Here is a 57671-nt window from a genome sequence, read left to right on the forward strand (position 1 = left end):
GCCCAGGTGGCGGAATTGGTAGACGCACATGGTTCAGGTCCATGCGCCGCAAGGTGTGGAGGTTCGAGTCCTCTCCTGGGCACCACGAAGATAGATCCAGATCAGTTGCTGGACTGAAGTTCACGAAAATGCCCGCTTTTGCGGGCTTTTTTGTTTCTGGAATGCCTCGCGGAAGCTCGCGTCCAACGATAAACCAACGTCGACCATCCACGATCGCTGCTAACGCCCGTTGCAAGGGCGCCCCAAAAATCCGCCCTTTTCGCAACTCGACCTCGTCGCATGTTGCAACCTGTTGATCTATCTTGACCGCGATGTTCAGCGGCAGGATGTGTGCAGGTTGAAGATACAGGACAAGGAATCGCACCTGATTTTCTCTCCCGCGTCTTCGACATGTTTAGCCGGGGCGCGCGGGTACCTGGTGATCAGCCCGGTTATTTGCGCTCTTGCAAAAAGCATCACTGAAAAAGACCCACCGGTGCACCCGCGCTATTTATGAATGGCGCTACGCACGCTCGTCACATCGCGCGTCGTGACAGGCAGCGCCGAGTTGCCCCACGTATTGCGGATGAACGTCAACACCTGAGCCATTTCCTCGCTGCTCAGCCTGTCCGCGAAGGACGGCATCTTGCGCGAGGGCGGCCCGTTCTCCGTGTGCGGACTCGCGCCGCCCTCGACCAGCAGACGCACGAGCGACGTGGTCTGCGGCGCGAGTACCGCGGGATTGCCCGCGAGGCGCGGATACTTCTGCGCGACACCGAGCCCGTTTGACTGGTGACAACGTGCGCAATAGCTCTGGAAGACGCCGGCGCCCGGCCGTTCAACGTCGCCGGTGTGCAGCGCCTGCACGGTTTGCCGCGCCGCGCGCGAATGACTGTCGTAGAGTCCAGCCGGCTCGCGCGGTGGCAAGCTCTTCAGGTACGCGGCGATGGCGTCCAGGTCGTTGTCGTTGAGATACTGCGTGCTGTCCTCGACGACCTGAACCATGCTGCCGAACGTGATGAGCCCCCCGCCGTGCCCGCTTCGCAGAAACGCTGCGAGGTCCTGCGACGGCACCCGTCCGAGGCCCGAACCCGGGTCGCCCGTGAGGTTCGGCGCGAACCAGTGATCGTTGGTGCCGCCCGTCAGATAAAGATGCGCATCACCGTCGTAGCCGCGTTCCTCATAGGCCGGACCGCGCGGCGTATGGCACGCGCCGCAATGGCCGAGCGATTGCACGAGGTAGGCGCCACGATTCCACTGCGCGTCGCGACCGGGTTGCGACACGTATTGTCCATTCGGCACGAACGCCCAGTCCCATAACATCAGCGCCCAGCGCTGGCTGAACGGAAAAGGCAGACGCGTCGGCGGTGTCGGCTGTGCGACCGGTTTGACGCCGTGCATGAAGTACGCGTACAGCGCGCGCATGTCATCGTCGTCGATCTTCGCGAAAGACGGGAACGGCATCGCCGGATAGAGTCGCTTGCCGCCGGGCGCGATCCCTTTGCGCAGCGCCCGGGCAAAGTCGTCGTAGGTATAGCGCCCAATGCCATTGACCGGATCCGGCGTGATGTTGGACGTGTAGATCGTGCCGAATGGCGAGGCCATGCCCAGGCCGCCGGCGAATGGCGCAGGTGGCGCCCCGCCGCCCGGTCGGCCACCAGTGGGCGCTGCGGTATGGCAGCCCGCGCAATCGGCGGCTTTGGCCAGATACGCGCCACGTGCGATCAGTGCCTGATCCGGAACGGCCTGCCCGGCACCGGCCAGCGGCACGGCTGGTTGGGCCGCGCGAAGCGCCGTCGACGCGCCCAGCATGCACGCGAAAACCGCGGCGCAACCCACGGCCACCACCACCACGACACGCAGGCGCTGGCTGCCGGGCCGGCCGTTGAAACGGCCTCGCGTGGCTCGGCGTGCGGATTGGCGCGCGTTCATTTTCACCACCGGCAAGGTGAGACGATCAGCACCGCGATATCGGTGGCGATCAGCGCGAACAGGAACAGGGTGCTGCACATCACCCCTACCCTTGCGAGGAAACCGTCCAGCAGATCTTTTTCATCGCTCTCATGATCTGGCATTCCAGAACGAATCCGTTTGACGAACCGGACGTTGCGCCATGCGACGAAGGCACCCAGACAGCCCAGCACCAGACAGACAAAATTGACCGCGAGAATCGCGGCATCCAGCCACGGCAATATCGGGGCCGTCAGCGGATGATTGCGGGGAAAGCAGCTGTGCGCGGCCATTGCCTCGGTGATGCCCATCTGCATCACCCACGCGAACGGCGCGGCGAGCATGCCGATCAGCGCGTGCGAACCGCGCAGGCGCGGGGTAACGGCCGATGTGGACGACTGCGCTGCTGACGACGCGTGGGTTCTGGCCGGGCTCATGACGCTTGCCTGAATAGATACGGCGTCAGATACAGCGTGGTGAAGATAAACAGCCACACCACATCGACGAAGTGCCAGTACAGTCCGCCGATCGTCAACGCGACGCAACGCCGCTCGTCGAAGTAGCCAAACGCCGTCCACAACAACAGCAGGAACAGCACGACGATACCCACGGCGACGTGCACCATATGAAAACCGGTGATCGTAAAGTAAAGCGAGCTATACAGTTGCGCAGTCAGCCCGTACGGATGGTTATGCCACTCGCGAAACTGGATGCCGATGAACGTGATGCCCAGCACCACCGCCACGCCCATCGAAGCGACACCCCAGCGAAGCCGTCTGCGCCGCACGCAGCGCTCGCAGAACCAGACGAAGCCGCTGCTCGACAACAGGATGCCGGTGTTCAGAATGCCGGGGCCGAGCCTGGGCAGCCCCTCGGGCGGCCATTGCTGACCGGTTTCCGACGCAAGGTACAGATACGAAAAGATCAGATAGCCGAACAGCGATCCCTCGGTGACGATCAGCGCGAGGCAGCCCCACCATCCGCCGGAGCGCTCGCCGGCACTGCCGACCGGGAGTGTGTATTCGCTGTGCGCCGTGACTTCGCCCATGTCAGTCTCCCGCATCGGTCACGGTCTGCGGCTCGCGCTGGATCAGCGCGCGTTCGGGCCACAACCACACCACGATGATGATTGCGCAGGCGAGCAGCGCCGCCGCCGTAAAGAACCTGGCATGCAACGCGAGTCCGGCGAATACGAGCGTCGCGAACAGGCCGAGCCAGAACGGCGCGTACGAATCGTCGGGCATCTTCAGGATCACGTCCGGCTTGCCTTCAAGCGCCGTGGTGCCGAGCGCCTCGCGGCCTTCGCCCAGCAGGAAGCCCTCGTCGAGCTTCGAGCGGCGGCGCGGCGCTTCACCGGCTGCGCCCTCTTCCATCCGCCCTTCCCACAGCGGATGACGGCTCGCGACGAACGGCACCACCGCGAAGTTATACGGCGGCGGCGGCGACGAAACAGACCATTCGAGCGTCGGCGCATCCCACGGGTTGTTGCCCGCGATAGCGCCACGTTTGACGCTATACAGCAGATCGACGAGGAAAATCAGCACGCCGAACGCGAACACGAACGAACCGAGCGAGGTCACCAGATTCACGGTGTTCCAGCCCATATCGGCCGGATACGTGTAGATGCGCCTCGGCATGCCGAGCAGTCCGGCGATATGCATCGGAAAGAACGCGGTGTTAAAACCGACGAACATCACCCAGAAACCGGTCTTGCCAAGCCGCTCGCTCATCATCCGGCCGGTGAACTTCGGAAACCAGAAGTAGATGCCGCCAATCACCGGAAACACGTTGATGCCAAGCAGCACGTAGTGCAGATGCGCGACGACGAAATACGTATCGGTCAGTTGCCAGTCGAACGGTACGGCGGCCGTCATCACCCCCGACACGCCGCCCACCACGAACAGGAACACAAAGCCGGCAAAGAACAGGAACGGCGCGCGCATGACCGGCCTGCCCGTCCAGATCGTCGCGATCCACGCGAACGTCGCCACCGCGCTGGGCACCGCGATCACCATGCTGGCCGCGCCAAAAAACGACAGCGCGAGCGCCGGAATGCCGGTCGCGAACATATGATGGATCCACACGACGAAACCCACCAGCATCGTCGCCACGGTCGAGAGCGCCACCGGCCCATAGCCGACCAGCGGTCTGCGGCAAAACACCGGCAACGCATCCGAGACGATGCCCATCGCCGGCAGCACGACCGCGTATACCCAGGGGTGCGCGAAAATCCAGAACAGGTGCTGCCAGAGCAACGGCCGGCCGCCGTTCAGGACGTCGAAGAAATGGGTGCCCACGCGCCGGTCCATCCACAGCAGAAAAAACGCCAGGCTCACCGACGGCACCGCCAGCAGATTGGCACCCGATGCGGTCAGCGTGCCCCACACCAGCACCGGGATCCGGTCGAGCGACATGCCCGGCGCGCGCATTCGTAGCAGCGTGACGACGAAGTTGATCGAGCCGACGGTGGTCGAAATGCCGAGCAACACCATGCCGAGCGCGTACACGTCGATGTTGGGTCCGGTGTTGTACTCCAACCCGGACAGCGGCGCATAGTTGAACCAGCCTGCATTCGGTGCCTCGCCAAGCGGAAAGCTCGCATACAGAAACAGCCCCGCGAACACGAACACCCAGTAGGAGAACGCATTAAGGCGCGGAAACGCCATATCGCGTGCGCCGAGAATCAGCGGCCACAGATAATTCGAGAAACCGGATAACACAGGCAGCGCGTACAGAAAAATCATCGTCACGCCGTGCATCGTGAAGAGCTGGTTGTACTGTTCGGGTGTCAGCACCGTCGCGTTGGGGCGCGCCAGTTGCACGCGCATCAGCAGCGCCTCAATGCCGCCCGCCAGCAGAAACAGAAAGGCCGTCACCAGATAGCGCAGGCCGATGGTCTTGTGATCGACCGTCGAGAACCAGCCGCGCCAGCCGGGGCGTGCCTCCCACAGTTCCCGCAAGCGCGCTTCCTCAGTGCTGCCCGGTTCGATGCGGCCGATGCGCAGCGTACGCGACAGACGTAACGCCTCGGGTCGCGCTGGAGACACGGTGGAATCGGCCATCAGCTGGGCTCCCTGGTCAGTGTAGCGTGGACAGATACGCAGATAGCGCAGCGGCATCGGCCGCGCTCAGCGCAATGGACGGCATCAGCGAGTCAGGCTTGATCCGTTGCGCATGCTGGATCCAGTCGAGCTGATTCGCAGACGTGTTGGCGAGCGCCCCGGCGGCCAGCAGGCGGCGCGAGCCCAGATGCGTCAGATCGGGCGCCTGTACGCCCAGCGCATCGGTGCCGCGCACCGTATGACATCCCGCGCAACGCTCGCCGAACAGCTTCTGCCCCGCCGCCGCGGTAGCGCCGCTCACCGGTTGCGCAGCCTGCCCCTGAGCGAGACGCCACGCGTCGAAATCCTGGGCGTTTTGCGCAACCACTTCGAACGCCATGTGCGCATGCTGCGCACCGCAGAACTGCGAACACTGGCCGCGATAGGTGCCCGGCCGGTCGGCCTCGATCCATTGTTCGTTGATCTGGCCGGGAATCGTCTGTGTCTTGCCGGCGAGTTGCGGCACCCAGAACGCGTGGATCACATCGGCGCTCTGCAATTCGATCTTCACCGGCTCACCGACCGGAATATGAATTTCATTCGCGGTCGCGAAGTTGCGCGCCGGGTCGGGCGAGTCGCTGTAGGTCACCTTCCACCACCAGTCGTACGCGGTGACGGTGATCGTCAGGTTCGGCTGCCGGGCGGGCGCGGCGACGGTTTCGAGGGTCATCAGCACATAGACAAGTGTCGCGAGCAGCACGATCGACGAGACCCCCGTGCCGATATAGATCCACGCCACGCCGCCGCTGTCGGGATGCACCGCGGCCGGGTCGGCACGCGGCCGGCGGCGTGCGATGGCGACCAGCAACAGCGTCGCCACCAGTAACGACACCGCTACCGCCAGCGCCGTGAGCATCCAGCCCAGGTGCATGGTGGGCGCCGCAGCGGGGCCAGCCGCGTGCAGGAAGTAATTGAGCGGTGCGATGCCCGGCGCCGGTTGCGCGGCGGCGGGCATCGCGGCAAGCCAGGCTGATGCGGCACACGTGCGCATTGCAGCGCAGCCGCGCAATGCCGCCGTGAACTGTTGCCGTGTCCGCATCCGTCCCGTCTCCATGAGTCCTGGTTTCGCGGCAGGCTGTCCGGAAGGGAAACGTCCTGCGTGTGGGCGAGCAGCAAAAAACGGGCCGTACCCAGCGAGCGGACAAACTCGACGCCGTCCCCGATGGCGGTAACAAACACCTCAGCGCCCTTTTCTTTCACGAATTGCACGGCAAAATGGCCGGCGCCACCGGCGCCCGCATGAATCAGCACTCGCTCGCCGCGCTCAAGGCAGCCATGATCAAAGAGTCCTTGCCAGGCGGTCAGCACCGCGAGTGGCACCGCGCCGGCGACCGTTGCGTCGATTGAAGCGGGACGCCGCGCGAGCGCGGTCGCATCCAGTTTCACGTATTCGGCGTACGCGCCCGGTCCCTGCCCAACAAAGGCGAATACCTCGTCGCCTGGGGCCCACTTCACGCTTTCGCCGGCCTGCTCCACTACCCCGCAACAGTCGCGGCCCAGCGTGTAAGGCAAGTCGTTCTCACGGATCAGCGGATAGTGGCCCGCGCGCGTTTTCAGATCGACTGGATTGACGCCCGCTGCGCGCAGCATGAATGCAGCATCCGTTGCCGCAAAGGCTGATTTCCCGATCCGCTTGTTGACTACCGTCGCCGTCGCTGGCGGGTGCGCCAGCGCGCGATGCGAGCCAGTTTGGTGAGCAAAGTCTGCATTGCACCGCGCATTTTTTTCAAAGCAGCGTTGACTCAGCCGACGATGTGACGGACCGGCCTGGCACACGCATTGCGACGCCTTCCGTATGACGTATCAAGCCGGCGCCAGCTGACTGGCAGGCGCCCGCTATCCAGCGTGCGGGCCGTCAGTCGAGCGCCCCTAGCCAACGATCCAGTAGAGAGCACCACGGCCATGCAATCGATGCCGCTCGTCCCGGACTGGCAAGACTTCGTGATCCGGCTCGCGATAGCGCTCGTCACCGGCACCGCGATCGGTCTGAATCGCGGTGAATCGGGCAAGGCCGCGGGGTTGCGCACGACACTGCTGGTTTGCCTCGCCGCGTGCATCGCCATGCTTCAGGTGAACGTCTTGCTGCCGCAAGCCGGCAAACCGGAGAATTCATTCGTCGTGCTCGATTTGATGCGCTTGCCGCTTGGCATCCTGTCCGGCGTCGGCTTCATCGGTGCGGGCGCGATTCTGCGCAAGGACGGCCTCATCGTGGGGGTGACGACCGCCGCGACGCTGTGGTTCGTCACCGTGATCGGACTGTGCGCTGGCGGCGGTCAGATCGCGCTGGCGGTGGCCGGCACCGCGCTCGGCCTGATCGTGCTGGAAGTGCTCGCCGTGCTCGAACGCCGCCTGCCGCGCGCTCATCGCGCGTGGCTGACCGTCGAATACGCCGCGGCGTCGCGCGAGCGCGGCGTCGTAATCGAGCGTCTCGAACAGCAGCGCTGCGACGTGAATTCGAAGGGCGTGCGCATGAACGCGAGCAGCGGGCTCCTTGAAGAGCGCTTCGAGATCCGCTGGCGCGCGCCGCTGAAGAATGATGCAGTCGAACGTGCCTTGAGCGCGCTCGTCAGCGCCAGCAGCCATGCGGCATCATGGTCCGTCGAGGTGTGAGCGCGCGCATGAACTGCGCCGCGCCGCGAGCCGTGTATGACGCGCTGGCGTCCAACGTCGCCGTGGCGCTCTGCAAATACGCACCGGCGGCCTATACCCATTCCGGTTCGGCATTGGCCGAAGCGATCCACTCCAGCGCCGACTGCATGAACCAGTTTCTGCTGTTGATCGGCAACCGGGCGGCCCGCAATCGTGCGGATGAGCAACACCCGCCCGGTTTCGGCCGTGAAACGCATTTCCATGCACTGATGGTGGCGTTGCAGATCTTTCTGGTGGGCGGCGTCGCGTCGGTCACGGCGGGCGTGGTACGGCTGCTGCATCGTTCGCCGATCGAGCATCCGTACGGGGTGATTGTCGTGCTGTGCGTGTCGGGCGTGATCGAAGGCGAGGTGGCTCACCGTCACGTGAGGCAAGCCATGCAGGCGTGGCTTGCGCAAGGCCCGAGGTTGGGCGGGTGGTGAGTCTGGTCGTGCTGAAATGGGCCGACGATCTGGTGGTGGCGATCCAGGCTGAATTACGGTCACACGCGAGCACCGAGGATCTCGTGCGCACCATCAACCAGATCGAAACCGATCTGAAGAGCGCGTTTCCGTCGGTAAAATGGATATTCCTCGAGCCCGAGTTGCGCGAACACGGTAGTCATCCGCTATGGATATTCTGGCACCGGCTCGTCCGCCATCCTGCGCGAGGGTCGCGACGCGTCCTGCACCCGCTTTCGGGTCCGTTTATTGCGGCGCCATTCGTGAAACCGGCGTGCGCCTGCCGGCCAGCTCGCGAAGGAGTCGCCATGAGTTCAGACACACCCGTCAAGGAATATCGCCATCCAGCCGGCGGCTGGGGTTCGGCCAAAGCGGTCGCCTCGATTCTCGTGCAGGAGCATGTTGCGCTGCATGGCAGCCGCATCCTGATGCATCAGAACAAACCGGATGGCTTTGCCTGTGTCAGCTGCTCGTGGGCGAAGCCTGCCGATCCGCATCTGTTCGAGTTCTGCGAAAACGGCGCGAAGGCGACCGCATGGGAGATCACCAGCAAGCGCGCGGATGCGGAGTTCTTTGCAGCCCATACGCTCACGGAACTGGAGTCATGGTCCGGTTTCGAACTCGAATCGAGTGGACGGCTCACCGTGCCGCTACGCTGGGACCCGGAAAGCGACCGCTACGTGCAGACGACCTGGGAACATGCGTTTGCCGACATCGCGCGAGAACTGAAGGCGCTGAATCCGGACGAAGCGGTGTTTTACACGTCGGGCCGGGCATCGCTCGAGACCTCGTATATGTATCAGCTGCTCGCGCGGATGTACGGCACCAACAATTTGCCGGACAGCTCGAACATGTGCCACGAAAGCACCTCGGTCGGCCTGCCCAAAAGCATCGGCGCGCCGGTTGGCACCGTGACGCTCGACGATTTCGCGCAAGCCGATTGCCTGTTCTTCTTCGGCCACAACACGGGCACGAACGCGCCGCGCATGCTGCATCAGTTGCAGGACGCGCGCAAACGCGGCGTGCAGATCATCACGTTCAATCCGTTGAAAGAGCGCGGACTCGTGAGCTTCGCGAATCCACAAGCACCGCTCGAGATGCTCACCCCCAGCGAGACGGAGATCAGCACCCAGTACCATCAGGTCAAGACAGGCGGCGACGCGGCAGCCATCGCCGGGATTTGCAAGCTGTTGATCGAATGGGACGACGAGGCCCGGCGCACCGGCGCGCCGCGCGTGCTCGACGCGGCGTTCATCGCCGAACATACGCACGGCCTTGAAGATTTCGCGCAGGCGATGCGGGACACCTCGTGGCAGACCATCGAACGCTACTCGCAGCTGACCCGCGCGGCGCTCGAAGCGGCTGCCAGCGAATACGCGAAGGCGAAAGCCGTGATCGTGTTATACGGCATGGGCATCACACAGCATCACAACGGCGTGCACAACGTACAGATGCTGACCAATCTGCTGCTTCTGCGCGGCAATATCGGACGGCCCGGCGCCGGCATCTGCCCAATTCGCGGCCATTCGAACGTGCAGGGACAACGCACGGTGGGCATTACCGAGAAGCCCGAGCTCGCGCCGCTCGACAAGCTGGCCGACTTCTATGATTTCGAGCCGCCGCGCGACAAGGGCATGAGCACGGTCGAAGTCTGTCAGGGCGTGCTCGACGGCAAGGTCAAGGCATTCATCGGACTGGGTGGTAACTTTCAGGTCGCCACACCCGACCACCACGTGATGGGCCCCGCATGGCGCAAATTGCGGCTCACCGTGCAGATCGCGACGAAGCTCAACCGCAGTCACCTGATCCATGGCGAAGTGGCCTATCTGCTGCCCTGTCTTGGCCGCATCGAAATCGACCGCCAGGCGAGCGGCGAGCAGGCCGTCAGCGTCGAGGACAGCACCGCCTGCATCCACGGCTCGCACGGCTATGCGGAGCCCGCCAGCGAGATGCTGATGTCGGAACCGGCGATCGTCGCCGGACTCGCGAACGCGTTGCTGCCGCGCAATCCGCGCATCGACTGGGATGCATGGGCCGGCGATTACGCGCTGGTCCGCGACGCGATCGAACGAACTTACCCTGACCAGTTCCGCGATTTCAACCAGCGCTTCTGGCAGCCCGGCGGCTTTCACCGGCCGATTGCCGCATGCGGGCGCAAGTGGCAAACGCCGAACGGCAAGGCGAATTTCATTGCGCCAGATACGCTCGACGAAGACGCGGACATGCCGGCAACAGGCGAGGACGTGCTGCGACTGATGACGACGCGCGGCGACAGCCAGTTCAATACGACCGTCTATTCGCTTGACGACCGCTTTCGCGGCGTCAAGGGCACTCGCGACGTATTGCTGATGCATCGGGACGACATGGCACGTCTGGGGTTCGACGAGGGCAGCGAGGTATGCATCGCAACCGTATCGAACGACGGCATTACGCGTGAAATCGATGGCATGCGAGTGCATGCGTACGATATTCCGCAAGGGTGCCTGATGGGCTATTACCCAGAGTGCAATCCGCTGATCCCCCTTTCGCATCACGCGAAAGACAGCCTGGTGCCGGCCGCCAAATCGATTCCGGTACGGTTGCGCAAATCGGGGCTTGTGGAGCAAAGCGCATAAGCTCGTTCGCGATGGATGGGCGGCACATAAATGGCGTCACGCCGGGTCGCTTCAATATCTGGCAATCACCGGTTTGCGCCGCCATGGCGACGCCGGCCTCGCGCAGACAATCGCGACGCGCCGGATTCGCACTAACGTCACGTATTACCCGCACTGGCAAAGTTCGTCGAGAACTACGATGTCGACGAACTTGCCGGCTTCCGCGGCATCCGTCGTGACGGCCGGCAAGACATGCATCGACTACATGCGGCGCCGGACAGCCCTTGATCGTCGTTACGCTATGCCGGCACCGTCTGCGCCAGCGCCGCGCGCGACCATACGCGGTGCTGTTCCGCCGCTGCGATAAACGCTTTTAGCACCTCGGCGCCCTGGCTGTCGTCGCCGGTTGCGACGCCATCGGCATGGTCGGGCAGCTGGGCCGCGCCCAGCACGTCGCGCCCCGCCCCGAGCGCGGCAATCGCTTTCAGATGCTTGAACGCTTCGAGCACGAAATGGCGCGCGTCGCCGGATTGTGCCAGCGCTTTTGCACCGGCTTCGCCTCCGCAGACGATCACCGCGTCGAACATGATCGACGGCATTCCGGCAATCGTCGCGTCCGGCCGCAAACCGTCGATCGCAGCGAAGGTCGGCGCGATCAGCAAAGGCGTCGCGCCCTCGCCCCGCAGCGCCTGCTGAAGCGTCCTGATCGATGCAGCATCGGCGCCGGGCGCGGCCAGCAACGCGATCTTGCATGTCTTGATGCCCGGCTTCACGCGATTGAGCAGGCTCAGCGCCGGCGAGGTTCGCGGCTTCGATGCAGGGGGTGCCTTGCCCTTTGCTGGTGCGGGCAGGCCCAGGCCGGCCGCGACCTTCGCGGCCAGACCGCCGTCGAAACTGGCAAGAATGTCGTTCACCACACGCTCGCGAATCTCCTGCTTCGTTACCTTGCCGAGTTCGAACTGATACGCGGCGCTGATATGTTCCTGCTCGACCTCCGACATGCTGCGATAGAACAGCGCGGCTTGCGAAAAATGATCGGCAAAAGACTCGCTGCGCACGCGGATCTTCACGCCGTCGACGCGTTCCGGATAACTCTCGAAGCCGCCATCGGACGGCGCCGGACTGGTTTCCTTCGGCCAGCCTCCGTTCAGCGAGTTTGGCTCGTAGGATGCCTGTCCGACGCTGATTGCCTGACGATGCATGGCGTCGCGCTGGTTGTTATGAAACGGGCATACCGGCCGGTTGATCGGAATCTCGTGGAAGTTCGGACCACCGAGCCTGCTGATCTGCGTATCCGTGTACGAAAAGAGTCGGCCTTGCAGCAATGGGTCATTGCTGAAGTCGATACCCGGCACGACGTGACCCGGATGAAACGCGACCTGCTCGGTCTCGGCAAAGAAGTTGTCCGGATTGCGGTTGAGCGTCATTTTGCCGATGATTTTTACCGGCACGAGTTCTTCCGGAATCAGCTTGGTCGGATCGAGCAGATCGAAACCGAAGCTGTCTTCATCCTGTTCCTCGACGATCTGCACGCCGAATTCGTATTCGGGGAAGTCGCCCCGTTCGATTGCCTCCCACAGATCGCGCCGGTGGAAATCGGGATCCTTGCCGGCGAGCTTCTGCGCTTCGTCCCACAGCAACGAACAGGAGCCCAGCACCGGGCGCCAGTGGAATTTGACGAAGCGCGCCTTGCCTTGCGCATTCACGAAGCGGAAAGTGTGAACGCCAAAACCTTCCATTGTGCGCAGGCTGCGTGGGATCGCGCGGTCAGACATGGTCCACAGCACCATGTGCGTGGACTCGGGCACCAGCGACACGAAATCCCAGAACGTATCGTGCGCCGAGCCGCCGGTGGGCATCTCGTTGGGCGCTTCCGGTTTGACGGCATGGACGAAGTCGGGAAACTTGATCGCATCCTGAATGAAGAATACCGGCATGTTGTTGCTCACCAGATCGTAATTACCCTCCTGCGTGTAGAACTTCACCGCGAAACCGCGCACGTCGCGCACCGTATCCGCCGACCCGCGCGGCCCCTGAACGGTGGAAAACCGCACGTAGACCGGAGTCTGAACAGCCGGATCCTGCAGAAACGCGGCTTTCGTGTACCCGGTCATCGGCTCGTATAACTGGAATACGCCGTGCGCGGCGGAACCACGTGCATGCACGATGCGTTCGGGAATCCGCTCGTGATCGAAGTGCGTGATCTTCTCGCGCATGATGAAATCTTCGAGGAGCGAGGGACCACGCGGACCGGCGCGCAATGTGTTCTGGTTGTCGGCGATCTTCACGCCCTGGTTGGTTCGGAGCGCCGCACCGTCGGGACGCACGCGAAACGGGTCGAGATCCTGCGATTTTCTGTCGTCGGACGGCTTTGCGGGCTGACGGCTACCGGTTCTTCCTGCCATGGAAACACTCCTTGCGTTGGCGGCGCCACGCGACGATTCGCATTGGCTCGAACCTCGGAATCAGCAAGCGATGTTCCCGATGAAGTGTGCGTTACTCCCCTCCGGCAATGCGTCCTCGCACTCGCTCCGTATGCGGCGAGCAGGTACACGGGTTGCTTGGAGGTGAAGCATGTGCACCCGTGTGTATCCGGCACGGTGCCTCTGGACGGCGCGTTGCAGCAGCGGCCACGGTATGACGTAGCGCGCAAAGCCGTCCTTGCCATCCATTTGTGGAGACTGCAATGACCCAGACCGTCGGTGACTTTATTGTAGAAAGACTGCATGCATGGGGCGTCCGGCGTATCTACGGGTATCCGGGAGACGGCATCAATGGCGTGTTCGGGGCGCTGAACCGGGCGAAGGGAAAGATCGAATTCGTGCAGGTACGGCACGAGGAAATGGCCGCATTCATGGCCTCGGCGCACGCGAAGTTCACCGGCGAACTGGGTGTATGCATTGCCACCTCCGGACCGGGCGCCTCACATCTGATCACCGGACTCTACGACGCTCGCATGGACCATATGCCCGTGCTGGCGATTGCCGGGCAACAGGCGCGTGCGGCACTCGGCGGCCACTATCAGCAGGAACTGGATCTGGTCTCGATGTTCAAGGACGTCGCCGGTGCGTTCGTGGAGCAGGCGAGCGTGCCTTCGCAAGTCCGGCATCTGGTCGATCGCGCGGTACGGACCGCGTTATCGGAACGCAAGGTCACGGCAATCGTGCTGCCCAACGATTTACAGGACCTCCCCTATGAAGCACCCGGCCGCAAGCACGGCACCCTGCATTCGGGCGTCGGCTATCGTGCCCCGCGACTCGTTCCCTACCCTGACGATCTGCAGCAGGCGGCCGACGTGCTCAACGCCGGCAGGAAAGTCGCCATTCTGGTCGGCGCAGGTGCGCTGCACGCCACGGATGAAGTCATCGCCGTCGCCGGGAAGCTCGGCGCGGGCGTCGCCAAGGCTTTGCTGGGCAAAGCGGCGTTGCCGGATGATTTGCCCTGGGTCACCGGATCGATCGGACTGCTCGGTACCAAACCCAGCTACGATCTGATGAACGAATGCGACACCCTGTTGATGATCGGCTCCGGTTTTCCGTACTCTGAATTCCTCCCGAAAGAAGGCGCCGCCCGCGGCGTGCAGATCGACCTCAAGGCCGACATGCTCAGTCTGCGCTATCCAATGGAAGTCAATCTGGTGGGCGATAGCGCCGAGACGCTGCGCGCCTTGCTGCCGTTACTCGATGAGAAACGGGACCGCGCGTGGCGCGAGAAAATCGAGGGTTGGACTGCCGACTGGTGGAAGACACTCGACAAGCGCGCCCATGAGGCCGGCAAGAACGGTATGAACCCTCAGCGCAGTGTGTGGGAACTCTCTCCCCGCATACCGGCTAATGCAATCGTTACAAGCGACTCCGGCTCCTGCGCGAACTGGTATGCACGCGATCTGAAAATACAGCGCGGCATGATGTGTTCGCTGTCGGGAGGACTTGCCTCGATGGGTGCCGCGGTGCCGTATGCGATCGCCGCGAAATTCGCCTGCCCCGAGCGCCCCGTCATCGCGCTGGTCGGCGATGGCGCGATGCAGATGAACAACATGGCCGAGCTCATCACGGTGGCCAAATACTGGAAACAGTGGGCCAATCCACGCTGGATCTGCATGGTGCTCAACAACAGCGATTTGAATCAGGTGACCTGGGAGCAGCGTGCAATGGAAGGCGACCCGAAGTTCGAGGCGTCACAGGATATTCCATCCGTGCCCTATCACCGCTTCGCGGAACTGATCGGCCTGAAAGGCATTTACGTCGATGACGCCGAACGCATGGGCGCAGCATGGGATGAGGCGCTCGCGTCGGACCGGCCAGTGGTCATCGAGGTAAAGGCCGATCCGGATATTCCGCCTCTACCACCGCATATCACGCTGGCGCAAGCCAGGGCGTTCGCATCGACGCTAATCAGGCGCGATCCGAACGAAGGCAACGTTATCGTCGAAACGGCGAAGCAGGTGCTCGACGCCGTGTTGCCGGGACATCGCGACAAATGATGCCGCGTCTTGCCGAACCATCTCCGGCGTCGCCAGGAACGGATCCATCGCCTGGGCGAGTGCCGATTACCGCGTTGCGGGCGCAAGCGTTTCGTATCCCGACCGATCTGCCGGAAGCCGACGGCACCTTCGCATGGGATGCCACCACGCTCGTGCTCGTCGAGATAGAGGCCGGCGGCCAGACCGGTACTGGCTACACGTATAGCGACGCGAGCATCGTCAAGCTGATTCATGACACGCTTGGTGCATGCGTGCTGGACGCCGACGTCTGGCACATCGGCGCGCTCTGGCTGCACATGCAGCAGCAAGTGCGCAATCTGGGGCGCGCGGGACTCGCCGCTACCGCCATCTCGGCGGTGGATTGCGCGCTATGGGATCTCAAGGCCAGGCTGCTTGGCGTGCCGCTCGTGCAGTTGCTCGGTGCACGGCGCGCGAGCGTGCCGATCTACGGCAGCGGCGGTTTCACGACCTATGACGACAAACAGATGCGCGACCAGCTGACGCGCTGGGTCCGCGAGGATGGTTGCCGCTGGGTCAAGATCAAGGTCGGCACGCAGCCGGACAAGGATCCCCAGCGGGTTGCAGTGGCACGCGCGGCGATCGGCGATGCGGGACTGTTCGTCGACGCCAATGGCGCGCTCAGCGTCAAGGCAGCGCTGCACCTTGCGCAGCAGTTTGCCGCGCAAGGCGTTGAATGGTTCGAGGAACCGGTTTCGTCCGATGACCTGCCGGGCCTCGCGGCGTTGCGCGAACGCGTGCCCGCAGGCATGGAGATCGCCGCGGGCGAATACGGCTACACGCTGGACGACTTTCGTCTGCTGCTCGAGGCGCGCGCCGTCGATGTGCTGCAGGCAGACGTGAGCCGTTGCGGCGGCGTTACCGGCTTCCTGCAGGCGGCAACACTCTGCGAGGCGTTTCATATACCGTTGTCGGCGCATTGCGCGCCGGCCCTGCACCTGCATGTGGCCAGCGCGGTCCCGCGTCTGCGTCATCAGGAATGGTTCCACGATCACGTGCGCATCGAAGCGCTGTTATTCGATGGCGCGCCGACGCCATCGAACGGCGCTATCGCACCTGACATGACACGGCCCGGTTGCGGCCTGAAATTCAGGCACCGCGTCGCGCAGCGCTATCTGATGCAATGAACGGAGGGATCTGGCGAATGGGCTCTCAACGTGTTCCCGGTCTGGTTTGCGCTGCGGTGGGCGCAGCCGCGCTCACTGCCGTCGCCGCGCGAAATGCAGCCGCAATGAAGGCGACGGCGCAGCGCCCGAATTCGACTGCGGTCCCTGTTCCGCGCTTCCAGCACGCGCCACGCGAACTGGCGCACATCACCGCCGCGCGCTCGCTCAATCGCGGCTCCGCCCTTCTCGCCCTCTCGGTGCTCGCCGACAGCGCGATGGAACACTATCGCGGTTCCTTCGACAATTCCGCGATGTATACACCGCTCGTTTCGTCGGCACTCTCGCTGCTTGCGGGCCTGCACGGCGGCGGCGATCCGCGTTCGCACAGGCACACTCTCCGGCACGCCGTTTATCTGACGGCTGCCATCGCTGGCGTGTCGGGCACCGCTTTCCATGTCTACAACGTCACCAAACGGCCTGGCGGCTGGAGCTGGAACAACCTGTTTCATGCCGCGCCGATCGGCGCACCCATGGCGCTGCTGCTCTCGGGCGCGCTGGGCGCGGCCGCGGAACGTCTGCGCGACGAACCCGCCGTCGACCCGCAATTGTTCGGCATGCCTGCCGGACGCGCACTCGGCCTGCTGGTGACGGCCGGTCTTGCCGGCACGATCGCCGAGGTCGGCCTGCTGCATTTTCGCGGCTCCTTCCAGAACCCGGTCATGTATGCGCCTGTCATGCTGCCGCCCGTCGCGGCCGCATTGCTCGCGCAAGCCTCGCTCGGCGCGCCGTGCGAACGGTGGTTCACACGGCTGTGGCTGCGGATCACCGCGGCGCTTGGCTTTGTCGGCGTCGGTTTTCACGCGCGCGGCATTGCCCGCAATCAGGGCGGCTGGCGCAACTGGAGCCAGAACCTTTTCAACGGACCGCCGCTGCCCGCGCCGCCCGGTTTTTCAGCATTGGCGCTGGCCGGCCTTGCGGCGCTGCGCCTGCGGGAGACGGAAAAATGACCCGGCCCAGAAGCACCCGCTATCCCGGCTACGACGTGCTGAACAAACGCGGCACGCCGTCGTGGGACGACGCGACGCGCGCGGTCATTGACGAGCGCCTCGCCACGCCTCGCGAGCCGCGATTTTTCAACGCCGTGCAGTGGCTGGGCGTGATTCATCTATGCCGCTGCATCGTGCCGCAGGCGGAAGCCGATCCGGTGGTGCCGCTCGCGGCCATGCTCGACGCAAAGCTCACGAAAAACACCGGCGACGGCTATCGTGACGCGCGTCTTCCGCCGACACGCGACGCCTGGCGCATCGGCCTCGCCGCCCTCGACGCCGAGAGTCGCTCGCAGTTCGACTTGCCGTTCCCGAGCCTGGAAATAGCCGTTCAGCACGCGCTGCTCGAACAGATGCAGAGAGGCGACATGCACGACAACGCCTGGCAAGGCATGTCGGCGCAGCTTTTTTTCAGCAAGCACGTGCTGCACGATATTTGTAGCGCTTACTACTCGCATCCCCACGCGTGGAGCGAAATGGGCTTCGGCGGTCCGGCGAATCCGCGCGGCTACGTCCGCATGTACTTCGACCGGCGCGATCCGTGGGAAGCCGCGGAGGCCCAACCGGGCGTCGAAGGTAAAGCACGCAGGGAGAATCGCCGTGCTCGATGACGCCCTGCATCATCCACGTGGCAAGGACGGGCGCGCCCCGGATGTGTTCCGCGCCGGCGCATGGGTGCCGATGCGCGAGTATCGCAATGACGAGGAAGTCGACTTTGCGATTGTCGGCACCGGTGCGGGCGGCGGCACGCTGGCATGCCGCCTCGCCGAACAGGGCTTCAAGGTGGTCGCGTTCGACGCGGGCGCGTGGTGGCGTCCGCTTGAAGAATTCGCATCGGACGAAACACACCAGACCAAACTGTTCTGGACTGACGAGCGCATCTGCGACGGCGACAATCCGCTGCAACTCGGCAATAACAACAGCGGCAAGGCCGTGGGCGGCAGCACCGTGCACTTCGCGATGGTGTCGCTGCGCTTTCGTCCCGAGTGGTTCAAATCGCGCAGCGTGCTCGGCTACGGCGCGGACTGGCCCCTCGACTGGCGCGAGATGTGGCGCTACTACGCGCAGGTCGAAGACGCGTTGAAAATATCGGGGCCGGTGAACTATCCATGGGGGCCGCCACGGCCGCGCTACCCATACCGTGCGCATGAACTGAATGCTGCCGCGCTGGTACTCGCGCGCGGCGCCGAGGCAATGGGCATCCGCTGGACCGAGACACCGCTCGCCACACTGTCAGCGCCACGCGGACTCGCACACCCTTGCGCGTATCGCGGCTTTTGCGTGTCCGGGTGTGCAACCAATGCCAAGCAAAGCGTGCTGGTCACGTGGATTCCGCGGGCCCTGCAGGCCGGTGCCGAAATACGCGATCTCGCCATGGTCGGCCGGATCGCGACGAACGCCGCGGGCCGCGTGAACGGCGTCGACTATCTGCGCGAAGGACGCTGGCAGTTTCAGCGCGCCAAAAACGTGGTGGTGGCCGGCTACGCGATCGAAACGCCTCGCCTGTTGCTGATGTCGGCGACCAGCCGGTATCCCGACGGTCTCGCGAACAGCTCGGGACTCGTCGGCAGGAACCTGATGGCGCAGTCGAACCAGGCGGTCTACGGCACGCTGGATGAGGAAATCCGCTGGTACAAGGGACCGCCGTCGCTGGCCATCACCGAGCACTGGAATTACACCGACACGGGCAAGGACTTCTTCGGCGGTTACGCTTATATGAGCCAGGGACCGTTGCCCGAAGTGTGGGCCGCCGCGCAGAACAAACGCGGCTTGTGGGGCGAGGCACTCGCCGCCGAAATGCAGAAGTACAACCATCAGGCGGGACTGAAGATTGTCGGCGAGATGCTGCCGCAGGAGCGCAACTGCGTCACGCTCGCCGACGAGAAAGATCAGTACGGCCTGCCGGTCGCGCGCGTCACATATTCGTGGTGCGACAACGACCAGCGGCTCATCGCGCATTCGCTCGACTTCATGGAGCAGGCGCTTGCCGCAGCCGGCGGCCGCGAAATCTGGCGCGAAACCGACGATACCTGTCATCTGAACGGCACCGCGCGCATGGGTGACGATCCGGCAACGAGTGTCGTCAACGCCGACTGCCGAAGCTGGGATATCCGTAATCTGTGGATTTGCGACGGGTCGGTGTTCCCGACCGTGGGCGGCGTGAATCCTTCGCTGACGATCCAGGCGATTGCCTGCCGCACGGCGGATCGCATCGCCTTGCTCGCCGCGCGTGGCGAACTGTAGCGCGAAGCCGCGATCAACACCGGTGCGAAGCGATGCGCACGGTCCATCAATCAGGAGGCGTTATGCAGCGCAAGCTTGACCGGCCGAAAGTCGTGGTCATCACCGGGGCGAGTGCGGGCGTGGGGCGGGCTGCCGCTCTCGCCTTCGCCCAACGGGGCGCGCATATCGCGCTGTTGGCGCGTGACGCGGCTGCGCTCGACGACACCGCGGATCAGGTCCGCAAGTCCGGCGTGCGAGCCATGCCGGTTGCACTCGACGTCAGCGATGCCGACGCTGTCGAAGCGGCAGCATCGCGCGTGGAAGCGGAGCTGGGTCCGATCGACGTATGGGTCAACAATGCGATGCTCACCGTGTTCGGCCCGGTCGCCAGCCTGACGCCGCAGGAGTTCTCGCGTGTCACACAGGTGACGTACCTGGGCTACGTCTGGGGCACGATGGCCGCGCTAAAACGCATGGCGACGCGCAATCACGGATGCATCGTTCAGGTCGGCTCGGCACTCGCCTACCGGTCAATTCCGCTGCAATCGGCCTATTGCGGCGCCAAGCATGCGATCCGCGGCTTCACCGACGCGTTGCGATGTGAACTGCTGCACGAACACAGTCGCGTGCACCTGACGATGGTGCAGATGCCCGCATTGAACACGCCACAGTTCGACTGGGCCGAGAACCACATGCCTCATGCTCCGCAGCCGGTGGCGCCCATCTATCAGCCGGAAGTCGCGGCGCGCGCGATCGTCTGGGCGGCAGCGCACCGGCGACGGGAAGTCTATGTCGGGATGTCCACGGCGAAGGCCATTCTTGCCAACAAGATTGCCCCCGGCTTACTGGATCGTTTTCTCGGACGTACCGGATATCAGACACAGGAACGGGCGGCTCCGGCCAGTGCGGCAGGCCCTTCCAACCTCTGGCAACCGGTGACGGGCGCCCATCGTATTCATGGCCCATTCGACGCGCAAGCAACCGGGCACAGCGTCGCACTATGGCTGGACACCCACCGGCCATTCGCGCTGGGCGCCGCGTTGACCATCGCGGCGTTGAGCTGGCGCCGCTGGTGTCGGCGTCCGGACGGTTAGGCGGGTGTCCCATGGCCATGCGCATCGAGGACTACGCGCTGCTCGGTGACGGCGAAAGCGCGGCACTGGTCGACCGGCGGGGATCCATCGACTGGCTTTGCTGGCCCGCATTCGATGCGGATACGTGTTTTGCGGCACTGCTCGGTGGCCCGCGCCATGGGCACTGGCAAATCGCGCCGCGGGAACCCGTGGCACGCAGTTCGCGACGCTACCGCGGCGACACGCTGATTCTCGAAACGACGTTCGAGAGCCCATCCGGCACCCTCGTGCTGACCGACTGGATGGCGTGGAACGCCCCCCGGCCCGTGCTCGTCAGACAGCTGCGTTGCGAGCGCGGCAGCGTGCGGGTGGTCAGCAAGCTGGCGGCGCGTTTCGACTATGGCAGGGCTGTTCCCTGGTGCACGAAAACCGGCACACGCGTCCAGATGGTGTGCGGTCCGCGAGCGCTCTGGCTCGACAGTACCGCGCGCGTCACGTGTGACAGGGACGCGGTACGTGCCAGCTTCGCAATGTCAGCGGGAGAGCAGCGGGACTTCGCCCTGACGTGTTGCCGATCATATGACGACGCACCGCCACGGCCGGACATCGACCCGCTCTTTGCCGACACAAGCCGTTTCTGGACAGACTGGTATGCGCGGAGCAAGGTCGAGGGGGACTACGCCGAGCCTGTCCGGCGCTCGTTGATCACCCTGCGCGCATTGACGAGCACCGCCACCGGCGGCATCGTCGCGGCGCCTACCAGTTCGCTGCCTGAGCGGATTGGCGGCACGCGTAACTGGGACTATCGCTTCTGCTGGCTGCGCGATGCCGGCTTCACGCTGCTTGCACTACTCGGCGGCGGCTATCACGTAGAGGCCGCGCGCTGGCGTGACTGGCTCGTGCGAGCGATCGCGGGTCACCCGGCGCAATTGCAGATTCTGTATGGCGTCGACGGCTCGCGCCGTGTCGACGAGTGGGAATGTCCATGGCTGCCCGGCTACGAGCATTCAGCTCCGGTGCGCTTCGGCAATGCGGCGGTGAATCAACCGCAACTCGACGTGTATGGAGAGGTGCTCAACGCGCTGTATATGTCGCGCTGCGCCGGGTTACCGCCGGATGGCAACGCATGGTCGCTCGAGCAGCGCCTGGTCGATCATCTGCAAGGCATCTGGCGCGAGCCCGACGACGGCATCTGGGAAGTGCGCAGCGGCGCCCGGCAGTTTACGTTCTCGAAAGTGATGGCATGGGTCGCGGTCAATCGGGCGCTGCGCTCAGCCTGCGAATTTGGCATGCCCGCTCCAACCGCGCGCTGGTCCGCGCTGGCCGCCGAGATCCATCAGGACGTGCTCACGCACGGCTTCGACACGCAGCTTCAGACGTTCACGCAAAGCTACGGCAGCCAGCGGCTCGACGCGAGTTGCCTGTTGATTCCCGTGACGGGATTTTTGCCTGTCGGCGATCCCCGGGTCACGGGAACGGTGAAGGCCATCGAAGCCGGTCTGATGGACGAGGGCCTGGTGCTGCGCTATCGCGAAGATGGCATCGACAACGGTCCGTCCAATGACCAGCCGTTTCTGCCATGCAGTTTCTGGCTGGCCCAGGTGCGACAGATGCAAGGTCGTGGTGTCGAAGCGCGCGAACTGTTCGGTCGGTTGCTTGCATTGCGAAACGATGTCGGCCTTCTCGCCGAAAAGTACGACACCGTCCGCAAGCGGCAAGTCGGCAATTTCCCGCAGGCGTTCTCGCATGTCGCACTGGTCAATGCAGGATTGAGTTTGAATGACGATGCCTGCCGCGGCGCGGCAGGGCGATGACGGTAGCGGCTTCTTCCGTCCGCTGCCCAGGCGCCAAGCCGGGATAACGGTCGCTGCCGGCAGCACGGCGCCCTGACGGCGGGTCGGGCATGAGTGATGCTTCAGTGACAACGTCGCAGCAGCATCATTTTTATGCGTTCTGCCATTCTGGAGCAGCCATGACCCCATCCAGTCTTTTGCGGCAACCTGCCGAACAGCAACTCGCCAGCCTGCCGCTGCCCTGCTCGGTCTGGCTTCCCGACGGTCAGCGCATCGGAGCGGCGCAACCGCGGCTGTCGTTCGTCATCCGCGACATGCGTGCGCTCCTGCACCTGACACAGGGTGCAATCGGGCGGCTGGCGGAAGACTATGTGGAAGGCCGGCTCGAGATCGAAGGCGACATGCATGACCTGATGGCGAGCGCCCCTGCGCTGCTCCGCCAGGACCCCACGCAGGAAGCGCCCGGGTGGCTAATGCGCCGGATCCATCGCACCCGCCACGCCATCTGGGCACGCACGCACCATAGCCGGGCGAGAGATGCCGCCCAGATCCAGCATCATTACGATCTTTCCGATGAGTTCTACGCCCTCTGGCTCGACCCGCTGCGCGTGTACTCATGTGCGTATTTTTCAACGCCCGCCATGTCATTGGCCGAGGCCCAGCAAGCCAAGCTCGATCACATCTGCAGGAAACTCATGATGCGCCCCGGTGAGCGTTTTCTCGACGTGGGCGCCGGTTGGGGGGCGCTGCTGCTGTGGGCTGCGGAGCACTATGGCGTTACCGCGACCGGCATCACCCTGTCGAGGAATCAGCACGCCTATGTCAACCGGATTATCGGGCAAAAGGGACTGCGCGGCCGCGTCAGCATGCTGCTGCAGGACTACCGCGACGTCGACGAGTCCATGCCCTTCGACAAAATCGCATCGGTAGGCATGTGCGAACACGTGGGCCGCCCCAACCTGCCTCTGTACTTCGCGAAGATGCGACGTCTGCTCAGACCAGGCGGCCTCATGATGAATCACAGCATTACCGCTGGCGGCACCGATAACTCGCAACTCGATGGCGGCATGGGTGACTTCATCGACAAATATATCTTCCCGGGTGGCCAGCTCGTGCACGTTAGCGTGATGATGGACGCCATGACCCGCGGCCATCTGGAACCCGTGGATGCCGAGTGCCTGCGCCCGCACTACATCCGCACACTCTGGCTTTGGGCCGATGCCCTGGAGGCCCATCTCGACGAAGCACGCCGGATGCTCGGCAAGGATGCAGAAAGAATCATTCGCGCGTACCGTCTCTATCTGGCGGGTTCTGCCATGGGATTCGAGCGGGGGTGGACGTCGCTGTTCCAGATACTGGCGTCTCGCCCCGACGATAAATTCGAAGACCGGTATCCGTTCAATCGCGCATACATGTATACGCAAGGTTCAACAGCCGGGCCAGTGGACAGAGTGGTCGGGTAATGGGCTGACTTCACCCGCTTGCGGCGCGTGGCCGTTCTTGCTTCGGCCCCGGCTTGCGTCAATGCGCGTTTCGGTTCGGGCAGCTCAGCGTGCTCGAAACCGTCGACCGCGAGTACCGCTACCTTGCAGCCTGCGGGTTCATTAACCATCTGTGTTGCTCCATTGAAAATGCAGGGACTTTCCGCGACAGCCCGGTATCGGTCGCACTCGCGCGGTCACGGGTGGCTACGGCACTCCGGGCGGCACAGTTGCCGGGGGCGGGCAAGGTTCGGGCACGGGCGCCCCGCCTGGCACGATAACGCCGGATAGCAGGAATTCGATGCGCCCGGATGGCACCAACAGCACGAACGGCAACGACATGAACCCGTCGAAGCCGGATACGTTGCAAAACGGCCAATAGACGCACGACCATCGTGGGGCGAGCGGCCGTGCGCCCGGCTTTCACGAGCGCGGCATTCCATCGGCTGGAAGATTTCTTCAAGGCTTGCGGTTTCAGGCCACGCCGAGCCATTGCTCGATGACGGGTCCGCGCTCACCCAGCACAGGATCGCTCGGGGGAAACGGCAGCGCCTCCATCGCAACAAGTTCGTCCGGCGTCAGCCGCTCGCGCCGAATGTCCCACTGCTGCCCGGGTGGGTAGGCGCCCACCACGCGCAGATTGCCGGCTGCTGCCTGCAGGCAATGTCCAGTGCCGGCAGGCAGCAGCACCGCGTCTCCCGCATGCAACGTGACTACCCGTCCACCTGGACCGCCAATGATGAGTTCAGCCGAGCCCGATGCAATGCCTAACACCTCGTGCGCCGTCGAATGAAAATGGTGATAGTCGAAGATGCTGTCCCGCCATCGCGGCGGCCACTGGTTATGTTTAAACAGCGCTTCGAATCCGGCGATCAGATCATCGCCCGCGCCCGGCATCGCCGCCCGGTAAATCGCCACGGCGAGCTTGCGATTGTTTGGCACCCAGTCGCGAGGCGCCAGCGTGAATGCTTCGTAGTGTCCCTGTTCTATCTGTCGCCTGTATTGCATATCGACCGTCCCTGATTCCCGAACTGGTGTGTCCATCAGCATTGCTTTACGCGCTGCCACGGCGAATTTCAGCGAAAAACCCTGCATGGCTCCGGGCATGATTTTTAATGCCTTCGAATCGCACCATGGTCCTGTACGCATCAGGAGGTGCGCTGATAACCCGCAATCATTGCCGTGTTGACTGGCTCGAACGGTATGCCTGAATCCGCTGTAATCAGGACACGCTGTTTCGTGCAACTTTTGTACCTGACGCCTGACCAATGCGCCTCGACCACCAGCGCGGTCGCATTTCCATCTCGCACGTTCCATCTGACCGGATGCATGAACAGGACGCCATATCGAACAGGTTTCATGGTGGCCGGCCGGATTTTGCGAATGGCTTCTGGAATGATTCATGCTGCGGTGAACTGGCAAACCGGAGCGACTGAACCCCATCGATCGATGCACAAGGCGGTTCCCGGTCGCCGCGGCCCGCATGAACCTGCATGGCCTGGACAAGCGCCCGCGCAGCCGTATCCAGAACCTCTTGCGAATGAAATCCGGAGTTCGATCATGAACCTGAATGTCGCGCAAAAACTGATCCAGTCTCACCTGGTTCACGGTGCCATGGAGGCCGGCGAGGAGATCGGCATTTCGATTGATCAGACATTGACCCAGGATGCCACCGGCACGCTGGTGATGCTGGAGCTGGAAGCCATGGGACTCGATCGCGCGAAAACCGGGCTGAGCGTGCAGTACGTCGACCACAATCTGATTCAGGAGGACTACCGGAACGCCGACGATCATCTCTTTCTGCGCAGCGCGGCCGAGCGTTTTGGCCTCTGGTATTCGCGAGCTGGAAACGGTGTGAGCCATCCCTGCCATCAGGAGAACTTCGGCAAGCCGGGCAAGACGCTGCTCGGTTCGGACAGTCACACGCCCGCCGCTGGCGCCATCGGCATGCTGGCGATTGGCGCGGGCGGCCTCGAAGTCGCGCTGGCCATAGCGGGAGAACCTTTCTTCACGCGAATGCCCCAGATCTGGGGCGTGAAGCTCACCGGCCAGTTACCCGACTGGGTCAGCGCCAGGGACGTGATTCTCGAGATGTTGCGTCGTCACGGCGTGGACGGCGGCGCAGGCCGGATCATCGAATATGACGGTCCCGGGCTGGACACGCTCAGCGCAATGGACCGGCACGTGATCGCCAACATGGGCGCGGAACTCGGCGCGACGACGACCGTTTTTCCCTCCGGTCAGGAAGTCCGGCGCTTCCTGCGCGCATGGAGTCGCGAGTCGGACTGGATCGAACTGGTAGCCGAACGCGGCGCGACCTACGATCTGCACGATGAAATCGATCTCGCAAGCCTTGAGCCATTGATCGCGATGCCGTCCAGTCCGGACAATGTGCGCCCGGTGCGTGAAGTCGCGGGCGAGCCGATCCACCAGGCGTACATCGGTTCGTCGGCGAATCCTGGCTACCGCGACTTCGCCGTTGCGGCGACGATGGTCCGCGACCGGCTCGTTCACGACCGGGTCTCGTTCGACGTCAACCCCACCTCCCGCGCACAACTCGAAATGCTGGTGCGCGACGGGCACATCGAGCATCTTCTTCATGCTGGCGCACGACTGCATCAGGCCGGCTGCAACGGCTGCATCGGCATGGGTCAGGCGCCGGCCACGAACGGACTGTCGCTGCGTACCGTACCGCGCAACTTTCCGGGCCGCTCAGGCACGCGCGAGGACAAGGTGTGTCTCGTCAGTCCCGAGACGAGAACACGACCCGGGGCACGACGTTCAAGGTCTGCCATTTCATGTCGCCACGCCAGGTTCAGTATGTGTTGTGCGGAGGTCGGGTGAACTGGATGAAGGAGCGGCTGGCGGGGGCCGCCGCGCGTCCCGACGTATGACAGCTATCTCTCCGGAGGTCAGAATGTCCACGCAGCCGACCAGCGCGCAAATCGAAGTATCACGGGACGATCCCGTGATCCAGGCGATATCGGTCCCATACAACACGCCCGTGTGCAACGGGCGTTACCGGCTCACCGTGCGTGCAAGAGCAGGTGGCCTCAAGGTCGTCGCCACCTGGCAGACCCTCGGTTGCGAAGCTTGCCACGCCGACCACGTCCGGTTCCGCGTCGATCGCCGTCACCATTTCGAAGAAGTGACCTTCGCGTTCGCCTCCGTGTCCCCTGACGTGCTCGCTGCGATCGTGACCCGGCTGATCGCACTGCCATGGGTGCTGGACGTGTACTTTTATCCGTGAGCCGTGTGGACGGATGTCATACGAAAGAATTGCAAACCCGCCAGTATTCTTTACCCGCGCCGCGCTGTCGCATCCGGAACGTCACGCCTCCGTCCCGGCACGTGCATGGCCGGCATCGCCGCGCTCCTGCCTGCGTGCCTGCGCCCACATTTGCGCAGCCCGTGCACAGGCCGGCAGTAACTGCTGAAACGACGCAACGACGGGAATCTCGCGTCCGGGTAGCGCGACAGACGAATCCCTGCTCGCGGGTTCGTCTTCCGCCGTCATGCCCAGTATCACCCCACGGGAAACGCGCGCCTCGCTCAAGCGCTGCAGCAGGTTACGCAGATACGGCGGAAACTCGCCCGCGTCGAATGAAATCACGCAGATCATTGGGCGCGAAGCAAGCCGCGCCTCATCGAACCGCCCTGCGGCAAACCGTTCATGGTTCGCCTGCGACGCCTCGAAACCGTGTTTGTTCAGCAGTTGCACGGCGATCGCGACCAGCAGATCGTCGAGCTTGCCGCGGCCGCCGATACATAACACGGGTCTGGGCTGCAACGGTTCGTTGTTCGATTCGGTTGTCGTCACATCGCCAGCCCCTACCAGTGCGGCGATGATCGTGTGCGTCGCCGACCGGACCAGCCTGAGCTGAGCCGCCGGCACCACGCCGCGCCGGACGTCGGCGTGAGCGATCCGCAGGCCGGCCAGTACCACGTCGTCGTAATACGCCGCCAGCGAACACGTTTTCAACAGGACGTTCGCCTGCTGCAACGCCTCGACCGGATCGTTGGCCAGCAGCCTCTGATAGAGATTTTCGGCCGGTGTCAGGCCGGGGCGATCGCCGAACAGGACATCCAGGAATTCGAGCCGTTCGACATGGCGGCCCAGCGTCACCGCGCACAGCATCAGCGGCGTCGATAGCACCAGTCCCACCGGCCCCCACAGCCAGCTCCAGAAAATCGCCGCGACGATCACGGCAAGTGGGGAGAGTCCATTGCCACGCCCATACAGCAGCGGCTCGATCAACTGACTCGATACGCCTTCGGTCACGGCAAAGAGACCTGCGGTGGCGAGCGCCATCCACCATCCTGGGCTGACCGCGGTGGCCATGACGACTGCCATGAGCGCCGCTATCCAGGCGCCGACGTACGGCACGAATCGCAGTAGCGCCGTCACGACGCCGAACAGCAGCGAACCAGGCATTCCGATGACCGCAAGGCCGATCGCGACAACAGCCCCGACACCGGCATTGATCGCCAGTTGCATCGCAAAGTAGCGGCTCAGGCGAGCGGCGGCTTCACTGATGGCCGTTGACGTTCGATGCAGGTCGCCCAGGCCGAATAGCCGGATCATCCGGTCGCGCAGGCGCTCGCGCTCCAGCAGGATGAAGATCGCGACCACCAGCACGATACCGGCTGTTTCCAGTGGGCTGACCACCGGCGACAGATAGCGCTGTGCCAGTTCGACTGACGACGGCGTCGGTTCGTGCACTTCGACGGGTAGCGGCGCACCGCCGTCCGCGGAAACCGGACTGTCTTTTCTGTGCAAGTCGCCAGGCGGCGGCGTAAAGCGCTTTAGTGCATTCGATGTCATCGCGAGCAGCGTATCCGCGCGACCGAGGGTATTTTCCTGTATGACATCGATCTTGCGCTCGATGGTCCACTGGTACTGCGGCAGATCTCCCGCCAGTTGGGCCACCTGCGCGCCGATCAACACGCCGACGGCCGACAGTGTGGAAAGTGCGAACAGCACCGCGACGGTCACCGACGGTAACTGACCCATGCGGAACCGCCTGAGCAGCCCAACGAGCGGCGCGACGATGAAGCTCAGCAGCACGGCCAGCGTAATCGGGATCAGCACGCCCCGCCCGACGTACAGGGCGGCGATCACGACCACGCCGCTGGCCAGCGAGTTCAGCGCGCGCAGGCTCTGTGCCACGGGCGCCAGTTCTTGCCGGCGTGGCGACTGATGCGGTGGCGAGCGGGGTTTCATGCTGGCAGGCGCCGAAATCACGCGAATACCTTGTCCAGCGCAATCGGCAGGTTGTGATTCATCACGCGGCGCAGGTCATGATTGAATTGCCTCCCTTCCCGCAACGCCATACTGATGCCCCACACCAGTCCGCCGGCGATCTGACTCGCCGCGGCTTCCGGATTCGCAATCCGGCCGGCCGCGACGGCGCTAACGATGCGCGTGACGCACACCCCGGTGAACACGGCCGAATGCGTATCCATTGAATACTGCTGTTGCCTGTCTTCAGGACTGTCTGTTGCGTGCCCGTCGAGCCGCTCGATGCCGGCCCGATCCAGCAGCGGGTCGATCGTTATCGCATCACATCTTTCGGCGCCGCAAGCCAGTTGCACACCTTCGCGCGGGATCCCGGCATGAGCCGCACGGTCAAACGTTTCGCCGCCGTATTCGCACGCCAGGTTGATCTCGAAGGTTACGGTCACGCGCAGCACATCCGGACCGGCAACGTCCAGTAGAGCCGGGGCGTCGCGCGTGTTCAGCGGGTTCATCTGGCGTTCCTTGATTTGTCGCGGGTGGAGCGGATATCGAATTGCTGCGCATCCCGCGTGCCTGGCAAGGACCCGCCGGATTCCGCCTGCTGGCTGTGATATTTCGAGCCGGTGATCAGCGTTGCAATGACGGGCAGAACGCTCTCCCGGTGCATGCCGCGGGACAGCGCGGCACGAGGCGCGCACGACGAACGGCCTGCGGGGCGGATGGAATATCTACGTGCCACGCGGCAATTCTTGCAAGGAAACGCGTCGCGCCAATGCTGTTGTGCACGTTGCGCGTCTATATCCGACCGGTATCAACGCATGCCCATCGCGGAAGGCGCCGCGATATGGGAATCGGCCAGCGCGCCGAAGCCCGGTACGAGCGCCGCAGCCCCACCCCGGCGTCGAGCGAGCCAGCCGTTGTAACCGGAACCGATCCAGCGGTAAGCGGATCGTCAGTTCCGCAGAAAAATGCCGGCTATGAAGGGTGTGTCCGCATGAATGAGATCGACCTGAACCAACCCTTTAGTTTTGGACCGCCAGCACACCATCGCTTCGGGAGAACGGACACCGAACAGCAAGTGCCCTGCGTCGAACACAAAGTGCGGCACCGTTCCGGTCAGACAGGTTCATGGACCCGTGTGCGAGACGTTTCTCCGTCGGCATGGCCGCGCCGAAGCTCGCCTCGATGCTGTGACGGGCGCGCAGGTGAGCGACCGGCTCCGGTTGTTTCCGTGGCGTCGCGTCACCTCAGCGGTCCTGATTCGCGATCCTGGCTGGCAATTCGGGACAACCCGATTCCATCGCCATCTCGACGAACACACGCATCGCCTCCGTCACATAGCGCTGCTGATGACGCAGCATCAGGAAATCCCGCGACGGCAGAGGCCAACGGAGTTCTGTCAGCGTCCCGGCACTGAGTGAGGAAGCCGCGACCAGACGGGACATCACGGTCGCGCCAGCACCGGCCTCGACCGCGGCGCGTACTGCTTCGTTCGACGGAAGCTCCAGCGCGATCTCGAACCCGGATGGATCGCCCCCCAGGCTTCGCACCATCTTCCCGAAAATGCCGCGCGTGCCGGATCCCGGTTCACGCAGCACCCAGGGACTATCACGCAAGTCAATACTATCGGTGGCCGTCGAATCGCGGCCGGCCCAGGGATGGCTGGGGGCGACCACCAGCACCAGTTCATCCTGGGCAACCGCGTGCACGTCGAGACCGTGGGCGTCCACCTGGTCTTCCACGAAACCGAGATCGACGGCGCCTTCGGCAACCTGCCGCACGACCTGTCCGGTATTCGTGATCGAGAGCTTGAGCGAAACACCGGGACAGGCCGCACGGAAGCGCTGCATCACCTTCGGTATCCAGTAGTTCGCAACCGTCTGACTCGCCGCAAGCGACAATGCACCGCGCCGCAATCCGGCCAGATCGGCCAGCATGTTTCCAGCAGACGACGCACGGGCGAGCACCGCGCGCGCTTCGCCGAGAAACTGCTGGCCGGCGTCAGTCAGCACAATATTCCGGCGAATCCGGTGGAACAGCTTGATGTCGTACTGGGTTTCGAGAGCGGCGATTGAACTGCTCACCGCCGATTGCGATAGCGCCAGCACGTTGGCTGCACGCGTCACATGCTGCTGCTCCGCAACCACAACAAAGACACGAAGTTGATCGAGCGTCATGGCTTTCACCGCACCTCAAACTTTTTACGCGATGCCCAGCACGCGGATCAGCACGAGGCTGATGAGCGCGAGCGCGACGATCGACAGCACCACCGCGAGTGTCACACGGGGGCCGGCTTTGGCGACCATTCGCACATCGACGCCCAGGCCGAGTGCCGCCATCGAAATGATCGTCAATATGTTCGCCGTGCTGTTGATGGGCGGTAACGCGGCCGTCGGAACGAGGTTGGCCGAACGAAGGGCAACCAGTACCAGAAAGCCAATAATGAACCAGGGCACGACTTTGTGCCAGGCGATGCGCGACTCCTTCGACGCACCGGGCAATGCGGCAGCATCCGCACCACGACGCGCACCGATTGACAGGACGAGGATCACGGGACCGAGCATCAGCACACGGACCAGTTTGACCAGCGTTCCGATATGGGCGCTGAGCGCCGAAACAGGGACCGTTGCAGCAAGCACCTGCGGCACCGCGTAGACCGTCAGTCCGGCCAGTACCCCGTATTGCAGGTTGCCGAGGTGCAGCACCGGAATCAGCAGCGGCAGTCCGAGCACGACGATGACGCCCAGCACCGCGGTAAAGGCAATCGACGCGGCCACGTCATCGCTATGCGCCCGGATCACGGGAGCCACGGCGGCGATCGCCGAGTTGCCGCAGATCGAGTTGCCGCATGCGACCAGCAAGGCGATCCGGTGATGCAAGCCAAGAAGGCGCCCGGTGCCGTAGCTGACCACGATGGCCACCCCGACGACGGCCACGATACCTGCCAGCAGTCCTGCCCCGGCCGCGTTAAGGGTCTGGGTGCTGAGCGAGGCGCCCAGCAGCACCACGGCGATTTCCAGCAAGGTTTTAGCGCTGAAATTGATCCCGGCGTGCCAGTGAGACGCAGGCTCCCAGACACTTCGCACAGCCGTGCCGATGAGAATGGCGAGGACCAGTGCTTCCAGCCAGACGCGCCCGAACAGGTGTTGCTCAGCCAGTTGCAACCCGAAAGCGGCCAGCGTGACGGCAATGCACAGGGCAACGCCTGGCGTATGGGCTCGCACCCAGCTCAGGATGCTGAACTCGACCGGGCGCCTTTCGGTTAAAACAGGGGACTCTAGCGGGGTTGACATCGCGCTCTCGATATTTCAGTGCTCAGGGAGATGAGCAAGTATCGCGATGACGGGCTCTATATTCCAACGCGGAATATAGAACGTATTGATCGGTTATATAGAACGATGCTCGAGATGACGGTCGGACGCTCACACCGCCTGGCGGATCACGCGGAGCAGTGCGCCCACAGGCAGCGCTTCCGCAGACGGGAACTGCATCACGCTTTACGGCGCCGCGTGTATCGCCTTGCGCTTCGCAAGCCCGCCGACGCCATGCTTGCCGCCGTAATGAAATCGTTGACCCGATACTCCGGTTGCGCATCGAAACCGCCGATGCGGCCGAGTCTGGCGAGATCTTCCGCGAAGCCGGCCGTCTCGTTGAACTGCGGCGCAATGAATGACAACCCTCGCAACTGGGAAGCCTTCACGGCTTTCGCGCGCACGCGCGAGTGGGCTGTCCGCCGGCAGGGCAACCAGCAGGCGTTCGCGCTGCACGACTTTGGCTGTGACCCCGTCGGGCTGGCTTCTTCGTCGATTGCGAGAGTATCGGACCGGGAAGTGACGACGCACCCAGGCAGTACGAGAAATAACGCCAGCGCCCTCGTCAGCCAGCCGCCTCCAGCCGGAATACGGCAACCTGCCGCCCAAGCTCCCGTGAGTGTTGATCGAGCGCCTGTGCGGCCGCGCTCGCCTGCTCGACGAGCGCGGCATTTTGCTGCGTAACCGAATCCATGAGACCAAGCGCCGCGTCGACCTGCTCAAAGCCCGTGCGCTGCTCGTCAGCTGCATCGACGATCCCGTTCATGATCGCCGCGAAACGCTCCGAGGCCTGAAGCACGTCATGCATCGCGTGCCCGGCGTCGACGACCAGCGCGGTGCCATCGGCCGCCGCGCTGACCGAATCCGCGATCAGCTGGCCGATTTCCTTCGCAGCCGTCGATGCATGCTGCGCAAGCTCGCGTACCTCGGCGGCGACAACCGCGAAACCCCGTCCCTGGGCGCCGGCACGCGCCGCCTCGACCGCCGCATTGAGCGCCAGAATGTTGGTCTTGAACGCTATGCCCTCGATGATGCCGGTGATATCGGCGATCCTGCGCGAACCCGTATCGACGCGGGTCATCGTGCCGCGCATCCGGTCAATTACTTCGTTGCCGTTCTGTGCGGCGAGCGATGCTTCCCCGGCGAGCGTTCGGGCCTGCTGCGCATGCTCGACGTTCTGCCTGACGGTTGCGGTCAGCTCGCTCATGCTGGCCGCGGTCTCTTCCAGCGAGGCAGCCTGCTCTTCGGTGCGTGACGACAAATCGAGCGTTCCAGCCGCAATCTCGTGAGTCGCCACACCGATCGACTGGCAACTGCCGCGCACCGCGTCCACCGTCTGCGCAAGCTGCGCCTGCATCGCACGAAGGCCCTGCAGCAGCATCCCCATCTCGTCCCCGCGATGGCTTGCGATATGCCGGCTCAAATCTCCCGTGGCGATCGCATCGAAATGCGCGAGTGCATCCTTTAACGGTGTCATGATCGCGCGGCGCAATGAGACCCAGCTCCATACCGCGGCCAGTACGCCAGACACGATCATCGCCACCGAGGCCACGAAGAATGCCCTGAAATACCGTTGGGCATCTTCGTAACTGCGCTTCGCATTCGCATACAGCGTGCGCTTCAACTGTTCGTTCGCGGCGCTCATGTCGTTGAAGAGCGGACTGAGCTGTGAGGTGCCGATGCGCTCGGCCGTCGCACGGTCATGCGCCTTGAGTGCGTCGATAAATGCGCTCATCGCCTGGCGCATCGCGTTGCGGCGCCCGCTCGCCGCGTCGATGAACGTCTCCTCGCCCGCTTCGTGCGGCTCGTCGACGAAGCGACGCCATGCGTCGTCGGACTGCCGGAAAAACTCGCTCGCGTGCTGGATCTGATTCTGGGCACGCACATCGTCGAGCTGCACCATCGCCCCACCGAGCACGAGCCGTGTGCGCGCGATCAGCAGTTCCGCGTCTCCGATATGAATGGCGGCAGTCAGCTTGTTTTCGTAAGTATCGCGAGTCGCACGGTTCGCGCGGTAACCGCCGGCGAGTCCGATCGCACCGATCGCAAGCATCAGCACGGCCAGCACGCCGACCGTGAGCGCGATACGCGCCTGGAGCGACAGCGACCTGCCGCGCCCGGCTGCGCGCATCGGGACGACATCGTCACGGGGCGAAACTGCATCGGCTATCAGGGTTTGCGTCATGGGAGTGAGCCTGTCGTTCGTGTTCTTTCGTGATCTGACTGATGTCGTGAGGGTCATCCCGACTGTGTTGCGCAACGGTTCATCGCAGCCAGGGCGAGCGTTGCAGATGGGTGGCCTCGAACTCGCGAATCCAGTCGGCGAACACAAGCGTCGCACCGGTTTCGTCGAGTCCTTCGAGCAGCAGCGTTTTCAGCGCGGGCGCAATGTCGAACGACAGCGCGTCGCCGGCCGGCGTGGTCACGGTCTGCGACGCGAGGTCGACGTGCAGCCGGAAACCGGGTGTCGCCTCGACGTCGCGCAACAGTCGTTCAATCCGCGCTGCGTCGAGCACGACGGGCAGCAGGCCGTTCTTGCAGCAGTTGTTGAAGAAGATATCGGCGAAGCTTTCCGCAACCAGCACGCGAAAGCCGTATTGATGAAGCGCCCACGGCGCGTGCTCGCGCGAACTGCCGCAGCCGAAGTTGCGCCGTGTCAGCAACACCGACGCCTCCGCGTATCGTGGCAGATTCAGTACAAAATCCGCCTCGGGCTGACGTGTTCCGGCCGGCTTGCCGTAGTAGCCCGGGTCACGATAGCGCCACGCGTCGAACAGGTGGGGACCGAAACCGGTGCGCGCAATCGACTTCATGAACTGCCTGGGGATGATCGCGTCGGTGTCGACGTTCTCACGATCGAGTGGCGCAACGAGCCCTTCGTGGCTGACGAACGGTTCCATCATCGCCCTCCCGCCGCGGCGAGCAGCGTGCGCACGTCGGTGAAGCGACCCGCGAGCGCCGCCGCGGCAGCCATCGCGGGGCTCACGAGATGCGAACGGCCGCCTGCACCCTGGCGGCCTTCGAAGTTCCGGTTCGAGGTCGAGGCGACGCGCTCGCCCGGTTCGAGCCGGTCGGGATTCATCGCGAGACACATCGAACAGCCCGGCTCGCGCCATTGAAAACCGGCCGCACCGAAAACTTCGTGCAGCCCCTCCTCCTCGGCATGCCGCTTGACCGCCTGTGACCCCGGCACCGCGAGCGCGAGTCGCACGTTCGGTGCAATCCGGCCGCCGGCCGCACGCAGCACATTGGCCGCCGCACGCAGGTCCTCGATGCGTCCGTTGGTACATGAGCCGATGAACACCTTGTCGATCGCGATCTCGCTCATCGGTGTGCCGGACACGAGACCCATGTAGTCGAGTGCGCGTGCATACGACGCGCGCCGGCCCGGATCGTCGACGCGCTGTGGATCGGGCACGCACTGGGCGATGCCGACGACCATTTCGGGCGAGGTCCCCCACGTCACCTGCGGCGAAAGACCGGAAACGTCAAGCCGGAATTCGGCGTCGAAGCGTGCGTCGTCATCCGAACGCAACTGGCGCCAGGCGCGCGCCGGGCGCTCCCAGTCGGCGCCCCGCGGCGCATAAGGCCGCGCGCGGCAATAGTCGAGCGTGATGTCGTCGACGGCGATCAGACCCGCGCGTGCACCCGCCTCGATCGACATGTTGCACAGGGTCATGCGCCCTTCCATCGACAGCGCGCGCACCACGGGCCCCGCGAATTCGATCGCATAGCCGGTGGCCCCCGCCGTGCCGAGCTTGCCGATCAGCGCAAGTGCCACGTCCTTCGCGACACAGCCCGCAGGCAACGTGCCGTCGATCGTCACCCGCATCGTGCGGCTGCGCCGCGTGAGCAGGGTCTGCGTGCCAAGCACGTGTTCGATCTCCGACGTGCCAATGCCGAACGCGAGGGCACCAAACGCGCCATGCGTGCTCGTATGCGAATCGCCGCAGACGATGGTCATGCCCGGCAGCGTGCTGCCGAGCTCGGGCCCGACGACATGGACGATGCCCTGGCGCTCGTCGTCCATGCCGAAATGCGTGATGCCGCTACGCTCGCAGTTCGCGCGCAACGCATCGACCTGGATGCGCGACACCGGATCGGCGATGCCCGCGCGCCGGTCGGTGGTCGGTACGTTGTGGTCCGCGACCGCGAGACTGGCCGACGGCCGCCACACCGGGCGCCCTTGCAGCCGCAATGATTCAAATGCCTGCGGACTCGTCACCTCGTTGAGCAGATGCCGGTCGATATAGAGCGTCACCGTGCCGTCCGCATCGGTGCGAACCGTATGGGCGTCGAAAATCCTGTCGTAGAGCGTCTGGCTCATCGGAATGGGTCCTGGCGATGACCGGGCCGCCCGGCCGCCGGCATCGCCGTTGCAGGGGTGTCCCGGAATCCTGTGGAGTTGGCTGCCTCGATGCGCAGCTATCGCGCTCGTCGCGCGCTGCTCACGAATCGCCCAGCGCGGAGTGCCGCAATGGATCGACGACGGTTGTCTGGGCAGCACGCTGCGCGCCGAAACGCGTGCGGTACAGAAGCGCGAGCACGGCCGAAAACACGGCGACGATCAGGAACAGCAGCGCCGCGGCATGAAACAGCTGCGCGACAGGCAGATGCATCGACAACAACAGGCCGCCGATGACCGGCCCCGACACCGAGCCGATCTTGCCCACCGAGATCGCACTGCCGACACCCGCCGAACGGAACGCGGTCGGGTAGATCATGCCGGCTACCGCATAGAGGCCGTATTGCGCCCCGACCACGCAAAAGCCCGTCGCGAACACGGCCAGCATCAGCCATCCCTCGGACGAGCCGTGGCCGAGCAGCGCAACGACCGGACAGCCGATCGCGGGCAGCGAAATGATCGCCAGCACGCCGTGCCGGTCGACGAAGCGGCACAGGATCAACCCGCCGAGTACGCCGCCGACCGAGAACATCGTCGTGATGATGCCCGCGCCGCCCGGGTCGATGCCGAGGCCTTCCATCAGGATCGGCAACCAGTTCTGCAGGAAATAGAGCGCCATCGAGTTCACTATGAACACGATCCAGAGGAGCGGCGTGATCGCGGCGAGACCGTCCGAGAAAATCAGCTTCAGCACGAAGCGCGGCTTTTCCTGCACTTCGCCCGCGACGAACTGCGCGTCGGACGGAATCTGCAGTTCGGGACGCAGCCGCGCGACGAGTTTGCGCACCGTCTCGACGCTGCGCTGCCGGACAACCAGCAGCTTCGCCGATTCGGGCAGCGTGAAGATCAGCAGCACCGCCACCAGCAGCGAGCCCACGCCGCCCAGCACGAACATGACGGGCCAGCCGTAGCGTGAAATCAACGCCGACGAGACGAGCCCGCCCGAACCCGCGCCGATCGAGAAGCCCGAAAACATCAACGTGACCCACGTCGCGCGCAGGCGTTTCGGCGCGTATTCAGCGACGAGCGCGACAGAATTGGGAATCACGCCGCCCATGCCGATACCGGCAAGAAAGCGCAGCAGCATCAGTTCGTGCAGCGAGGTAGCCCATACCGATACGAGCGTGAGCGCGCCGAAGAACAGGCCGCCCAGAATAATCGCCTTCTTGCGGCCGAGCCGGTCGCCAAGATAGCCGAAGACAAATGAACCGATCAGCGTGCCGAACAGGCCGGCGCCGAACACGGATCCGAAGGCCCCGCGCGCGACGTGCCATTCCTTGATGATCGCGGGCGCCGCAAACGAGACAGCGGTCTGGTCGTAACCGTCCATCAGCATGATGAGGAAACACCAGAACAGCAGGCCGACGGCGAACCGCCCCGTCTTCTGCTCTTCTATCAGTGTCGCGATGTTGAAAGTCCGGTCTGCTTGCATGTATCTTCCATTTGCTCGTCGTCAGGCGAGGCCCCTTGCCGGGATGCGTGTGCCTGTGCCATTGCTCTTCATGCCTCGCGGCACCGCCGCCCGCGGAGTCACAATATATGACGCCGCGGGCAACGGCAGAATCAAAAAGTCGCGATGAAGAGATAGAAAAAAGTGAATAAAGCCGTCGCCATCCTCATCTCACCGCTCCATATCGCCTCCACATCAGAACATGTGATTGACGCCAATCCGCGCCACGGTCTGGCTACCCGTGCTCGACGCGTTATAGCCAAACTGCGCCGCCTGCGCGTTCGGCCCCGAGGCCCGCTCGAAGCCGACGCCCGCGTAGATCTGCGTGCTCTTCGACAGATAGTGGGTCAGGAACAGGTTGTACTGGTTGAACGCCAGATCCTCGAACGTCGAATGATCGAATGAGAGACCGAGAATATAGAAACGCGCGCCGCCGCTCAGATCGATGTTCACGCCGGCCTGGTAATTGTGCAGCGACGCCGAGCCCTGGCTGTTTTCGAGCTTGACGTCCGAATACGTGGCATGGGGCGTGAAGTTGCCGATCTTCACCGAGCCGGCGATCGCGAGCGTGCTGTAGCGGCTCGCGTTGAACGACGTGCCCGCGCCCAGCTTCTGGCCGAGCAGCGAGGTGATGCTGAAGGTGCCGAATACATCGGCCGTACGGTTGTGCGACATCGTGTATGCAGCGCCGATCCTGACGACCCCGTTCCCGTACTGCGCACCGGCGCTGTACTGCCGCCCGGCGCTAAAGTCGCCTGACTGGTTGCCGAAGCCATTCATCACGCCCGCCTGAAAGCCGCGGTAGTTGATCGTCTCGTACTTCACGGCATTGTTCATCGCATGCGTGTTGGCGAGACCGTCGAGGTTGCCCGGCGTGTAGAACGACGAGATGCCCGGCACTGAGTTGTTCAGCGCCCCGACGTACTGGTACACGTAGTCGTTGATGTTGCCGAGGCTCAGCGAACCCCAACGGTCATTGGAGACACCTACGTACGCGTTGCGATTGAAGAAGCTGGTCGGATTGATCTGCGCGCCCGTGTTGCTCAGGAAGCCCGATTCGAGCCGGGCGAACGCCGTGTTGCCGCCGCCCAGGTCTTCCTTGACGAGAAAGCCGAAGCGGTCGGGCGTACGTTTGCCGGCGGACTCCTGGATCAGGCTCTTGCCCTTCGAATTCGATACATAGTCGATGCCGGCATCCACGCTGCCGTAGATCGTGACGGACGACTGCGCCCAGGCGGGACAGCTCAGGAGCGCGGCGCAGGCGCCGGCGATTAAACGTGTTCTCAACGGTAGTCTCCAATATTTTTATCAGCCACCGGACGCTGGCTGGCGTCGGCACTTGCGCGCATCACGAAGGGTCTGCTGCCGCGGTGCATTTCACACACCGCCCCTTCTGCATGCTGCGCGAAGTGTAGCCGCTTCATTTCCGCTTTTGAATCGCGAATTGTTTATCAATTAATAGAACAAAATGAATACTGGGCCAGGGTATTTACCAGTCTGCCTTCAAAATACGTATTACACCGCTTTAGCAATGCGTATTTACCGTGCTAACATCCGCCGCGTTAACGCGCTGAAACAACCGCATATCGGAGATATCAGAATGCAGATCAGAGCATTACCGCCCCGGCGCATGATCGTGGGCATTAGCGGCGCGTCCGGCGTCCTGTATGGAGTGAGACTGCTGCAGCTACTCCGGCAGCTCGACATCGAGTCGCATCTGGTGATGAGCCGGTCGGCCCAGGTCACACTGGCGCACGAATCCACCTACAGCGTCGCCGACGTGCGCGCGCTCGCCACCGTCAGCTATTCGAACACCGACATCGGCGCCGCGATCTCGAGCGGCTCGTTCCCGGTCGCGGGGATGATCGTGGCGCCCTGCTCGATCAAGACGCTGTCCGAAGTCGCGACAGGCGTGACGAGCGGCCTGCTGTCGCGCGCCGCTGACGTCACACTGAAGGAGCGCCGCCGGCTCGTGCTGATGGTGCGCGAAACACCGCTCCACCTCGGCCATCTGCGCAGCATGACGAGCGTGACCGAAGCGGGCGCGATCGTCTATCCGCCCGTGCCGGCCTTCTACGCCAACCCCGAATCGCTCGACGACATGGTCGATCACACCCTCGGCCGCGTACTCGACCTGTTCGGCATCGAGACTTCGGTGGTGCATCGCTGGGGCATGTGAGTACATGGCGAGGCATTGCGTCCGCTGCCTCCCCGATTATCAAAATTGATTAATGATTCATTCGGATTATTTTGCTTCTTTAGCGCCAGGCGTTGATTTAAAGTCCTTCCATTGTCATCGGGACCGGCATTTAAAAGATTTATCGATTGATTGATAAATTAACCCGATAAAAGGCGCCCACCACACAAAGAGGTTGAATCGTCGAATGAAGATCGTTATTGCAGGTGCCGGTATCGGCGGATTGACGGCCGGAGCCGCTTTGCTGAAAAAAGGCTTCGATGTCACCATTCTCGAACAGGCGCAGGCGCTAAAGGAAATCGGCGCGGGCGTTCAGCTCAGTCCGAATGCGACGCGCGTGCTGTACCGGATCGGTGTCGGCGACACCCTCGAAGGACTCGCCTGCGAGCCCCCCGGCAAGCGTGTACGACTCTGGAACACCGGTCAGACATGGCGCCTGTTCGATCTCGGCGCAGCCTCGCGCGAAGTGTACGGCTACCCCTATTTCACGCTGCATCGCGCCGATCTGCATCAGGCGCTCGCCGATGCCGTGTACGCGCTCAGTCCGGATGCGATCCGGCTCGGCGAAAAAGTCGAAGGCATCAGGCAGACCGGCGGCAAGGTCGAAGTGCAGACGGTCGCGGGCACGGTGTACGAGGCCGATCTGCTGATCGGCGCGGACGGCGTCCACTCGCGGGTGCGCCGCGCGCTGTTCGGTCCCGACGAGCCGGTTTATTCGGGCGTCATGGCATGGCGCGGCGTGATCGATGCCGAAGCGCTGCCCGAACATCTGCGCACCGCCTACGGCACCAACTGGGTCGGCCCCGGCGCGCACGTCATCCATTACCCGTTGCGCGGCCACAAGCTCGTCAACTTCGTCGGCGCGGTCGAACGCTCGGGCTGGCAGGTCGAATCGTGGTCCGAGCGCGGCACGCTTGCGGAATGCCTGAGCGATTTCCAGGGCTGGCACGAAGACGTCCGCACGCTGATCTCGGCGATCGACATTCCGTATAAATGGGCCTTGATGGTGCGCGAACCGATGGCGCGCTGGAGTTCAGGCAACGCCACGCTGCTCGGCGACGCCTGTCATCCGACCTTGCCGTTCCTCGCCCAGGGCGCCGGCATGGCAATCGAGGACGGCTACCTGATCGCACGCTGCCTTGCACGCTACGAAGACGATTTGCCGCGCGCGCTGGCCCGCTACGAAGCGCTACGGCTCGAACGTACCGCGCGCGTGGTGCGCGGATCGGCGGCGAACACCACGCGCTTTCACAATCCGCAACTTGCGCACGCGGAAGGCGCAGCCGAATACGTCGATCGCGAATGGAGCGAGGAGCGCGTCAAGGAGCGCTACAACTGGCTGTTCGAATACAACGTGGATACGGTCGAAGTCTGATCGCCTTCACCGCACAAGGAGACACCATATGTCCACCCTCCCCCCGATTCTCGGCCTGCATCATTTCGCCTGGCGCTGCCGCAATGCCGAAGAGACGCGTCACTTCTACGAAGACGTGCTCGGCCTGCGACTGGTTCACGTGATCCGCCTCGACCGCGTGCCGAGCACCGGCGAATATTGCCCATACGTGCACGTATTCTTCGAAATGGCGGATGGCTCCAACATCGCCTTCTTCGATCTCGGCGACGACACCGCCGCGGAACCATCGCCGAATACGCCGCCGTGGGTGAACCACATCGCGCTGCGCCTGTCGTCACTCGACGAACTCGAAACGATGAAGCAACGCCTGATCGAACACGGCATCGAAGTGCTCGGCGTGACCGATCACCACTTCGTGCGCTCGATCTATTTCTTCGACCCGAACGGCTTCCGTCTCGAACTGACGGTACCGGTGGCGCCCGCCGAAACGCTGGCCGGCTATAGAATGCAGGCTCGCTCCGCGCTCGACGCGTGGACGGAAGAACGACAAAACGCGGTATCGGAGACGCGTTCGGCATGACTACCCTGAATTCCACACACGATCCAGCCCGGCGCAGCTGGATCGAATCGGCCAATCTGCCCGGCGCGGATTTCCCGGTTCAGAACCTGCCGTTCGGCGTTTTCGAGCGCGACGGTAAAGCGCGCTGCGGCGTCGCGATCGGAGAGCACGCCGTCGACCTGCGTGCGCTGCATGATGCCGGGCTGCTTGACGGCGACGCCGCGCTCGCCTGTGCCGCGGCTGGCGGCGACAGCCTGAAGCCGTTGATGTCGATGGAGCCGCGTTACGCGAGCGCGCTGCGCCGCGCGCTATCCGACCTGCTGCGTAGCGACGCGCCGCAACTCGCCCGCATCCAGCAGCGCGCCGACGCGCTGCTGCCGCGTCTGGCCGACGTGACGCCGCGGTTGCCGTGCGAGATCGGCGACTACACCGATTTCCTGACGTCGCTGCACCACACCGAACGGCATGGCCGCTACAAGGGTCTGGCCGATCCGTTGCCGGCCGCGTTCAAGTCGCTACCGATCGCCTATCACGGCCGCGCCTCGTCGCTGCGTGTGAGCGGCGGCGACGTGCGCCGCCCCCACGGCCAGTATCGCGACGCACATGGCGAAGTGCGTTTCGGCCCGGCGCCCGCGCTCGATTTCGAACTCGAACTGGCGGCGTTGATCGGCCGCGGCAACCCGCTCACGCAGCCGGTTCCGGTCGACGCGGCGCGCGATCATATCTTCGGCTATTGCCTGTTGAACGACTGGTCCGCGAAGAGCATTCAATGGTTCGAGCAGGTGCTCGGCCCGTTTCTCGGCAAGAGTTTTCATTCGAGCCTGTCGCCGTGGATCGTCACCGGGGAAGCGCTGGCGCCATTCCGCAAGCCGGCTGCACCACGCGGCGCGGGCGATCCGGCGATCCTGCCGCACCTCCACGGCGCGCTCGATCAGGCAAGCGGCGGCCTCGATCTCGAACTCGAAGCGCTTCTGTCGACCGCGCGGCTCCGCGAAGCCGGTGCGGCACCTGTGCGGATCACGCAAACGCATCTCGACAACCTGTACTGGACCTTTGCGCAGATGGTCGCGCATCACACCAGCAACGGCTGCAATCTGCGCACCGGCGACCTGCTCGGCAGCGGCACGATTTCCGGCGCCGCCGACGTATCGCGCGCCTGCCTGACCGAACTGAGCAACGCGGGCAAGAACCCGCTCGCCCTGCCCAACGGCGAAACCCGCACGGCGCTCGAGGACGGCGACGAAATCGTGCTGCGCGCACGGGCCAGCAGGCCCGGCGCGGTGACGATCGGCTTCGGCGAATGCCGCGGACGGATCGCGCCGGCGCTCGAACTGAACTATCCCGACGCGCCCGTGCGCCACGAGGAGCCGCACGCATGACGACGCTCAACGGCTTCGTGCAACTCGGCCATGGTCCGCGCAAGGTGTTCGTGCTGAGCGGCTGGTTCGGCAGCTCGAAGGACTGGCAGGCGCTGACGCCGGCGCTCGATCTCGACAGCTTCACCTACGTGTTCTTCGACTACCGCGGTTACGGCCGCTCGCTGGAACGCGACGGCGAATTCACCTTCGAGGAAGCCGCGCAGGACGTGCTCGTACTCGCCGACCATCTCGACTGGGATCGCTTCAGCCTGATCGGCCATTCGATGGGCGGCATGGCGATGCAGCGTGTGCTGCTCGCGGCGCCGCAGCGGGTCGAACGGATGGCGGGTGTGTCGGCCGTTCCCGCGTGCGGTTCGCGGATGGACGAGACGCGTGTCGCCGGGTTTCGCGCCGCGGTCGACGACGTCGCCAGACGCGCCGCGATCATCGCGTACTCGACCGGCAATCGTCTCGCGCCGCGCTGGAGCGCGCACCTGGCCGGCGAATCGGCAAGGCTGTCGAGCCGCGAAGCATTCGCGGGCTATCTGCCGCAGTGGGCGATGCACGACTTCTCCGCTGAGGTCGCGGGCAACACGGTACCCGTGAAGCTCTTTATCGGCGAGCACGATCCGACGCTCACCGCCGGATTGATGACCCGCACGTGGCTCGCGTGGTATCCGCGTGCCCAGCTCGAAACGCTGCGCAACGCGGGACACTACGCGATGTATGAAGTACCGGTCGCGCTTGCCACGGCGCTCGAAGACTGGCTGAAACAGACGGCCTGACCATACCGGCCGCGTGCCGTGGTCCGGCCCGCGACTGCAGGAGACTCCATGTACGAGACCACCTACCTTCGGGCAAGCTCACTGGACGAAGCGCTCGCCTGGCTGCGCGAACATGAGGAAGCCCGCCCGCTGTCCGGCGGCATGACGCTGATCCCCACCCTCAAGCAGCGGCTCGCGGCGCCCTCGCATCTGCTCGATCTCACGCGGATCGAGGCGTTGCGCGGCATCAGCGTCGCCAGTGGCGTGCTGCGGGTCGGCGCGCTGACGAAACATGCCGAAGTCGCGGCTTCGCCAGTGGTCGCCGCGGCGATCCCGGCGCTCGCGCAACTGGCCAGTGTGATCGCCGATCCCCAGGTGCGCAATCGCGGGACGATGGGCGGCTCGGTCGCGAACAACGATCCGGCAGCAGACTACCCGTCGGCGGTGCTGGCGCTCGATGCCGGGGTGGTCACTTCAGCGCGGCGCGTCGCCGCCGACGATTTCTTCGTCGACACCTTCGAAACCGTGCTCGGTGCCGATGAACTGGTGACGGCGCTCGAGTTCGCGATCCCGTTGCGTGCCGCCTACGCAAAGTTTCGCCAGCCGGCTTCGGGTTATGCCGTGGTCGGCGTTTTTATCGCGCAGTACGCCGATGCGGTGCGCGTTGCCGTGACCGGCGCGGGCGCTTCGGTGTTCCGCTGGTCTGACGCCGAAGCGGCACTGTCGGCTGATCTGTCGGAAGCGTCGCTGGCCCCGCTCAAGGTCGACCCGTCGACGCTGCCCGACGACGACAACGCCTCCGCCGCGTATCGCGCGCATCTGATCGAAACCTACACACATCGCGCCTTACAGGCGCTGCTCGCGCAATCGTTGCGCCAGCCCGCTTAATTCAGGAGACACAAGGATGGAATTCACCGGATCGCAGACCATCGCCGCATCGCGCGAAGCGGTATGGAAAGGATTGAACGACGCGGCCGTGCTGCAGGCATGCGTGCCCGGCTGCGAGGCGTTCACGGCGGACAGCGACGACGAGTTCAAGGCCGTCGTGGTCGCGTCGGTCGGCCCCGTCAAGGCCCGCTTCAAGGGCACGCTGCTGCTTTCCGAACGCGATGCGCCGAACGGCTACCGGATCGTCGGTCAGGGCGAAGGCGGCATTGCCGGTTTCGGCAAGATGACCGCGGCCGTGATGCTCGCCGACGCGCAGGAAGGCGGCACCCTGCTCACCTACGTCGCCGAGGCGCAGGTCGGCGGCAAGCTCGCGCAGATCGGCTCGCGGCTCGTCACATCGGTCGCGAACAAGCTGGCGAGCGAGTTCTTCAAGCGCTTCAACGCCACGCTGAGCGCGCCGGCGGATGCCGTCGACGCGCAGTGAGCTTTGTTCCGGCGTGCCGCTGCGTGCGCGCGTCCGGACGACACAGAACAGGGTGAACCATGGTTGAAGTCCAATTGCAGGTCAACGGCGTCGAAGTCCGGCGCGAAGTGCCCGACCACACGCTGCTGGTCGAATTTCTGCGCGAGACGCTGCGTCTTACCGGCACGCACGTCGGCTGCGACACGAGCCAGTGCGGCGCATGCACGGTCAATCTCGACGGCGTGTCGGTGAAGTCGTGCACGGTACTGGCCGCCCAGGCGAGCGGCGGCACGGTCGCGACCGTGGAAGGATTGCGCGCGAGCGCTGGCAGGACACTCCATCCGGTACAGAACGCGTTCGTTCAGTGTCACGGATTGCAATGCGGCTTCTGCACGCCCGGCATGATCATGTCCGCCGATTTCTATCTGCGCGAGGTACCCGCGCTCGACGACGAGAGCATCTGTCACGCGCTCGAAGGCAACATCTGCCGCTGTACCGGCTATGTCAACATCGTCGAGGCGGTGCGTCACGCCGCCCGCGAGATGTATCCGGAACTGGTTGGCACGCAGCAGGAGGGCCAGCACTCATGATCGGCAAACCGATACCGCGCGTCGAAGACCTTCGCTTCGTGACCGGCAAGGGCCAGTACACCGACGATCTGCACGTCGACGGCCAGCTATACGCGGCCTTCCTGCGTTCGCCGCACGCCCATGCGGCGCTGCGCTCGGTCGACGTCTCGGCCGCTCGCGAAGCACCCGGCGTGATCGCTGTATTGCTCGGCCAGGACTATCTCGACGACGGCTTCCAGGGTGTCGACCACGTACCCAATCCGGTCGACGCGGTGGATGCGACCAGGAAGGCGTTCCTGACTTCGCTGACCGGTTCGATCTTCAATCAATTCCATATCCCGTTGCCGGTCGACCGTGTTCGCTACGTCGGCGAGGCGATCGCGATGGTGATCGCCGAAACGCAGCTGCAGGCGCGCAACGCGACAGAACTGATCGAGGTCGATTACGACGCGCTCGACGCTGTCGTCAACGGCGCCGATGCGATGCGCGACGACGCCCCGCAGCTATGGGAAGGCGCGCCCGGCAATCTGTGCTTTCAGACCCAGATCGGCGAGCGCGAGACCGCACGCGCGATTCTGGCGAACGCCCATCACGTGGTGCGGCGCGAGTTTCATCACAGTCGCGTCGTCAACTGCCAGATGGAGCCGCGCAGCGCGATCGGCGCGTACGACGCGCAGACCGATGCGTACACGCTGATTTCGGGCAGCCAGGGTGCGGTGCGCCAGAAGCTGTGCCTCGCGGCCGCGCTGAAGGTGCCGCCGTCGCAGGTGCGCGTGGTGTGCCCCGACACTGGCGGCGGTTTCGGCCCGCGCTCGTTCATCTATGTCGAGCAGCTCGCGGTGGTATGGGCCGCGCGCCGCGTGGGACGCCCCGTCAAATGGACGAGCGATCGCAGCGAAGCGTTCCTGTCCGACTATCAGGGCCGCGACGCGATCATCCGCTCGGCAATCGGCTTTTCGAAGGACGGCCGCATTCTGGCTATCGACAACGAATGGATCGGCAACGTCGGCGCGCATACCGTGTCGTACGTGCCGATGTCGAACGGCACGCGCATCATGACGACCGTCTACGATGTGCCGGTCGCGGCGGTCCATGTGAGCGCGGTGCTGACCAACACCGTGCCGACCGCGCCGTATCGCGGCGCGGGGCGCCCCGAAGCGACCCACGTGATGGAGCGCATGCTCGATCTCGCGGCGGACGAACTGGGCCTCGGGCGCGCCGAGATCCGCCGCCGCAATCTGGTTTCGCATGACAAGCTGCCGTACCTCAGCCCGATGGGCCTGACCTACGACAGCGGCGAGTTCGCGCGCAACATGGAACGCGCGCTCGTGCTCGCGGAGTGGGACAGCTTCGAGGCGCGGCGCGCGGCCTCGCATGCGAACGGCAAACTGCGCGGCATCGGCCTCGCGAATTACATCGAGTCGCCGGTCGGCGCGCCGCGCGAGCGCATCGAACTGACCGTGCTGCCGGACGGCCGCGTCGATATCGTGTCGGGCACGCAATCGACCGGCCAGGGCCACGAAACCACCTTCGCGCAGGTGATCGCGCAACATCTGGGCGTGCCGATGCAGGCCGTGACGCTGCGCACCGGCGACACCGCGTTCGTGAGCGTCGGCGGCGGCAGCCACTCGGACCGCAGCATGCGGCTCGGCGGCATGCTGCTCGTCGACACCGCCGCGCAGATCGTCGCGACCGGCAAGCGCGTCGCCGCCGTGCTGTTCGGCACGACACCGGAACAGATCCGGTTCGCCGACGGCGATTTTGTCGATGACGCATCGGCGCGCCGCATCGGCCTTTTCGACGTAGCCGGCCAGATCGCCAGCGACGGCCTGCCCGGCGACGCCGCGACGAGGAAGCTCCATGCCGCGGCCGAGGTCAACGCGCGCGTGCCCGCGCACCCGACCGGCGCGGCGGTCTGCGAACTCGAAGTCGATCCGGACACCGGCATCGTCACGCTGCTCAACTACACCTCGGTCGACGACGTCGGCCAGCCGATCAATCCGCTGATCGTCGAAGGCCAGGTGCATGGCGGCCTCGCGCAGGGCATCGGCCAGGCGCTGTCCGAGGGGTGCTATCTGGACCGCGAGACGGGCCAGGTGCTGACCGGCTCCTACATGGATTACGGCATGCCGCGCGCCGGCGCGGTGCCGCCGCTGCGCGTCGAATTGACCGAAGACCCGACGCACGGCAATCCGCTGCGCGTGAAGGGCGGCGGCGAAAGCGGCATCACGCCCGCCACCGCCACGATCTTCAATGCGCTCGCCGATGCCCTCAGGGAATCCGGCAAGGAAGAACTCGCGATGCCCGCCACCCCCAAGGTGGTCTGGGAATTTATCCACCGGCCCGCAGCCTGAAGGAATCCGTCATGTCTACTGAATTCGTTGCCATCCATCGAAACGGCCCACTCGTCGAAATCGTGCTCGACCGTCCGGAGAACGGCAATCTGATCAACGCGGAAATGAGCGATGCGATCATCGCGGCCGTCTCGTCGCTCGACGACGAGGTGAAGCTCGTGCGTATCGGCAGCAGCGGCGCCGACTTCTGCAAGGGCCGCCAGTCGCCGATGCCGGCCGCCGACGCAAAGCCTTCCGCGGAAACGCTGCGCCGCGTGGTCGCCGCCCCGCCGCTCGCACTCTACGATGCGCTCAAGGCGGTGCGCGTGCCGGTGATATCGGTGGTGCGCGGCGCGGCGCTCGGCGTCGGCTGTGCACTCGCCGGCGTGTGCGACGTCGTACTTGCGGCCGACGATGCCGTGTTCCAGATTCCCGAGATGGAGCGCGATATTCCACCGACGCTCGTCATGTCCGCGCTGATCGGCCGCGTGCCGGTGAAAACCGTCGCGCACATGGTCCTGAGCCGCCAGCGGCTGTCCGCCGCCGAGGCGCTGCAGGCCGGGCTCGTGAGCCGCATCGTGCCGGCGGCGAGCCTCGACGCCGAGGCGAACGCGCTCACGCAGACACTGCTCGGCTGCAGCGCGGTGACGCTGCGCGCGGTCAAGCAGTTCCTGCATCTCGCACCGGAGATGTCCGCCACCGGCGCGAGCGGCTTCGCCGCGCATCTGGCGGCCACCGCGTTGTCGGCCCGCTTCTGATTGCCCGCTTCTGATTGAATGAGCCAGCGGCGCGCGCCACGCGGACCGCCGCCTCCGAAACGACGATCCATCGACTACAACACCGCGCGACACGTTGCGCGAGGAGCCCAGATTGAGACCCAGGACAACGATCCCCTCCACCGCGGAAGGTACACCCGCCCCCGACCTCGAACAGTTCCGCCTGCGACGTTTTCTCGAATCGCTCGACGATACCGAACTCGAACGCCATGCAGCGCCGGTCGATCTCGCGGACATTGCCGCGATCATGGAAGGCAACCCGCGCGCGATCTGGTTCGAGCGGCCGTCCGGCGGCACGACGTCGCTCGCCGGCAGCGTCGCCGCGAGCCGCTCGCGGCTTGCAAAGGCATTCGACACGACCCCGCAGCGTCTGCTCGAAACGGTACGTGAACGGCTGCGCGTGAAGGGCAAGCTCGTCGAGGTGAGCCGCGACGAAGCGCCGGTCCAGCAGGTCGTGCTGACCGGCGACGACTGCGACTTCACCGCGCTGCCCGTGCATCTGCAACACGACCTGGACGGCGCGCCGTACATCTCGGCGTCGATCGACTTCGCGGTCGATCCGGAAACCGGCTGGACCAACGTCGGCATCCGCCGGCTGATGCTGCGCGGTCGCCGCACGGCCGGCATCGACCTCGTCGCGCCGTCCGACCTGCGCGCGATCGCCATCGCGCACGCGAAACGCGGCGAGCGCACGCCGATCGCATTCGCGGTGGGCACGCACCCGATCGACCACGTCGGCGCGACGATGCGCATTCCGACCGACGAACTGGAACTCGTCGCCGCGCTGCGCGGCACGCCGATGGGCGTCGTCAAATGCGTGACGAACGACCTGCTCGTTCCCGCCGACGCCGAATTCATTCTCGAAGGCTATCTGGACGAGCGCGGCCACGTCGAACCGGAAGGCCCGTACGGCGAGTTCCTCGGCTACTACGGCGGCGTGAAGACGAACCCGGTGTTCCATCTGACCGCGATCACGCACCGGCGCGACGCGGTGTTCCAGACCTGCACGATCGGCGGCCGCTCGATGGCGCGCACCGATACCGCGCAACTCGCCGCGCTGCGCACTGAAGTCACTGTGTGGCGCGCGCTCGAAACGGCGGTGCGCGAAGTGAAGGCCGTCTACGCGAACCCGGCGACGGGCGGCATGTTCAACGTGCGCATCGCGATGCAGCAGCGGGTGCCCGGCGAAGCGCGCAACGCGATCGCGGCGGTGTTCGCGTCGCTCGCGAACGTGAAGCACGTGTTCGTCGTCGATCCCGACATCGACGTGTTCTCCGACGAGCAGATGGACTGGGCCCTCGCGACGCGCTTCCAGGCCGACCGCGATCTCGTGCTCCAGGACAGCATGCGCGCGATGCCGCTCGACCCGTCGCTGCTCGGCGCGACGAAAACCGCGAAAGCCGGCTTCGACCTCACGCTGCCGCTGCTCGCGCCGGGCGCGCAGCGCGATCTCGAACACCGCGTGCCGACGCCGCCGGCCTGGCAGGGCGCGCGCTTCGATTCGCTCGAAGCAGCGCTCGAACACGGTCCGAAGCGCTTCTCCGAACTGATGGCCGCGACCGGCACGCGCGATGGCCGCGAGGTGGTGCGCTGGCTCGAGGACATCGCGCGGGAACGCGCGCTCTCGCGCGACGCCGAGGGACGCTACGCGTTCGCCTGACGCGCCGGCAACTGCCGCACGGGCGTCCCGACGTGCGGCAGCCGCTGCGGCAGACGGGATAGAATCGGGCTTGCCCAAGCCCGATACACGAAGGATCTGCTGTCGATGAACCTGTCCCTTAAACAGCTCAAGGTATTTCTTGGGGTTGCAAACACGTCGAGCTTCACGAAGACCGCACAGAGCATGCATCTGAGCCAGGCGGCGCTCAGTGCGATCATCCGCGAACTGGAAACGCAGTTGCGGTGCCGGTTGCTCGAACGCACGACACGCACCGTGTCGTTGACCGAGGCGGGCCGCGTGTTCTATCCGACCGCGATGAAGATCGTCGAGACGCTCGAAAAATCGGTAACCGAACTGAACGAGCTGGGGCGCCAGAAACAATCGTCGTTGTTGCTGGGCTGCACACCGATGATCGCCGCGAGCCTGATGCCGCCGGTGCTCGCACGCTTCTCGCAGATCTATCCGAACTCGCAGATCGAACTGGTCGACCGGCCGCCGGGCGAACTGGTGCACATGGTCGAGGAAGGGCATCTCGACGCGGCATTCGGCGTGTTCTTCTCGCAGATCTCCGGCATCGACCGCGTGCCGATCTTTCCGACGCGGTTCGTTGCGGTATCGGCAGACAACGGCGCGCTGCTCGGCGCGGCCGCAGCGCGCGGCGGCATCCGCTGGACCGCCCTCGAAGGCCTGCCGTTGATCGCACTACCGAAGGACAATCCACTGCAGCGGCTGATCGAAGCGACGCTCTCGAAAGAGGAAGTGAACGTGAGCCGGCGCATCGTCGTCGGTCATCTTCAGACCGCGATCGCGATGGCGCAGGAAGGGCTCGGCATCGCGATCATGCCGTCGTTCTGCAAGCATATCTGCCGGCATTACCGTGTGAGGATCGACGCGATCCGGCCCGAGGTCGCGCTATCGTTCTACCGGATCACGCGAGTCGGCCGCGATGCACTCGCGGTACTCGACCAGTTCACCGAAATGTTCACCGAAGCCGCGCAGGAACCCGTAGCCGCCATCGCCGACGACGAGCTGGACTGAGTCACTGGCGGTACGTCATGCGGCGCACAACGCATTGACCGACGCGTCGATTTCGCGCGCCGCCTTCGCCCCCTCCACCCGGGACGCCGCCGGCAGCACCACGCCGTTCTTCGCGGCGGTCACTTCGGAGAGGATCGAGAGTGCGATTTCGGGCGGCGTACGGCTGCCAATGTAGATACCTGCCGGCCCATGTAACCGCGCGAGCCCGGCTTCGGTCAAATCAAACTCTTTCAGCCGTTCGCGCCGCGCCGAGTTGTTGCGTCGCGAGCCGAGCGCACCGACGTAGAACGAAGGCGTCTTCAACGCCTCGATCAATGCGAGATCGTCGAGCTTCGGGTCGTGCGTGAGCGCGATCACCGCGCTGCGCTCGTCAAGCTTCATGCCGAGCACCGTATCGTCGGGCATCGTGCGAACGAGCGTCGTGCCGGGTACATCCCACGTATCGGCGTATTCCTCGCGCGGGTCGCACACCGTCACCTGATAATCGAGCCCCACCGCAATCGACGCCAGATAGCACGACAACTGCCCCGAGCCGATCACCAGCATCCGGTAACGCGGACCGTGTATCGTGACGAACCGCTCGCCGTCGAACGCGACACCGTCGGTCGCCTGCGCGGCGGACAGCGTCGCGACACCGGTTGCCATGTCGAGTGTGCGAGCAACGAGCTCACCCGCTTCGACGCGACGGCATAGCGCCGAGATCCCGCGCGCATCGGACAGCGGTTCGAGCATCAGTTCGATCGTGCCGCCGCACGGCAGGCCGAAACGATGTGCGTCGTCCGCGCTGATGCCATATTTGAGTGGCTGCGGCCGGTCCGGTGTCACAGCGTGGCGGCGCACGCGGTCGATCAGATCGTCTTCGATGCAGCCACCCGATACTGAGCCCGCCACGAGGCCGTCGTCGCGAACGACGAGCATCGATCCCTCGGGGCGTGGGGACGAGCCCCACGTCTTCACCACCGTCACCAGCCACGCGCGATGGCCCGCGCCGAGCCAGCGCACGCTGGCCTTGAGGACTTCGAGATTCACGCTGTCCATGATCGTCTCCGGCTGTCGACCGGAGTTGACGCTTTAGCGCGTTACCCTGGTCCCATGCAAGTTGTTGCGGTCCACGCGGGCAACGCAAGTACACATCGCATCGGCCGACATCGCCGGGAAACGACACAAGGCCAACGACAGCAACAAGCATGAGCGCGGAATGAATACCGGACACCACGCGTCCGGGTTTGCCGTCGAGTGTAGAGAAACCGCGTTGCGCGGGGAATCAGCGATTTTCGATCAATCCATCGGGCTGGCCGATCAATGCAGCCGGGTCGTCACCGGAAATACATCGCCACAAACATTACAAATCACTTAAATAAATATATCTATATCAATACGAATATTTCATATTGCCGACAGAAGATCATGCTCGTTTGCATCGAGTACGAATTTACTCGGGGATTACCATGAAAAAGGGGAAGTTGAATCACGCACCCGTTTAACAGCCGGCGTACACTTTCGCGAAGCCCGCTCCCACGAGGCATGTGAGACACGCCGGAGACCGCGTCGCATGTATGCGGGGTACTGTGGAACAGGAGAACAACGAGATGAGCTGGACACGGGAACAGAGAAACGTCACGATTGCCGCCTATCTGGGCTGGACACTCGACGCATTCGATTTCTTTCTGATGGTTTTTATATTGAAAGATATCGCCGCCGAGTTTCATACGGAAATATCTTCCGTCACCTACGCCATTTTCCTGACGCTAATGGCGCGACCCGTCGGCGCCCTCATCTTCGGACGGCTCGCTGACCGGTTCGGCCGCCGTCCCACGCTGATGATCAACATCGCGTGTTATTCCCTGCTCGAACTGCTGTCGGGCTTTTCGCCGAATCTCGCCACCCTGCTCGTCCTGCGCACGCTCTTCGGCGTCGCGATGGGCGGCGAATGGGGCGTCGGTTCCGCGCTCACCATGGAAACCATTCCGCCCCATGCGCGCGGTTTCGTGTCCGGCCTGCTGCAGGCGGGCTACCCGAGCGGCTACCTGCTCGCTTCCCTCGTATTCGGCCAGCTCTATCAGTACATCGGCTGGCGCGGCATGTTCTTCATCGGTGTGCTGCCCGCGCTGCTCGTGCTGTACGTTCGCGCGCACGTGCCCGAATCGCCCGCATGGCAAACGATGCAGCAGCGGCCACGCCCCGGCCTCATCGCCACGCTGCGGCAGAACGTCAAGCTCTCGATCTATGCGATCGTGCTGATGACGGCGTTCAACTTCTTCTCGCACGGCACCCAGGACCTGTATCCGACGTTCCTGCGCGTGCAGCACAAGTTCGGTCCGGAGATCGTGCAGAACATCAGCATCGTGCTGAACGTCGGCGCGATTGTCGGGGGTCTCTTCTTCGGCGCGCTCTCCGAAAAGATCGGCCGTAAGCGGGCCATCTTCATCGCGGCGCTGATCGCCCTGCCGGCCCTCTGGCCGTGGGCATTCTCGACGACTCCGCTCATGCTCGCCGCCGGCGCGTTCCTGATGCAGATCTCGGTGCAAGGCGCGTGGGGCGTGATTCCGGTGCATCTGAACGAGATCTCCCCCGACGATATCCGCGCGACCTTCCCCGGTCTCGTCTATCAGCTCGGCAATCTGCTCGCCGCGATCAACGGGCCGATGCAGGCGAAGTTCGCGGAAGCGCACGGCAACAACTACGCACTGCCGATGGCACTCGTCGCGGGCATCGTGGCGGTCGTGATCGCCATGCTGATCCTGTTTAGCCGTGAACGACGCGGCATCGATATGACGCAGTCAGCCAGGGAGGTCGCGGCGCTCCACTGAACGCGACGTCCTGAACGCCGGCCCGGTGCCGGCGCGAACATCCGGCAACAGGCAGCACCCGCGCTGCTTTCGCCCGTTATACGAGGCCGTTCCGATTTTGTCCGGAACGGCCTTTTTTCATTTGCACGCCACCCGACGCATGCGCTGTCGCAACGCAGCAAACAGCGGCGATCGAGCACTTTTTAGAGGCGTCCACCCACATTCCCGCTTGCTGTTAAAAGCATCGCCTTCTTATCCTGAAAAAAACGTCCGTTTCAATCGGATACTTGAATCGCCTGTTCGCGGTCGGGCGATCGACACTGGGAGGCGCAACATGGCAGTTCGCACCACAGGCCGGCTTGCCGGCGACACGAAGTCGCGCATCCTCGACGCTGCCGAAACCCTCTTCATCGAATGCGGCTATGAGGCGATGTCGTTGCGGCAGATCACGTCGCGCGCCGAGGTCAATCTCGCGGCGGTCAACTATCACTTCGGCAGCAAGGAAGCGCTAATCCACGCGATGCTGTCGCGACGCCTCGACCGGCTGAACCAGGAGCGTCTGAAGCTGCTGGACCGCTTCGACGCGATGCCCGGCTCGCGCCTCACCTGCGAACACGTGCTCGGCGCGATGTTCATTCCCGCGCTGCGGCTGTCGCGCGATCCGCAGGTCGGCGGCAAGGCGTTCCTGCGGCTCCTCGGCCGCGCCTATACCGATCCTTCCTCGTTCATTCGCGACTTTCTCGCGGCGCATTACGAGTCTGTCGCGATGCGTTTCTTCGACGCGTTCCAGCGCGCGCTGCCGCATCTGCCGCGCGAGGAACTCGGCTGGCGTCTGCACTTCGCGATCGGCGCGCTGTCCGGCGTGCTGGCCGGCACGGACACCGAGAGCCTCATCGCCGGGTTCTCGCAGGGCAAGTCGATGAACGACCTGCAACTGATCGCACGCCTCGCTTCGCTGATGGTGTCCGCGCTGAAGGCACCGCTGCCGGATGCTTCGCAGTTCGCCGCGTTCGCCGCTGTCCTTGGCGATGCCGCCGACGGCAGTGAACCCGACTGCCCAGACACCTCGTCTGCTGGTTCGGACGCGGGCGCTGCTGGTGCGTCCAGCATGCGCGACAACGCGGGTTCCGGCACAACCGCCGACGATCCGCCGCCGCACACGACCGCACCATCCGCTCAATCCGCCAGTACAGTCGAACGCGCAGTGAACCATCCGGTCTGACAGTTAAACAGGGTCGACGGGCAATCAGGAACACGCGCGCCGTTTGCGCGGACGTGCCCGATTACACCGTGAAAACAGGGAGAATTCGTCATGCAGTGGCTTATCGTTGCGCTCTTCGTCGTGAGTGCCGGGCTTGTCTTCATGCAGGCACGCGCCGCATGGTGGCTGGCGTTCATGGCCGTGTGGGTCGCCACCGCCTTCCTGACGGGTGCGGCGGGACCGGTCGCCACGACGTGCCTTGCCATCGTCCTCGTGATTCCCGCGCTCGTTCTCGCACTAAAGCCCCTGCGCCGTTTATGGCTCACGAAGCCCGTGCTCGAAATCTTCCGCAAGATCCTGCCCGAGATGTCGCCAACCGAGCGCGACGCCATCGAAGCCGGCACTGTGTGGTGGGATGCCGCACTCTTCTCCGGGCGTCCGCACTGGGACACGCTGCTCGCTCATGGTCCGGTCACGCTCACGGCTGAAGAGCAGGCGTTTCTCGACAACGAATGCCAGCACCTGTGCGATCTCGCGAACGACTGGGAAACCAGCGCGGTCTGGCAGGATCTCTCGCCGCAAACGTGGCAGTTCATCAAGGAGAAAGGCTTCCTCGGCATGATCATTCCGAAGCAGTATGGCGGCAAGCAGTTCTCCGCGTACGCGCATTCGCAGGTCATCATGAAGCTCGCCACGCGCTGTTCGGCGGCTGCCGTTTCGGTGATGGTGCCGAACTCGCTCGGCCCCGCCGAACTGCTGATGCACTACGGCACCGAAGCGCAGAAAAATCACTATCTGCCGCGTCTCGCGAGCGGCGAGGAAATTCCCTGCTTCGCGCTGACGAGCCCGTACGCCGGTTCCGATGCGGCTGCGATTCCGGATGTGGGCATCGTCTGCGAAGGCACGTTCGAAGGCCGCGAAACGCTGGGTTTTCGCGTGACGTGGGACAAGCGCTACATCACGCTCGGACCGGTCGCGACGGTGCTCGGTCTCGCCTTTCGCGTGCGCGACCCGGACCATCTGCTGGGCGTCGACGACGAACCCGGCATCACCTGCGCGCTGATTCCAGCGACGCATCCCGGCGTGAAGATCGGTCGCCGTCACTGGCCGCTGAACGCCGTGTTCCAGAATGGCCCGAACGCCGGCCGCGACGTGTTCATTCCGCTCGACTGGGTGATCGGCGGACGCGAGCAGGTGGGCAACGGCTGGCGCATGTTGATGGAATGTCTCGCGGCGGGCCGGGCGATTTCGCTGCCGTCGTCGAACGTCGGCATGGCGAAACTCGCCGTGCGCGGCACGGGTGCCTATGCCGCGGTGCGCCGGCAGTTCCGCACGGCCGTCGGCAGGTTCGAGGGCGTGCAGGAAGCGCTCGGCCGCATGG

General features: G+C 64.3%; 45 protein-coding genes, 1 tRNA gene and 2 pseudogenes (1 of these 48 running past the window's edge). 29 read left to right on the forward strand and 19 right to left on the reverse strand.

Annotated elements, in window-relative coordinates:
• Positions 1–85, forward strand: a tRNA-Leu gene (locus LPA34_RS22515).
• Between the two features lie 401 nt (positions 86–486).
• On the opposite strand, the gene LPA34_RS22520 is transcribed toward LPA34_RS22515, so the two are convergent.
• The 6 genes and pseudogenes from LPA34_RS22520 to LPA34_RS22545 all read right to left on the reverse strand — a co-directional run.
• Positions 487–1911 (reverse strand): c-type cytochrome, encoded by a 1425-nt coding sequence (locus tag LPA34_RS22520; RefSeq protein ID WP_411179025.1) that lies wholly within the window; start codon positions 1909–1911, stop codon positions 487–489.
• Positions 1912–1913: 2 nt separating this feature from the next.
• Complete coding sequence (locus tag LPA34_RS22525; protein WP_228982417.1) at positions 1914–2423, reverse strand: hypothetical protein; 510 nt, start codon at positions 2421–2423, stop codon at positions 1914–1916.
• A complete protein-coding gene (locus LPA34_RS22530; RefSeq protein WP_228982419.1) occupies positions 2363–2977 on the reverse strand; it encodes a cytochrome c oxidase subunit 3 in 615 nt (204 codons plus the stop codon). Before LPA34_RS22530 ends, LPA34_RS22525 begins: the two co-directional genes overlap by 61 nt.
• Position 2978: 1 nt before the next feature.
• Positions 2979–4991, reverse strand: a complete 2013-nt coding sequence (gene ctaD / locus LPA34_RS22535; protein WP_228982420.1) for a cytochrome c oxidase subunit I — start codon at positions 4989–4991, stop codon at positions 2979–2981.
• 16 nt (positions 4992–5007) lie between these two features.
• Positions 5008–6069 (reverse strand): cytochrome c oxidase subunit II, encoded by a 1062-nt coding sequence (gene coxB / locus LPA34_RS22540; RefSeq protein ID WP_228982422.1) that lies wholly within the window; start codon positions 6067–6069, stop codon positions 5008–5010.
• 89 nt (positions 6070–6158) lie between these two features.
• Positions 6159–6614, reverse strand: a pseudogene (locus tag LPA34_RS22545) (alcohol dehydrogenase catalytic domain-containing protein); the annotation flags it as partial.
• A 318-nt stretch (positions 6615–6932) separates the two neighbouring features.
• On the opposite strand from LPA34_RS22545, the gene LPA34_RS22550 reads away from it, so the two are divergent.
• The 3 genes from LPA34_RS22550 to LPA34_RS22560 all read left to right on the forward strand — a co-directional run bounded on the left by LPA34_RS22550 (position 6933) and on the right by LPA34_RS22560 (position 10734).
• A complete protein-coding gene (locus LPA34_RS22550) occupies positions 6933–7640 on the forward strand; it encodes an MgtC/SapB family protein (RefSeq protein WP_228982424.1) in 708 nt (235 codons plus the stop codon).
• Between the two features lie 8 nt (positions 7641–7648).
• On the forward strand, positions 7649–8101 hold the full coding sequence (locus tag LPA34_RS22555) for a cation diffusion facilitator family transporter (RefSeq protein WP_228982426.1): 453 nt from the start codon (positions 7649–7651) through the stop codon (positions 8099–8101).
• 326 nt (positions 8102–8427) lie between these two features.
• The gene (locus LPA34_RS22560) at positions 8428–10734 is read left to right on the forward strand and encodes an FdhF/YdeP family oxidoreductase (protein WP_228982519.1); all 2307 of its coding nucleotides are present in this window, start codon (positions 8428–8430) and stop codon (positions 10732–10734) included.
• A gap of 278 nt (positions 10735–11012) precedes the next feature.
• Here the strand turns inward: LPA34_RS22560 and katE are convergent.
• A pseudogene (gene katE, locus LPA34_RS22570) lies at positions 11013–13157 on the reverse strand (catalase HPII); the annotation flags it as partial.
• Positions 13158–13399: 242 nt separating this feature from the next.
• Between katE and LPA34_RS22575 the strand changes: the two are divergent.
• The 8 genes from LPA34_RS22575 (at position 13400) to LPA34_RS22610 (ending at position 23918) form a co-directional block, all read left to right on the forward strand.
• Positions 13400–15196, forward strand: a complete 1797-nt coding sequence (locus LPA34_RS22575; RefSeq protein WP_228982429.1) for a thiamine pyrophosphate-requiring protein — start codon at positions 13400–13402, stop codon at positions 15194–15196.
• Positions 15196–16341, forward strand: coding sequence for an enolase C-terminal domain-like protein (locus tag LPA34_RS22580; RefSeq protein ID WP_407672564.1), 1146 nt, complete (start codon positions 15196–15198; stop codon positions 16339–16341). The genes LPA34_RS22575 and LPA34_RS22580 overlap by 1 nt, the downstream gene beginning before the upstream one ends.
• 17 nt (positions 16342–16358) lie before the next feature.
• A complete protein-coding gene (locus LPA34_RS22585; RefSeq protein WP_228982433.1) occupies positions 16359–17327 on the forward strand; it encodes a hypothetical protein in 969 nt (322 codons plus the stop codon).
• A complete protein-coding gene (locus LPA34_RS22590) occupies positions 17324–17977 on the forward strand; it encodes a gluconate 2-dehydrogenase subunit 3 family protein (RefSeq protein WP_228982434.1) in 654 nt (217 codons plus the stop codon). Before LPA34_RS22585 ends, LPA34_RS22590 begins: the two co-directional genes overlap by 4 nt.
• On the forward strand, positions 17967–19610 hold the full coding sequence (locus LPA34_RS22595) for a GMC family oxidoreductase (protein ID WP_228982435.1): 1644 nt from the start codon (positions 17967–17969) through the stop codon (positions 19608–19610). Before LPA34_RS22590 ends, LPA34_RS22595 begins: the two co-directional genes overlap by 11 nt.
• Positions 19611–19672: 62 nt before the next feature.
• The gene (locus LPA34_RS22600) at positions 19673–20683 is read left to right on the forward strand and encodes an SDR family oxidoreductase (RefSeq protein ID WP_228982436.1); all 1011 of its coding nucleotides are present in this window, start codon (positions 19673–19675) and stop codon (positions 20681–20683) included.
• Between the two features lie 17 nt (positions 20684–20700).
• Entirely contained in the window at positions 20701–22476 is a 1776-nt protein-coding gene (locus LPA34_RS22605; protein ID WP_228982521.1) for a glycoside hydrolase family 15 protein, read from the forward strand.
• A gap of 158 nt (positions 22477–22634) precedes the next feature.
• The gene (locus tag LPA34_RS22610) at positions 22635–23918 is read left to right on the forward strand and encodes a class I SAM-dependent methyltransferase (protein ID WP_228982438.1); all 1284 of its coding nucleotides are present in this window, start codon (positions 22635–22637) and stop codon (positions 23916–23918) included.
• 492 nt (positions 23919–24410) lie between these two features.
• Here the strand turns inward: LPA34_RS22610 and LPA34_RS22615 are convergent, their stop codons facing one another.
• Positions 24411–24944, reverse strand: a complete 534-nt coding sequence (locus tag LPA34_RS22615) for a cupin domain-containing protein (RefSeq protein ID WP_228982523.1) — start codon at positions 24942–24944, stop codon at positions 24411–24413.
• A gap of 552 nt (positions 24945–25496) precedes the next feature.
• Here LPA34_RS22615 and LPA34_RS22620 point away from each other — a divergent pair.
• Together LPA34_RS22620 and LPA34_RS22625 are read left to right on the forward strand one after the other, a co-directional pair.
• Positions 25497–26780, forward strand: a complete 1284-nt coding sequence (locus tag LPA34_RS22620; protein WP_228982440.1) for an aconitate hydratase — start codon at positions 25497–25499, stop codon at positions 26778–26780.
• A 73-nt stretch (positions 26781–26853) separates the two neighbouring features.
• Complete coding sequence (locus tag LPA34_RS22625) at positions 26854–27186, forward strand: hypothetical protein (protein WP_228982442.1); 333 nt, start codon at positions 26854–26856, stop codon at positions 27184–27186.
• 81 nt (positions 27187–27267) lie between these two features.
• Here the strand turns inward: LPA34_RS22625 and LPA34_RS22630 are convergent, their stop codons facing one another.
• The 10 genes from LPA34_RS22630 to LPA34_RS22675 form a co-directional block, all read right to left on the reverse strand.
• On the reverse strand, positions 27268–29106 hold the full coding sequence (locus LPA34_RS22630) for an AI-2E family transporter (protein ID WP_228982443.1): 1839 nt from the start codon (positions 29104–29106) through the stop codon (positions 27268–27270).
• Positions 29107–29177: 71 nt separating this feature from the next.
• On the reverse strand, positions 29178–29687 hold the full coding sequence (locus LPA34_RS22635) for a molybdopterin cofactor-binding domain-containing protein (protein WP_228982445.1): 510 nt from the start codon (positions 29685–29687) through the stop codon (positions 29178–29180).
• Between the two features lie 735 nt (positions 29688–30422).
• Positions 30423–31352 carry a LysR substrate-binding domain-containing protein gene (locus LPA34_RS22640; RefSeq protein ID WP_228982446.1) on the reverse strand — a complete coding sequence of 310 codons (930 nt, stop codon included), beginning with the start codon at positions 31350–31352 and terminating at the stop codon, positions 30423–30425.
• A 24-nt stretch (positions 31353–31376) separates the two neighbouring features.
• A complete protein-coding gene (locus LPA34_RS22645) occupies positions 31377–32468 on the reverse strand; it encodes a YeiH family protein (protein ID WP_228982449.1) in 1092 nt (363 codons plus the stop codon).
• Positions 32469–32665: 197 nt separating this feature from the next.
• Positions 32666–32875, reverse strand: coding sequence for a hypothetical protein (locus LPA34_RS22650; protein WP_228982451.1), 210 nt, complete (start codon positions 32873–32875; stop codon positions 32666–32668).
• 176 nt (positions 32876–33051) lie between these two features.
• A complete protein-coding gene (locus LPA34_RS22655) occupies positions 33052–34671 on the reverse strand; it encodes a methyl-accepting chemotaxis protein (RefSeq protein WP_228982455.1) in 1620 nt (539 codons plus the stop codon).
• A 79-nt stretch (positions 34672–34750) separates the two neighbouring features.
• A complete protein-coding gene (gene leuD / locus LPA34_RS22660; protein WP_228982525.1) occupies positions 34751–35386 on the reverse strand; it encodes a 3-isopropylmalate dehydratase small subunit in 636 nt (211 codons plus the stop codon).
• Positions 35386–36813 carry a 3-isopropylmalate dehydratase large subunit gene (leuC, locus tag LPA34_RS22665; RefSeq protein WP_228982456.1) on the reverse strand — a complete coding sequence of 476 codons (1428 nt, stop codon included), beginning with the start codon at positions 36811–36813 and terminating at the stop codon, positions 35386–35388. The genes leuD and leuC overlap by 1 nt, the downstream gene beginning before the upstream one ends.
• A gap of 121 nt (positions 36814–36934) precedes the next feature.
• On the reverse strand, positions 36935–38323 hold the full coding sequence (locus tag LPA34_RS22670; protein ID WP_228982458.1) for an MFS transporter: 1389 nt from the start codon (positions 38321–38323) through the stop codon (positions 36935–36937).
• 213 nt (positions 38324–38536) lie between these two features.
• Complete coding sequence (locus LPA34_RS22675; protein ID WP_228982460.1) at positions 38537–39628, reverse strand: porin; 1092 nt, start codon at positions 39626–39628, stop codon at positions 38537–38539.
• Between the two features lie 313 nt (positions 39629–39941).
• On the opposite strand from LPA34_RS22675, the gene LPA34_RS22680 reads away from it, so the two are divergent.
• From LPA34_RS22680 to LPA34_RS22735, 12 genes are all read left to right on the forward strand, one after another.
• On the forward strand, positions 39942–40520 hold the full coding sequence (locus tag LPA34_RS22680) for a UbiX family flavin prenyltransferase (RefSeq protein ID WP_228982462.1): 579 nt from the start codon (positions 39942–39944) through the stop codon (positions 40518–40520).
• A gap of 205 nt (positions 40521–40725) precedes the next feature.
• The gene (locus tag LPA34_RS22685; protein WP_228982465.1) at positions 40726–41913 is read left to right on the forward strand and encodes an FAD-dependent monooxygenase; all 1188 of its coding nucleotides are present in this window, start codon (positions 40726–40728) and stop codon (positions 41911–41913) included.
• Positions 41914–41941: 28 nt separating this feature from the next.
• Positions 41942–42472, forward strand: a complete 531-nt coding sequence (locus LPA34_RS22690) for a VOC family protein (protein ID WP_228982467.1) — start codon at positions 41942–41944, stop codon at positions 42470–42472.
• Positions 42469–43830 carry a fumarylacetoacetase gene (gene fahA, locus LPA34_RS22695; RefSeq protein ID WP_228982470.1) on the forward strand — a complete coding sequence of 454 codons (1362 nt, stop codon included), beginning with the start codon at positions 42469–42471 and terminating at the stop codon, positions 43828–43830. Before LPA34_RS22690 ends, fahA begins: the two co-directional genes overlap by 4 nt.
• A complete protein-coding gene (locus tag LPA34_RS22700) occupies positions 43827–44594 on the forward strand; it encodes an alpha/beta fold hydrolase (protein WP_228982471.1) in 768 nt (255 codons plus the stop codon). Before fahA ends, LPA34_RS22700 begins: the two co-directional genes overlap by 4 nt.
• Before the next feature lie 48 nt (positions 44595–44642).
• Complete coding sequence (locus LPA34_RS22705; RefSeq protein WP_228982473.1) at positions 44643–45461, forward strand: FAD binding domain-containing protein; 819 nt, start codon at positions 44643–44645, stop codon at positions 45459–45461.
• A 16-nt stretch (positions 45462–45477) separates the two neighbouring features.
• On the forward strand, positions 45478–45945 hold the full coding sequence (locus LPA34_RS22710; RefSeq protein WP_228982474.1) for an SRPBCC family protein: 468 nt from the start codon (positions 45478–45480) through the stop codon (positions 45943–45945).
• A 59-nt stretch (positions 45946–46004) separates the two neighbouring features.
• Positions 46005–46514: a (2Fe-2S)-binding protein gene (locus LPA34_RS22715; protein WP_228982476.1), complete on the forward strand. Its 510-nt coding sequence runs from the start codon at positions 46005–46007 to the stop codon at positions 46512–46514.
• Positions 46511–48847: a xanthine dehydrogenase family protein molybdopterin-binding subunit gene (locus tag LPA34_RS22720; protein ID WP_228982478.1), complete on the forward strand. Its 2337-nt coding sequence runs from the start codon at positions 46511–46513 to the stop codon at positions 48845–48847. The genes LPA34_RS22715 and LPA34_RS22720 overlap by 4 nt, the downstream gene beginning before the upstream one ends.
• An 11-nt stretch (positions 48848–48858) precedes the next feature.
• Positions 48859–49584: an enoyl-CoA hydratase/isomerase family protein gene (locus tag LPA34_RS22725; protein ID WP_228982479.1), complete on the forward strand. Its 726-nt coding sequence runs from the start codon at positions 48859–48861 to the stop codon at positions 49582–49584.
• A 112-nt stretch (positions 49585–49696) separates the two neighbouring features.
• Positions 49697–51262, forward strand: coding sequence for a UbiD family decarboxylase (locus LPA34_RS22730; protein ID WP_228982480.1), 1566 nt, complete (start codon positions 49697–49699; stop codon positions 51260–51262).
• Between the two features lie 105 nt (positions 51263–51367).
• Positions 51368–52300, forward strand: a complete 933-nt coding sequence (locus LPA34_RS22735; RefSeq protein ID WP_228982482.1) for a LysR family transcriptional regulator — start codon at positions 51368–51370, stop codon at positions 52298–52300.
• Between the two features lie 15 nt (positions 52301–52315).
• Here LPA34_RS22735 and LPA34_RS22740 read toward each other — a convergent pair whose 3' ends face one another.
• The gene (locus tag LPA34_RS22740; protein ID WP_228982483.1) at positions 52316–53338 is read right to left on the reverse strand and encodes an XdhC family protein; all 1023 of its coding nucleotides are present in this window, start codon (positions 53336–53338) and stop codon (positions 52316–52318) included.
• A gap of 551 nt (positions 53339–53889) precedes the next feature.
• Between LPA34_RS22740 and LPA34_RS22745 the strand changes: the two genes are divergently transcribed.
• From LPA34_RS22745 to LPA34_RS22755, 3 genes are all read left to right on the forward strand, one after another.
• A complete protein-coding gene (locus LPA34_RS22745; RefSeq protein ID WP_228982486.1) occupies positions 53890–55110 on the forward strand; it encodes an MFS transporter in 1221 nt (406 codons plus the stop codon).
• 313 nt (positions 55111–55423) lie between these two features.
• Positions 55424–56311: a TetR/AcrR family transcriptional regulator gene (locus tag LPA34_RS22750; RefSeq protein ID WP_228982488.1), complete on the forward strand. Its 888-nt coding sequence runs from the start codon at positions 55424–55426 to the stop codon at positions 56309–56311.
• A gap of 90 nt (positions 56312–56401) precedes the next feature.
• Positions 56402–57671, forward strand: partial view of an acyl-CoA dehydrogenase gene (locus LPA34_RS22755; RefSeq protein ID WP_228982490.1) — the 5' portion only. Its footprint extends 1229 nt past the window's final position; the window shows 1270 of its 2499 coding nt (coding positions 1–1270); its start codon is at positions 56402–56404; its stop codon lies beyond the right edge, outside the window.

Origin of the sequence: Paraburkholderia gardini, assembly GCF_907164575.1 — a bacterium.
Taxonomy (GTDB): Bacteria; Pseudomonadota; Gammaproteobacteria; order Burkholderiales; family Burkholderiaceae; genus Paraburkholderia; species Paraburkholderia gardini.

Bases quoted from the DNA above. Each gene is read 5' to 3' on its own strand.
- LPA34_RS22520 (WP_411179025.1), bottom strand. From the start codon at position 1,911: ATGAACGCGCGCCAATCCGCACGCCGAGCCACGCGAGGCCGTTTCAAC.
- LPA34_RS22530 (WP_228982419.1), bottom strand. From the start codon at position 2,977: ATGGGCGAAGTCACGGCGCACAGCGAATACACACTCCCGGTCGGCAGT.
- ctaD (WP_228982420.1), bottom strand. From the start codon at position 4,991: ATGGCCGATTCCACCGTGTCTCCAGCGCGACCCGAGGCGTTACGTCTG.
- coxB (WP_228982422.1), bottom strand. From the start codon at position 6,069: ATGCGGACACGGCAACAGTTCACGGCGGCATTGCGCGGCTGCGCTGCA.
- LPA34_RS22550 (WP_228982424.1), top strand. From the start codon at position 6,933: ATGCAATCGATGCCGCTCGTCCCGGACTGGCAAGACTTCGTGATCCGG.
- LPA34_RS22555 (WP_228982426.1), top strand. From the start codon at position 7,649: ATGAACTGCGCCGCGCCGCGAGCCGTGTATGACGCGCTGGCGTCCAAC.
- LPA34_RS22560 (WP_228982519.1), top strand. From the start codon at position 8,428: ATGAGTTCAGACACACCCGTCAAGGAATATCGCCATCCAGCCGGCGGC.
- LPA34_RS22575 (WP_228982429.1), top strand. From the start codon at position 13,400: ATGACCCAGACCGTCGGTGACTTTATTGTAGAAAGACTGCATGCATGG.
- LPA34_RS22580 (WP_407672564.1), top strand. From the start codon at position 15,196: ATGCCGCGTCTTGCCGAACCATCTCCGGCGTCGCCAGGAACGGATCCA.
- LPA34_RS22585 (WP_228982433.1), top strand. From the start codon at position 16,359: ATGGGCTCTCAACGTGTTCCCGGTCTGGTTTGCGCTGCGGTGGGCGCA.
- LPA34_RS22590 (WP_228982434.1), top strand. From the start codon at position 17,324: ATGACCCGGCCCAGAAGCACCCGCTATCCCGGCTACGACGTGCTGAAC.
- LPA34_RS22600 (WP_228982436.1), top strand. From the start codon at position 19,673: ATGCAGCGCAAGCTTGACCGGCCGAAAGTCGTGGTCATCACCGGGGCG.
- LPA34_RS22605 (WP_228982521.1), top strand. From the start codon at position 20,701: ATGCGCATCGAGGACTACGCGCTGCTCGGTGACGGCGAAAGCGCGGCA.
- LPA34_RS22610 (WP_228982438.1), top strand. From the start codon at position 22,635: ATGACCCCATCCAGTCTTTTGCGGCAACCTGCCGAACAGCAACTCGCC.
- LPA34_RS22615 (WP_228982523.1), bottom strand. From the start codon at position 24,944: ATGCAATACAGGCGACAGATAGAACAGGGACACTACGAAGCATTCACG.
- LPA34_RS22620 (WP_228982440.1), top strand. From the start codon at position 25,497: ATGAACCTGAATGTCGCGCAAAAACTGATCCAGTCTCACCTGGTTCAC.
- LPA34_RS22625 (WP_228982442.1), top strand. From the start codon at position 26,854: ATGTCCACGCAGCCGACCAGCGCGCAAATCGAAGTATCACGGGACGAT.
- LPA34_RS22635 (WP_228982445.1), bottom strand. From the start codon at position 29,687: ATGAACCCGCTGAACACGCGCGACGCCCCGGCTCTACTGGACGTTGCC.
- LPA34_RS22640 (WP_228982446.1), bottom strand. From the start codon at position 31,352: ATGACGCTCGATCAACTTCGTGTCTTTGTTGTGGTTGCGGAGCAGCAG.
- LPA34_RS22645 (WP_228982449.1), bottom strand. From the start codon at position 32,468: ATGTCAACCCCGCTAGAGTCCCCTGTTTTAACCGAAAGGCGCCCGGTC.
- LPA34_RS22655 (WP_228982455.1), bottom strand. From the start codon at position 34,671: ATGACGCAAACCCTGATAGCCGATGCAGTTTCGCCCCGTGACGATGTC.
- leuD (WP_228982525.1), bottom strand. From the start codon at position 35,386: ATGGAACCGTTCGTCAGCCACGAAGGGCTCGTTGCGCCACTCGATCGT.
- leuC (WP_228982456.1), bottom strand. From the start codon at position 36,813: ATGAGCCAGACGCTCTACGACAGGATTTTCGACGCCCATACGGTTCGC.
- LPA34_RS22670 (WP_228982458.1), bottom strand. From the start codon at position 38,323: ATGCAAGCAGACCGGACTTTCAACATCGCGACACTGATAGAAGAGCAG.
- LPA34_RS22680 (WP_228982462.1), top strand. From the start codon at position 39,942: ATGCAGATCAGAGCATTACCGCCCCGGCGCATGATCGTGGGCATTAGC.
- LPA34_RS22685 (WP_228982465.1), top strand. From the start codon at position 40,726: ATGAAGATCGTTATTGCAGGTGCCGGTATCGGCGGATTGACGGCCGGA.
- LPA34_RS22690 (WP_228982467.1), top strand. From the start codon at position 41,942: ATGTCCACCCTCCCCCCGATTCTCGGCCTGCATCATTTCGCCTGGCGC.
- fahA (WP_228982470.1), top strand. From the start codon at position 42,469: ATGACTACCCTGAATTCCACACACGATCCAGCCCGGCGCAGCTGGATC.
- LPA34_RS22700 (WP_228982471.1), top strand. From the start codon at position 43,827: ATGACGACGCTCAACGGCTTCGTGCAACTCGGCCATGGTCCGCGCAAG.
- LPA34_RS22705 (WP_228982473.1), top strand. From the start codon at position 44,643: ATGTACGAGACCACCTACCTTCGGGCAAGCTCACTGGACGAAGCGCTC.
- LPA34_RS22710 (WP_228982474.1), top strand. From the start codon at position 45,478: ATGGAATTCACCGGATCGCAGACCATCGCCGCATCGCGCGAAGCGGTA.
- LPA34_RS22715 (WP_228982476.1), top strand. From the start codon at position 46,005: ATGGTTGAAGTCCAATTGCAGGTCAACGGCGTCGAAGTCCGGCGCGAA.
- LPA34_RS22720 (WP_228982478.1), top strand. From the start codon at position 46,511: ATGATCGGCAAACCGATACCGCGCGTCGAAGACCTTCGCTTCGTGACC.
- LPA34_RS22725 (WP_228982479.1), top strand. From the start codon at position 48,859: ATGTCTACTGAATTCGTTGCCATCCATCGAAACGGCCCACTCGTCGAA.
- LPA34_RS22735 (WP_228982482.1), top strand. From the start codon at position 51,368: ATGAACCTGTCCCTTAAACAGCTCAAGGTATTTCTTGGGGTTGCAAAC.
- LPA34_RS22740 (WP_228982483.1), bottom strand. From the start codon at position 53,338: ATGGACAGCGTGAATCTCGAAGTCCTCAAGGCCAGCGTGCGCTGGCTC.
- LPA34_RS22745 (WP_228982486.1), top strand. From the start codon at position 53,890: ATGAGCTGGACACGGGAACAGAGAAACGTCACGATTGCCGCCTATCTG.
- LPA34_RS22750 (WP_228982488.1), top strand. From the start codon at position 55,424: ATGGCAGTTCGCACCACAGGCCGGCTTGCCGGCGACACGAAGTCGCGC.